Origin of the sequence: Achromobacter sp. ACM05 (genome assembly GCF_019218915.1) — a bacterium.
In the GTDB taxonomy this organism is placed as follows: Bacteria; Pseudomonadota; Gammaproteobacteria; order Burkholderiales; family Burkholderiaceae_B; genus Achromobacter; species Achromobacter animicus.
The window spans coordinates 111,475-169,145 of record NZ_JAHUWQ010000001.1 but is presented as its reverse complement, the minus strand read 5'-3'; the positions used below and the strand labels follow the sequence as shown (position 1 = coordinate 169,145).

49 protein-coding genes are annotated in these 57,671 nt (G+C 66.0%); 26 read left to right on the top strand and 23 right to left on the bottom strand.

The genetic code is table 11. From position 1 onward, the window contains the following. Positions 1–33: 33 nt before the first annotated feature. Complete coding sequence (locus KW836_RS00815) at positions 34–1,020, bottom strand: AraC family transcriptional regulator (protein WP_218342207.1); 987 nt, start codon at positions 1,018–1,020, stop codon at positions 34–36. Positions 1,021–1,309: 289 nt separating this feature from the next. Here KW836_RS00815 and KW836_RS00810 point away from each other — a divergent pair, with 289 nt between their 5' ends. Genes KW836_RS00810 through KW836_RS00785 form a run of 6 tightly spaced genes read left to right on the top strand, consistent with a single transcriptional unit; the run spans position 1,310 to position 7,099 of the window. Continuing rightward, positions 1,310–2,500: an ABC transporter substrate-binding protein gene (locus KW836_RS00810; protein ID WP_175125931.1), complete on the top strand. Its 1,191-nt coding sequence runs from the start codon at positions 1,310–1,312 to the stop codon at positions 2,498–2,500. Between the two features lie 32 nt (positions 2,501–2,532). Then, the gene (locus KW836_RS00805; RefSeq protein ID WP_175139630.1) at positions 2,533–3,777 is read left to right on the top strand and encodes a dienelactone hydrolase family protein; all 1,245 of its coding nucleotides are present in this window, start codon (positions 2,533–2,535) and stop codon (positions 3,775–3,777) included. A 9-nt stretch (positions 3,778–3,786) separates the two neighbouring features. After that, a complete protein-coding gene (locus KW836_RS00800) occupies positions 3,787–5,136 on the top strand; it encodes an aromatic ring-hydroxylating dioxygenase subunit alpha (RefSeq protein ID WP_175139629.1) in 1,350 nt (449 codons plus the stop codon). Beyond that, on the top strand, positions 5,127–5,660 hold the full coding sequence (locus KW836_RS00795; RefSeq protein WP_218342206.1) for an aromatic-ring-hydroxylating dioxygenase subunit beta: 534 nt from the start codon (positions 5,127–5,129) through the stop codon (positions 5,658–5,660). Before KW836_RS00800 ends, KW836_RS00795 begins: the two co-directional genes overlap by 10 nt. Continuing rightward, positions 5,660–6,268 (top strand): cysteine hydrolase family protein, encoded by a 609-nt coding sequence (locus KW836_RS00790; protein WP_175139627.1) that lies wholly within the window; start codon positions 5,660–5,662, stop codon positions 6,266–6,268. Before KW836_RS00795 ends, KW836_RS00790 begins: the two co-directional genes overlap by 1 nt. A 12-nt stretch (positions 6,269–6,280) precedes the next feature. Next, the gene (locus KW836_RS00785; protein ID WP_218342205.1) at positions 6,281–7,099 is read left to right on the top strand and encodes an SDR family oxidoreductase; all 819 of its coding nucleotides are present in this window, start codon (positions 6,281–6,283) and stop codon (positions 7,097–7,099) included. Positions 7,100–7,257: 158 nt separating this feature from the next. On the opposite strand, the gene KW836_RS00780 is transcribed toward KW836_RS00785, so the two are convergent. Further along, positions 7,258–9,048, bottom strand: a complete 1,791-nt coding sequence (locus KW836_RS00780) for a FapA family protein (RefSeq protein ID WP_218342204.1) — start codon at positions 9,046–9,048, stop codon at positions 7,258–7,260. A gap of 271 nt (positions 9,049–9,319) precedes the next feature. Between KW836_RS00780 and KW836_RS00775 the strand changes: the two genes are divergently transcribed. Beyond that, complete coding sequence (locus KW836_RS00775) at positions 9,320–10,063, top strand: lytic transglycosylase domain-containing protein (protein ID WP_175139624.1); 744 nt, start codon at positions 9,320–9,322, stop codon at positions 10,061–10,063. Between the two features lie 34 nt (positions 10,064–10,097). On the opposite strand, the gene hemL is transcribed toward KW836_RS00775, so the two are convergent. The 3 genes from hemL to KW836_RS00760 are packed head-to-tail and all read right to left on the bottom strand — an operon-like array spanning position 10,098 to position 12,867. Continuing rightward, positions 10,098–11,375: a glutamate-1-semialdehyde 2,1-aminomutase gene (hemL, locus tag KW836_RS00770; RefSeq protein ID WP_191578232.1), complete on the bottom strand. Its 1,278-nt coding sequence runs from the start codon at positions 11,373–11,375 to the stop codon at positions 10,098–10,100. Positions 11,376–11,380: 5 nt separating this feature from the next. Further along, positions 11,381–12,046, bottom strand: a complete 666-nt coding sequence (thiE, locus tag KW836_RS00765) for a thiamine phosphate synthase (protein WP_218342203.1) — start codon at positions 12,044–12,046, stop codon at positions 11,381–11,383. Continuing rightward, the gene (locus KW836_RS00760) at positions 12,043–12,867 is read right to left on the bottom strand and encodes a hydroxymethylpyrimidine/phosphomethylpyrimidine kinase (protein ID WP_349677776.1); all 825 of its coding nucleotides are present in this window, start codon (positions 12,865–12,867) and stop codon (positions 12,043–12,045) included. The genes thiE and KW836_RS00760 overlap by 4 nt, the downstream gene beginning before the upstream one ends. Before the next feature lie 139 nt (positions 12,868–13,006). On the opposite strand from KW836_RS00760, the gene KW836_RS00755 reads away from it, so the two are divergent. The 6 genes from KW836_RS00755 (at position 13,007) to KW836_RS00730 (ending at position 17,264) form a co-directional block, all read left to right on the top strand. Next, the gene (locus KW836_RS00755) at positions 13,007–13,171 is read left to right on the top strand and encodes a rubredoxin (RefSeq protein ID WP_003814980.1); all 165 of its coding nucleotides are present in this window, start codon (positions 13,007–13,009) and stop codon (positions 13,169–13,171) included. Between the two features lie 146 nt (positions 13,172–13,317). Then, positions 13,318–13,905 carry a YqgE/AlgH family protein gene (locus tag KW836_RS00750; protein ID WP_175125921.1) on the top strand — a complete coding sequence of 196 codons (588 nt, stop codon included), beginning with the start codon at positions 13,318–13,320 and terminating at the stop codon, positions 13,903–13,905. Next, positions 13,898–14,299 (top strand): Holliday junction resolvase RuvX, encoded by a 402-nt coding sequence (gene ruvX, locus KW836_RS00745; protein WP_175125920.1) that lies wholly within the window; start codon positions 13,898–13,900, stop codon positions 14,297–14,299. The genes KW836_RS00750 and ruvX overlap by 8 nt, the downstream gene beginning before the upstream one ends. Before the next feature lie 21 nt (positions 14,300–14,320). Beyond that, positions 14,321–15,241: an aspartate carbamoyltransferase gene (locus tag KW836_RS00740; protein ID WP_218342202.1), complete on the top strand. Its 921-nt coding sequence runs from the start codon at positions 14,321–14,323 to the stop codon at positions 15,239–15,241. Next, entirely contained in the window at positions 15,238–16,527 is a 1,290-nt protein-coding gene (locus KW836_RS00735) for a dihydroorotase (RefSeq protein WP_218342201.1), read from the top strand. Before KW836_RS00740 ends, KW836_RS00735 begins: the two co-directional genes overlap by 4 nt. Beyond that, complete coding sequence (locus KW836_RS00730) at positions 16,524–17,264, top strand: 1-acyl-sn-glycerol-3-phosphate acyltransferase (protein ID WP_218342200.1); 741 nt, start codon at positions 16,524–16,526, stop codon at positions 17,262–17,264. Before KW836_RS00735 ends, KW836_RS00730 begins: the two co-directional genes overlap by 4 nt. Before the next feature lie 1,266 nt (positions 17,265–18,530). Here the strand turns inward: KW836_RS00730 and KW836_RS00725 are convergent. From KW836_RS00725 to mpl, 13 genes are all read right to left on the bottom strand, one after another. Further along, the gene (locus KW836_RS00725; protein WP_175126250.1) at positions 18,531–19,364 is read right to left on the bottom strand and encodes a symmetrical bis(5'-nucleosyl)-tetraphosphatase; all 834 of its coding nucleotides are present in this window, start codon (positions 19,362–19,364) and stop codon (positions 18,531–18,533) included. Next, entirely contained in the window at positions 19,361–20,539 is a 1,179-nt protein-coding gene (gene lptG, locus KW836_RS00720) for an LPS export ABC transporter permease LptG (protein ID WP_218342199.1), read from the bottom strand. Before lptG ends, KW836_RS00725 begins: the two co-directional genes overlap by 4 nt. Positions 20,540–20,632: 93 nt before the next feature. Further along, positions 20,633–21,367, bottom strand: a complete 735-nt coding sequence (gene mtgA, locus KW836_RS00715) for a monofunctional biosynthetic peptidoglycan transglycosylase (protein ID WP_218342198.1) — start codon at positions 21,365–21,367, stop codon at positions 20,633–20,635. A gap of 5 nt (positions 21,368–21,372) precedes the next feature. Further along, positions 21,373–22,236, bottom strand: coding sequence for a shikimate dehydrogenase (aroE, locus tag KW836_RS00710; RefSeq protein WP_218342197.1), 864 nt, complete (start codon positions 22,234–22,236; stop codon positions 21,373–21,375). Further along, positions 22,233–23,132, bottom strand: coding sequence for a TonB family protein (locus KW836_RS00705; RefSeq protein ID WP_175126253.1), 900 nt, complete (start codon positions 23,130–23,132; stop codon positions 22,233–22,235). Before KW836_RS00705 ends, aroE begins: the two co-directional genes overlap by 4 nt. A gap of 81 nt (positions 23,133–23,213) precedes the next feature. Continuing rightward, positions 23,214–24,302 carry an ABC transporter ATP-binding protein gene (locus tag KW836_RS00700; protein WP_175126246.1) on the bottom strand — a complete coding sequence of 363 codons (1,089 nt, stop codon included), beginning with the start codon at positions 24,300–24,302 and terminating at the stop codon, positions 23,214–23,216. After that, the gene (locus KW836_RS00695; RefSeq protein ID WP_175126245.1) at positions 24,295–26,073 is read right to left on the bottom strand and encodes an iron ABC transporter permease; all 1,779 of its coding nucleotides are present in this window, start codon (positions 26,071–26,073) and stop codon (positions 24,295–24,297) included. Before KW836_RS00695 ends, KW836_RS00700 begins: the two co-directional genes overlap by 8 nt. Before the next feature lie 136 nt (positions 26,074–26,209). Then, positions 26,210–27,307, bottom strand: coding sequence for an ABC transporter substrate-binding protein (locus tag KW836_RS00690; RefSeq protein WP_217467873.1), 1,098 nt, complete (start codon positions 27,305–27,307; stop codon positions 26,210–26,212). Positions 27,308–27,508: 201 nt separating this feature from the next. Beyond that, complete coding sequence (locus tag KW836_RS00685; protein WP_218342195.1) at positions 27,509–30,079, bottom strand: extracellular solute-binding protein; 2,571 nt, start codon at positions 30,077–30,079, stop codon at positions 27,509–27,511. Next, positions 30,066–30,737 carry a response regulator transcription factor gene (locus KW836_RS00680; RefSeq protein WP_218342193.1) on the bottom strand — a complete coding sequence of 224 codons (672 nt, stop codon included), beginning with the start codon at positions 30,735–30,737 and terminating at the stop codon, positions 30,066–30,068. The genes KW836_RS00685 and KW836_RS00680 overlap by 14 nt, the downstream gene beginning before the upstream one ends. Positions 30,738–31,859: 1,122 nt before the next feature. Next, positions 31,860–33,761 (bottom strand): ribonuclease catalytic domain-containing protein, encoded by a 1,902-nt coding sequence (locus KW836_RS00675; protein ID WP_218342191.1) that lies wholly within the window; start codon positions 33,759–33,761, stop codon positions 31,860–31,862. A gap of 75 nt (positions 33,762–33,836) precedes the next feature. Continuing rightward, entirely contained in the window at positions 33,837–34,436 is a 600-nt protein-coding gene (locus tag KW836_RS00670) for a YqiA/YcfP family alpha/beta fold hydrolase (RefSeq protein ID WP_218342189.1), read from the bottom strand. Positions 34,437–34,568: 132 nt separating this feature from the next. Further along, complete coding sequence (gene mpl / locus KW836_RS00665) at positions 34,569–35,939, bottom strand: UDP-N-acetylmuramate:L-alanyl-gamma-D-glutamyl-meso-diaminopimelate ligase (protein WP_218342187.1); 1,371 nt, start codon at positions 35,937–35,939, stop codon at positions 34,569–34,571. 97 nt (positions 35,940–36,036) lie between these two features. Here mpl and KW836_RS00660 point away from each other — a divergent pair, with 97 nt between their 5' ends. From KW836_RS00660 to KW836_RS00600, 13 genes are all read left to right on the top strand, one after another. Further along, positions 36,037–36,570, top strand: a complete 534-nt coding sequence (locus KW836_RS00660; RefSeq protein ID WP_218342186.1) for a TlpA disulfide reductase family protein — start codon at positions 36,037–36,039, stop codon at positions 36,568–36,570. Positions 36,571–36,659: 89 nt separating this feature from the next. Next, positions 36,660–37,094: a type II 3-dehydroquinate dehydratase gene (gene aroQ, locus KW836_RS00655; protein WP_056327805.1), complete on the top strand. Its 435-nt coding sequence runs from the start codon at positions 36,660–36,662 to the stop codon at positions 37,092–37,094. Between the two features lie 88 nt (positions 37,095–37,182). Further along, entirely contained in the window at positions 37,183–37,641 is a 459-nt protein-coding gene (gene accB / locus KW836_RS00650; RefSeq protein WP_175139133.1) for an acetyl-CoA carboxylase biotin carboxyl carrier protein, read from the top strand. Positions 37,642–37,650: 9 nt separating this feature from the next. After that, the gene (gene accC / locus KW836_RS00645) at positions 37,651–38,997 is read left to right on the top strand and encodes an acetyl-CoA carboxylase biotin carboxylase subunit (protein ID WP_175139132.1); all 1,347 of its coding nucleotides are present in this window, start codon (positions 37,651–37,653) and stop codon (positions 38,995–38,997) included. 110 nt (positions 38,998–39,107) lie between these two features. Beyond that, complete coding sequence (gene prmA, locus KW836_RS00640) at positions 39,108–40,037, top strand: 50S ribosomal protein L11 methyltransferase (RefSeq protein ID WP_175186482.1); 930 nt, start codon at positions 39,108–39,110, stop codon at positions 40,035–40,037. A gap of 24 nt (positions 40,038–40,061) precedes the next feature. Then, positions 40,062–41,561 carry a DUF3426 domain-containing protein gene (locus tag KW836_RS28090; protein ID WP_218342184.1) on the top strand — a complete coding sequence of 500 codons (1,500 nt, stop codon included), beginning with the start codon at positions 40,062–40,064 and terminating at the stop codon, positions 41,559–41,561. Between the two features lie 12 nt (positions 41,562–41,573). After that, the gene (locus tag KW836_RS00630; RefSeq protein WP_218342183.1) at positions 41,574–42,515 is read left to right on the top strand and encodes a carbohydrate kinase family protein; all 942 of its coding nucleotides are present in this window, start codon (positions 41,574–41,576) and stop codon (positions 42,513–42,515) included. 205 nt (positions 42,516–42,720) lie between these two features. Further along, the gene (locus KW836_RS00625) at positions 42,721–43,224 is read left to right on the top strand and encodes a glycine zipper 2TM domain-containing protein (protein ID WP_175126237.1); all 504 of its coding nucleotides are present in this window, start codon (positions 42,721–42,723) and stop codon (positions 43,222–43,224) included. Positions 43,225–43,552: 328 nt separating this feature from the next. Next, entirely contained in the window at positions 43,553–43,792 is a 240-nt protein-coding gene (locus tag KW836_RS00620) for an acyl carrier protein (protein ID WP_008159625.1), read from the top strand. Continuing rightward, positions 43,770–44,957, top strand: coding sequence for a D-alanyl-lipoteichoic acid biosynthesis protein DltD (locus KW836_RS00615; protein WP_175126236.1), 1,188 nt, complete (start codon positions 43,770–43,772; stop codon positions 44,955–44,957). Before KW836_RS00620 ends, KW836_RS00615 begins: the two co-directional genes overlap by 23 nt. Then, positions 44,954–45,127 carry a hypothetical protein gene (locus tag KW836_RS00610; RefSeq protein WP_175126235.1) on the top strand — a complete coding sequence of 58 codons (174 nt, stop codon included), beginning with the start codon at positions 44,954–44,956 and terminating at the stop codon, positions 45,125–45,127. Before KW836_RS00615 ends, KW836_RS00610 begins: the two co-directional genes overlap by 4 nt. A 7-nt stretch (positions 45,128–45,134) precedes the next feature. After that, a complete protein-coding gene (locus KW836_RS00605; RefSeq protein WP_175126234.1) occupies positions 45,135–46,262 on the top strand; it encodes an MBOAT family O-acyltransferase in 1,128 nt (375 codons plus the stop codon). Positions 46,263–46,278: 16 nt separating this feature from the next. Continuing rightward, positions 46,279–47,727, top strand: coding sequence for a D-alanine--poly(phosphoribitol) ligase (locus KW836_RS00600; RefSeq protein ID WP_218342181.1), 1,449 nt, complete (start codon positions 46,279–46,281; stop codon positions 47,725–47,727). A gap of 76 nt (positions 47,728–47,803) precedes the next feature. Here KW836_RS00600 and KW836_RS00595 read toward each other — a convergent pair whose 3' ends face one another. The 5 genes from KW836_RS00595 to KW836_RS00575 all read right to left on the bottom strand — a co-directional run bounded on the left by KW836_RS00595 (position 47,804) and on the right by KW836_RS00575 (position 57,583). After that, positions 47,804–48,364 (bottom strand): YggT family protein, encoded by a 561-nt coding sequence (locus KW836_RS00595; protein WP_056566878.1) that lies wholly within the window; start codon positions 48,362–48,364, stop codon positions 47,804–47,806. Positions 48,365–48,554: 190 nt separating this feature from the next. After that, the gene (locus tag KW836_RS00590; protein WP_175139129.1) at positions 48,555–49,271 is read right to left on the bottom strand and encodes a histone H1-like DNA-binding protein; all 717 of its coding nucleotides are present in this window, start codon (positions 49,269–49,271) and stop codon (positions 48,555–48,557) included. A 350-nt stretch (positions 49,272–49,621) separates the two neighbouring features. Further along, complete coding sequence (locus tag KW836_RS00585; RefSeq protein ID WP_056564436.1) at positions 49,622–50,821, bottom strand: ribonucleotide-diphosphate reductase subunit beta; 1,200 nt, start codon at positions 50,819–50,821, stop codon at positions 49,622–49,624. 20 nt (positions 50,822–50,841) lie between these two features. After that, on the bottom strand, positions 50,842–53,772 hold the full coding sequence (locus tag KW836_RS00580; RefSeq protein WP_175139128.1) for a ribonucleoside-diphosphate reductase subunit alpha: 2,931 nt from the start codon (positions 53,770–53,772) through the stop codon (positions 50,842–50,844). A gap of 304 nt (positions 53,773–54,076) precedes the next feature. Beyond that, positions 54,077–57,583, bottom strand: coding sequence for an indolepyruvate ferredoxin oxidoreductase family protein (locus KW836_RS00575; protein ID WP_218342180.1), 3,507 nt, complete (start codon positions 57,581–57,583; stop codon positions 54,077–54,079). Between the last annotated feature and the right edge of the window lie 88 nt (positions 57,584–57,671).

The window sequence follows — 57,671 nt, the reverse complement described above, 5'->3', positions numbered from 1 at the left end:
ACAGATTCCGGTGTCATACACCGCAGTCCGGGATCAGCTGCCCGCGCGTCGCGTCTCTTTCGGCAGTTCCCCGAACCGTTCCCGGTAATACTCCGAGAATCTCCCCAGATGCCCAAACCCCACGCTCAGCGCCACCTCCGTGACGCTCGCATCCGGCTGCGCCTTCAGCCGGCTCCTCGCCGCGTCCAGCCGAAACGCGCGTAGCGCATTCATCGGCGTCGTATTCCGGTGTTCCTGAAAAAGCCGGGTCAGCGCGGTGGCACTGGCACCAGCGTGGCGCGCGATGGTGTTCAGCGTCAGAGGAGCCCCCAGGCGTTCTCGCATGAAGGCCTCGGCGACGCTCAGGCGGCGCGGGACCGTGTTGGGTTGGCCCGCGTGGTTTTGCCAAGTATTGGGCTGGTTGTAGAGCAAATGCAAAACCAGCGTGTCTTCCAGGTGCTCCAGCCACGCCGCGGGCGGGCGGCGGGCGCCGTCATCCAAGGTGGGCAGCAAGTGGATCAGGCTGCCCATCATGCTGCGCCAGGCGGCGCCGATGGGGGTGTCCAGGCGCAGGGCGGGGCTGAAGTCCAGGGGGCGGGTGGCGGCTTCGCCGAAGGCGCGTTGGCCCATGGCTTCCAGTTTGCCTCTTGGGATCTTTAGCAGCAGTTGTTCGCAGCCGGCTTCCCAGTGCAGCCGCAGGCGGCGGTTGGGGGCGATGACGGCGGCGCAGTCGGGGTCGGCGTTGACGCCTTCGTCGCCGCATTCGATGCGGGCGCGGCCGCGTAGGGGGACCTGCACCAGCATGAAGTCCTGGAGGCGGTCGGGTTCGATGTGGACTTCGGCGCCGTAGCGCAACGTACAGACCGTCAGCGAGCCGAATCGGCCGCGGTTCAGTTCGGCGTCGACGCGGCCGCCTTTCCAGGTGAGGCGGTGGTCCTTGAGGGCTTCGGACACGCGGGCGCGGGTCTCATCCTGTTGCGTGGAGCTGAAGACGCGCCGTTTCAGCAAGGGCGCCAGCTCTAGTCGGGACCAGCCGTGCATGGAAGCCTCCGGGACGGGACCGATCCCGTATCTGCGGGCAGCGTAATGGAATCGCGCGTCATTGGGAATTAAGTGAATCCCGGATAAGCCTGGCGGAATTCGGATAGAGCGGGGGTGGGCGCGGGCCTAATCTTGCCGGGAGGCGCGTGCACGGTGGGCGGGCCTGTTGGAATGGAGGCGCCGCGGCGCGTAAGCTGGGCGACTTGGATCGGCGGCATGCGTGTACCGACGGCAGACGGGTTCTGTCAGCTTTCCGCCAGCGTGGCTGGCGGCGAATACGGGGTGGCACATGAATCGAAATGGATGGAGCCGGCGCGCGCTGGCAGCATTGGTTTGCATGGGCGCTGCGGTGGGCGCGCCGGGTGTGGCGTCGGCGGCCGACAAGGTGAAGGTGGGGCTGCTGACGACGCTGTCGGGGCCGGGCGCGGCGCTGGGCAATGAAATCCGGGACGGCTTCAATCTGGCGCTGCAGCATACGGGCGGCAAGCTGGGCGGATTGGCGGCGGAAGTGGTGGTGGCCGATGACCAGCAGAAGGCGGATACCGGGCGTCAGGCGGTGGAACGTCTTCTTAAGCGTGATCGCGTGAACGTGATGACGGGCATCGTGTTTTCGAATGTGCTGCTGCCTGTGATGCCGGCGATTCTGCAGTCGGACACGATTTATCTCAGCACCAATACGGGCCCGGAAAACTATGCGGGCGCGGGCTGTAATCCGAATTTCTTTGCGGTGGCCTGGCAGAACGAGGACATTCCGGCGGCGATGGGCAAGTACGCGGCCGATCAGGGGTACAAGCGCGTGGCGTTGATCGCGCCGGATTACCCGGGCGGGCGCGAGTCGCTGAACGGCTTCAAGCGTCTGTACAAGGGTGGCGTGGCCGAGGAGATCTACACGCAGCTCGGCCAGCTGGACTATGGCGTGGAGATCACGCAGCTGCGCGCCAGCAAGCCGGATGCGGTGTTTTTCTTTTTGCCGGGCGGCATGGGCGTGAATTTCATCAAGCAGTTCAACGGCGCGGGGCTGTCGAAGGACATCGCGCTGCTGGCGCCGGGATTTTCCGGGGATGAAGACACGATCGCGGCAGTGGGCGCGCCGATCAAGGGCCTGCGCAATACGGCGCAATGGGCGGCCGAACTCGACAACCCGGCCAACCGCAAGTTCGTCGAGGATTTCAAGAAGACCTACAACCGCAGCCCGTCGCTGTATGCGTCGCAGGGTTATGACGCGGCGATGCTGCTGGACAGCGCGGTGCGCCAGACGGGCGGCAAGCTGGATGCCGAGGCGCTGCGTCCGGCGTTGCGGCGTGCGGACTTCAAGTCGGTGCGTGGCGATTTCAAGTTCAACCGCAATCAGTACCCGGTGCAGAACTATTACCTGCGCGTGGTCGAGGCGGACGCCAGCGGCAAGCTGTCGAACAAGCTGTCGGGCACGGTGCTGACGCAATACCAGGATCCCTTCGCCGCCGCGTGCCAGATGAAGTAGGCCGCCGCAGCTTTGCAATACAGGAGATACGCATGACTGAACGCATTACGACGCGCGAGGTGACGATCGCCTCGCACGATGGCAAGTCCTTCGGCGCCTATCTGGCGGTCCCGGCCTCGGGCCGCGGCCCGGGTCTGGTGTTGTGCCAGGAGATCTTTGGCGTCAACGATTTCATGCGGCGCAGCGCGCAACTGCTGGCCGAGGAAGGCTATGTGGTGCTGGTGCCGGATCTGTTCTGGCGTCAGCAGCCGGGCATCCAGCTGACGGACGGGCCGGCGGACATGCCGCGCGCGTTCGAGCTGTACAAGGGCTTTGACGTGGATCTGGGCATCAAGGACATTGCGTCGACGCTGGCGGTGCTGCGCGAGCTGCCCGAACAGGAAGGCGGCGCTGGCGTGCTGGGCTATTGCCTGGGCGGCAAGCTGGCTTATCTGGCGGCGTGCCGCACGGACGCGGATGTGGCGGTGGGATATTACGGCGTGGGCATCGAGGACAGCCTTGAGGAAGCCGGCAATCTGCGTGGCCGCCTGGTGCTGCACATTGCCGAGCAGGATGGGTTCTGTCCGCCCGAGGCTCGCAAGCGCATCCTGGAAGCGCTGGGCGGCAAGCCGGGCGTGGAGCTGTACGTGTATCCCGGCGTGGACCATGCGTTTGCACGCACGGGCGGCGATCACTACGACAAGCCGTCGGCGTTGATGGCGCACCAACGCAGCATGGCGGCGCTGCAGCGCACGATCGGGCCGGAGTTCGACTACTCGTATCTGTGGGACAAGCACTGCGAATATGAATTCGGCACGCGCGACGTGGCGGCGACGATGGCGACGATGGTGGCCGAGCCCTACGTCAACCACATCCCGACGATGACGGGCGGCGTGGGCTACAAGGAGCTGTCGCGCTTCTATCAGCATCATTTCGTGAACAGCAACCCGCCGGACACGCGGCTGGTGCCGCTGTCGCGCACGGTGGGCGCGACGCAGATCGTGGACGAACTGCTGTTCTGCTTTACCCACACGACCGAGATCGACTGGATGCTGCCCGGCGTCGCGCCGACGGGCAAATATGTGGAGATCCCGCTGGTGGCCATCGTGAAGTTCCGCGGCGACAAGCTTTATCACGAGCACATCTATTGGGATCAGGCGAGCGTGCTGGTGCAGGTGGGCCTGCTGGATCCGGCCGGCCTGCCCACCGCTGGCCGCGAGACGGCGGCCAAGCTGCTGGACGAAACCCTGCCTTCCAACACGCTGATGGCGCGCTGGAAAGACAGCGCGAACAAGTAGGGAGACGACATGCCATATACCGACGAACAACTGGCGGGGCTGGTGCGCGGCGACAGCGTGCACCGGGCCCTGTACACCGATCCGGCGATCTTCGACCTTGAGATGCAGCGCATCTACGGCCGCGCGTGGATCTACGTGGGCCACGAAAGCCAGGTGCCCAAGACGGGCGACTATCACACGACGCGCCTGGGCGATCAGGACGTGCTGATGGTGCGCGCGGCCGATGGGCGCGTGCACGTGCTGTACAACCGCTGCCCGCACAAGGGCGCGAAGGTGGTGGCCGACGGCGAAGGCTGTGCGGGCAAGTTTTTCCGTTGCCCGTACCACGCGTGGACGTTCAAGCTGGACGGCAGCCATCTGGGGGTGCCGCTCAAGCAAGGGCTGGAAGGCACGTCGTACGATCCCACGGATCCGTCCTTCTCGATGCGGCGGCTGCCGCGCGTCGAAAGCTACCGCGGCTTCGTGTTCGCGAGCCAATCCGCTGAAGGGCAGCCGCTTGTGGATTTTCTAGGCGGCGTGCGCTCGTCCATCGACAACCTGTGCGACCGTTCGCCGGTGGGCGAGGTGGAAGTCGCGGGCGGCATCTTCCGCGTGATGCAGCGGTCGAACTGGAAGGTGTTCTACGAGAACCTGCACGACACGATGCACGCGCGCGTGACGCATGAATCGTCGTATGCCGCGGCGCGCGACGAGGCCAAGGAAATGGGCGAGATGCCGCTCGAGCTGCACATCATGGACGGCAACGGCGAGCCCTACGAGTTCTGGGAGAAGCTGGAGCTGCGCGCCTACGACAACGGCCACGGCTACATGGAAGGCATCTTCAATCCGGGCGCTGCCGAACGCGATCCGGTGTCGCGCGCGCACTTCGAGTCGCTGACCGGCGCTTATGGCGAGCAACGCGCTCGCGAGATCCTGGGGATGAACCGCCACAACACGGTGATCTACGGCAGCGGCTCGCCTCACACGGTGTTCCAGCAGTTCCGCGTGATCCGTCCGGTGGCGGTGGATCGCACCTTGATCGAGATCCAGACGTTTCGCTGCAAGGGCGCGCCGGAGGGCGTGTTCAAGCGCGCGATGCTGTACGCCAACGTCATCAATTCGCCGTCGTCCAACGTGATGCCGGACGACATCGAGCTCTACAACCGCTGCCAGGAAGGCAACGCGACGCGGGGCGGCGACTGGGTCAGCATGCACCGCTATCACGGCACGGACCGCGTCGAGCCCGACGGCATGGTGTCCGTGAACGGCACCAGCGAATTGCCCATGCGCAATCAGTTCCGCGCGTGGAAGGCTTACATGGAGGCGGGCGCCGGGACCAGCGCGGACGCCACGGCCAAGGGAGACGGCGCATGCTGCTAGATCTGGATTTCGACGTCGGCACCGCGAATCTTGCGCCGGCCGACGTGCCCGCCGACGCCTACCATCGCATCGCGCAGTTCCTGTACCGCGAGGCGCGGTTGCTGGACGAACGGCGCTATGACGAGTGGCAGGCGTTGTGGACCGAGGACGGCATGTACTGGATGCCGCGCAAGCATGGCCAGGAAAGTCCGTACGACTTCATCTCGATCTTCTGGGAAGACCGCATGCTGCGCGACGTGCGCATCCGGCGCCTGGAGCATCCGCGCAACTGGTCGCAGCAACCGCCGACGCGCAGTGTGCGGCTGGTGGGCGGCGTGCAGGTCGAGGGTGTGGATGCGGCCGGCAACCTGGTGGTGCACTCGGTCTTTCAGATGACCGAATGGCGCAAGCGGCAGCCGCGCCAGCTTGCAGGCCGTTATACGCACAAGCTGGCCGCCGAGGGCGGTGGCTGGCGCATCCGGATGAAGCGCGTGGACCTCGTGAACTGCGACGATGCGCACGACGCGTTCGAGGTGTTTGTGTGATGAACGCGGACGTGGCGGTGCTGGCGTTGCACTATCAGAACGATGTGCTGCATCCGGATGGCAAGATCCGCGTCGGGCTGGATGCCGACAGCGGAGCGCGCCAGCGCCTGCTGGACAACGCTGCGGCATTGCTCGAGGGCGCGCGGTCGCACGCGCTGCCCATCGTGCACGTGCGCATCGCGTTTCGTCCTGACTACGCAGACCTGCTGCCCAATTGCGAGATCTTCCGCAACGTGGCCACGATCGGCGCGGTGCCGGAAGGGCAGTGGGGCAGCGCGTTCTACGATGGCCTGCATCCGCTGGCGGGCAGCGCGCGCGAGTTCGTCGTCAAGCACACGCGCATCAGCGCGTTCTACGGCACGCCGCTTGAGGAAACCCTACGGCTGCTGGGCGCGCGGCGGCTGGTAGTGGCGGGCGTGGCGACGCATTCGGTGGTTGAGGGCACGGTGCGCCATGCCGCGGATATCGGCTTCTCGGTGATGGTGGCCGAAGATGCCTGCGCATCGGCCGATCCGGCGGTGCACGAGGCGTCGCTGGCCAGCATGCGGCTGATCGCGCAGACGGGCTCGGTGCACGACGCGGTACGCTGGGCCGCCGCGCCAAACTGACAAGGAATACACATGGATTTTTCAGGCTTTCCCGGCCTGGCGGGCAAGACCGCCATCGTGACCGGCAGTACGCAAGGCCTGGGCGCGGATATCGCGCGCGGCCTGGCGGAGGCGGGCGCCAATGTCGTGCTGGTCGGCCGCAACGCCGAGGCAGGCGAGGCGCTGGCCAAGGCGTTGGGCGAACGCGCGCTGTTCTGCGAAACCGATATCGGTGAGGACGCCCAGATCCAGGCCTGCATCGACGCCGCGCTGGCGCGCTTTGGCCGGCTGGATTTCCTGGTCAACAACGCCTGCCAGTACGCGGACCGCGGGCTGGCATCGTCGCGGGAGGAATGGCATCGGACGCTGGACACGAACCTCGTGTCGGCGGCGATCTTCACGCAGCTGGCGGCTGCGCATCTGCCCCGCGGCGGTGTTGTCGTGAATCTGGGCAGCACGGGCGGCAAGTTCGGCGCGGCCGGACGCGCGCTGTATCCGGCGTCCAAGGCGGCGCTGCTGCAGATCACGAAGAATTTCGCGGTGGAATTGGCGCCGGCCGGTGTGCGTGTGCTGGCCGTGTCGCCGGCGTGGACTTGGTCGCCGTCGGTGGAACAGCTGTCGGGCGGATCGCGCCAGGCAGCCGATGCGGTGGGCGCGCATTTTCATCCGCTGGGCCGCGTGGGTTCCGGCGAGGAGATCGCGGCTGCTGTGTGTTTTGCGTGCTCCGACGCGGCATCGTGGATGACGGGCGTCGACATTCCCGTGGACGGCGGCTTCTCGATCCTGGGCCCGGACCGCGGCATCTCGCCGCGCGTGTGGTTCAAGGAATTGATGCCGGACGACGGCGCCTGAGAGGGGCGCCTGAGAGGGCCGCCTGAGAGGGTGTCAGACACCCGACTTAGTCCTAAGCCGGTCGGAGGGGAAGCCGCAGGGGGGGGGCAGCCCCCCGATTGGGTGCTATGTCCGTTCCGCACGAGGGCTGCGCGGCCGCCAACGCCCTCGCGCGCCCATCAGCGAATCACGATCTCGCCTTCTTCCAGGCCAGCCTTGCCGCCCACCTGGTCTTCCAGGAACTCCTGCATCTTGTTGCCCAGCTGAATCTTGGTGCCGCTACAGAACCGCCGCGTGGCGGCGATGGTGGCGTTCTGCTGGGGCAGCAGGTCGCGGGCCAGTTGCGCTTCCTCGGTTTCCAGCCCGGCCAGGTCGCCGATGAGCTTGGTGTGCGTGTTGCGCGCGCGTTCGACCACGTCGCCCGTGGCCCGTTGCGGGTTCGCCTGCAGGAACATCAGCAGTTGTTCCAGCTTGGCCTTTTCCTCGTTCATCTTCAGGCGCTTGCGCGTGAGCGCCGAGCGTTTGATGTCTGCGTGCGGGTCCAGGCCTGCCTGCACCAGCGTCGGAATGCCTGCGGGCGAGCCGATGGTGCCGGCGCGCACCGCCAGCAGCGCGCGGGTCTCGCCGCCCGTGATGGCGCTTTGCTGCGTGTTGGGCGGGCCGACGTTCACGCTGCCGCCGGCGGCGATGCTGCACTGGCGGATTTCACGTTCGACGTCGATGTCCTGGCCCGCGCTGATGACGGCGTTCTCGATAAACTTGGCCCGCAGCGTGCCGCCGCAGACGATGTGCGCGGTGCGCGGCGTTCCCGAGGCGTCGTGCACGGTTTCGGCCATGCCGATGATGCCGCCCTTGACGGTGACGCTGCCGCCGGCCTCGACCAGCGCGGCTTCGATGGTGCCGTTGACGACCACGTCACCGGTCACGCGCACTTCCATGGTGGCGGCGATGTCGCCGCGCACCTGCAGGGAGCCTTCGAAGTTGATGTTGCCGGTGGACAGGTTGACGGCGTCCACCTCCACCATGGGGTTGACCTGCACGCCGTGGGTGATGAGCGTCGGCGTGCCGGAAATGGCCGCGCGAAGCAGCAGCGGATCTTCCGGATCGATCTCGACGCCGGACAGTTCCTTGGAAAACGGGGTGTCCGGCAACTCGTCGGGCAGCACGGCCTCGCCCAGCACGTTGGTGCCGTCCACGCCAGGCAGCGGCGGAAAGCGGCGCATGAGCGGCGTGCCGGGCGACACAAGCAGCAGGCTGCCGAGATCGCGGTAATCCACCTGGGCCAATTCGTCGATGTCCTCGGCGCGAGGCTTCAGGCGGTCCAGCAGGCTTTCAAAGCGGGTGGGCGTGCCGCGCGTGGGCGGCGTGCCCTGCGCGGCCAGGATGGTCTCGGCGCGTCCCAACGCCACGGCCTCGGCCAGCGCGCCGTCCAGCACGCCATGCACGATGCCCTGATCCGCCAGGGCCTGGCGCACCGCGTCCAGCGTGATGGGCTTGCCGCCCTTGGGCGGGTGCAGCGTCAGCGTTGCCGCCATGAGGGTGGCGTTCAGCTCGATGTCGAAGCTGCCGTCCACGACCTTGCCGACGGGGCTCTGGACGGGCTCGGCGGCCGTGCGGCACAGGTCGATGAAGGCGACGATGGCGTGGTTGTCCAGCGCATCGGGGCCCCAGCCTTGCGCGGCCGCGGCAGCGACCAGCACGTCCCACGTCGGAAGGTCGGTGTTGACCGGCGGGGCGTCGGCTTCGTCGGCAACCGCAACGTCGGCATCCTCGTCGGCGGTCTGGGCATCGGTCTGGGAGGCGGACGGTGAACCGGCCGGTGCATCGGCAGGGTCGCCGCCTTCCGCTTTCGCTGTGCCGGGTGCGCCGTCCGCGACGGCGGATTCGGGACGAGGTGGCGGCGTATACACCGCCGTCAGGACGTTGGTGTCGGCATCCAGTATCAACTGGAGCAAGTTTTCTGCGCCCATTTCACCCTCTCTCCGATTCCGGCACGAGCGGCCGGTTCAATCATTTGGTAATTGAACGAAATATTACGTCATATTCTTTGCCGGCACGATCTTTACCGGCGGTAACAGCCAAAATTTATCGGCCGCATGGCCTAGTCGCGTCCCCGATTTTCCCTGGGAAACGTGCGCGCCATCGCGATCTAGATCATCGGCAGGAAAGACAGGACCGGGATGGCGCAAGCAGCATAAGGGCTCGCCAACGCGTCTCAGGACGCCGCCGGAGCCCCGTCCCATGTCCCAACCACCTTCCTCCATTCTTTCGGCCACGCGCGCCATCCTGGCGCGCGCCGGCGGGATGGCGGCGCTGGCGACGGGTGCTCTGGCGCTGGCGGCCGCCGCGCCCGTGCAGGCCGCCGACACCTACCGCTACAAGGATCCGTTCGGCGTCTGGCGCACGATGAAGGTGCCAACCGGCACCGGTAAATACTACAAGCGCGCGCAAGCAAGAACCGCGCTCCGCGGCGGCGCCGAGAAATTGTGCCTGACCTGTGAGCCGGAAGCCGGTGACGGCGCCCGCCGCGTGACACGCGCGCCCGCCGAACCGGCGTTGCGCTGGAGCACCGTCAAACCCACGACCAAGCACGACAACCTGATCGCCCGCGCTGCATTGGATTCGGGAGTCGACCAGGCGTTGCTGACGGCCGTCATCGCCATTGAATCGGGCTTTCGCAGCGATGCCCGCTCGCCCAAGGGCGCGCTGGGCCTGATGCAATTGATGCCGGCCACGGCGGCGCCGTTGCTGTCGGTGGATGACGTGGAACGCGCGCTGGTGGATCCGGCGACCAATGTGCAGGCCGGATCGCGCCACCTGCGCCGGCTGATCGACCGGTATCCGGGCCGCCTGGATCTTGCGCTGGCCGCGTACAACGCGGGCGAGGGCGCGGTGCGCAAGTACGATGCAGTGCCGCCGTACGCGGAAACCCAGGCCTATGTGAAGAATGTGACGGCGCTGTACGAGCAGTACAAGGCGCCGTGAAGCAAGCGGGCGCGAAGCCCGCTCGGTCAACCGCTTAAAGCCCTGCGAAGACCTTGTCCGCGATATCCAGCGTGGCCTGGATGACGGTGTCGTCGTGCGTGGCCGACACGAAGCCCGCTTCGAAGGCGGACGGCGCGAAGTGCACGCCGTTGTCCAGCATGGCATGGAAGAAGCGGTTGAATGCCGCCGTGTCGCAGGCCGAGACCTGCGCGAACGAGGCCGGGATGCTGTCGCTGAAGTAGATGCCGAACATGCCGCCCACCGAGTCCGCCGAGAAGGGCAGGCCGGCCTTGCGCGCGCGTTCCTGCAAGCCTTGCGCCAGCTTGGCGGTCTGCGCCGACAGATTCTCGTAGAAGCCCGGCGCGCCGATCAGTCGCAGCGTGGCCAGACCCGCTGCCACGGCCACCGGATTGCCGGACAGCGTGCCGGCCTGGTAGACGCCGCCCAGCGGGGCGATGTGCTTCATGACTTCGGCGCTGCCGCCGAAGGCGCCCACCGGCATGCCGCCGCCGATCACCTTGGCCAGCGTGGTGATGTCGGGCTTGACGCCCGTCAGGCCCTGCACGCCTTGCGGTCCCACGCGAAAGCCCGTCATGACTTCGTCGAAAATCAGCAGCGCGCCGTGCTGCGTGCAGACCTCGCGCAGACCTTCCAGGAAGCCGGGCGCCGGCTTGATGAGGTTCATGTTGCCGGCGACCGGCTCCACGATGATGCAGGCGATGTCGGCGCCGTGCTGCGCAAAGGCTTCGCGCACGGCATCCAGATTGTTGTATTCCAGGGTCAGCGTGTGCGACACGAACTCAGGCGGCACGCCTGCCGAGCTGGGATTGCCGAAGGTCAGCAGCCCCGATCCGGCCTTGACCAGCAGGCTGTCCGAATGGCCGTGATAGCAGCCCTCGAACTTCACGATCTTGGCGCGGCCGGTGGCGCCGCGCGCCAGGCGGATCGCCGTCATGGTGGCTTCGGTGCCCGAGCTGACCAGTCGCACCTGCTCCAGCGACGGCAGGCGCGAGATCAGCACTTCGGCCAGCTCGATTTCCGCTTCAGTCGGCGCGCCGAACGACAGGCCGTTGACGGCCGCTTCCTGAACCGCGCGCACCACTTCCGGGTGCGAGTGGCCCAGAATGGCCGGGCCCCACGAACCGACGTAGTCGATGTACTGCTTGTCTTCCGCATCCCACACGTACGGGCCTTGCGCGCGCTTGATAAAGCGCGGCGTGCCGCCCACAGAGCGGAAAGCGCGAACGGGCGAGTTGACGCCACCGGGAATGCTGCGGCAGGCGCGGTCGAAGAGCTGAGCGTTACTGGACATGGCGATCAAGGCTTACGGTAGGAGTTGGCGGAATAGGGCGCGGAGCAGGCCACGGCGGCGGCCCGGACGCTGGGCGCCTCGAACAGCGCCGTGATGACGGCGATGGCGTCGGCGCCGGCCTGGGCCACGAGCGGCGCATTGGCGGGCGTGATGCCCCCGATGGCGACCACCGCGGGCCGGGGCGCGTCGCGCTCGTCGGCAAGGCGGCGGGCTTCGGTCAGGACGGACAGCGGCGCGCGCACCGTGTCGGGTTTGACGGTGGACGCGAACATGGCGCCGAACGCGATGTAGTCTGCGCCCGCGTCGAGCAATTCACGTGCCCGCGTCAGGTCGTCGTAGCTGGAGCCGCCCAGGATCAAATCGGGGCCGGCTTCGCGGCGGATGTGCGCCAGGCTTTCGTCGTCGCGCCCCACGTGCGCGCCGTCTGCGCCGACGTCCAGCGCCAGGCGCCAGTCGTCATTGATGAGAAACACCACACCCAGTTCGCGGCACAGCGGCGCCAGGGCGCGGGCCTGCGCGGCGCGCACGGCGTCAGGCACGTTCTTGCGGCGCAACTGCAGCGAACGCATGCCGCCCGCGGCCGCGTCACGCACGGCCTTCAGCAGGCGGTCGGTGTCGTCCCATTCAGGCGTCACGCCATACAGGCCGGTGGGAAAACGCAGCGATTTCATTGGGGCAGGATCCGATTGGGAATGCGCCGGCCCATGCCCGGCAGGAAGCTGGCGGCCACGGCGGCGTCGGCGTGGACCAGACCCTGGCGCACGGCCTCCGGCATTTCCAGGCCCTGCGCCAGCATGGCGGTGATTGCGGTGGCGGCCAGGCCGCCGGCATCGCCGTTGCGGTCCGGGGGCGCCTGCCAGGGCCACGTATGGGTCTGGCCGCCGGGTCCGAGCAGTACGTTGGCGAAGTGGCCGGGGCGTTGGGGGCTGCCCAGCACCAGGACCCACGCCGCGCCGGCCGCCACGAGGGCGTGCATGGGCGTAGGTGCGTCCCCGATATCGATGTCGCCGTCGGCGTGCCACTGGGCGAGGCGCAGGTGTTCAATGACCAGCAGGTCGGTCTGCGGCAGCACCAGTTCGAGGGTCGCGGCCAGCAGGTCGTCGGCTTCGTCCTCGTCGGCGGCATTGGCGGGCACCTGCGCGCGCTGGCCCAGGTGCAGCACCAGCGGGACCTGGCTGTAGTCGGCGGCAACCTGCGCCGCCACGCTTGCCGTTTCCGCGGTGTATAGTCCGCCCACCTTGATGGCCTGAACCGACATGTCTTCGAGCAGGCAACGCGCCTGGTCGTCCAGCAGATCGGGGGAAACGGGGTGGATTTCTTCGATGCCGGCGGTGTCCTGCACGGTCAGCGCGGTTACGGCCGCCAGGCCATGACAGCCCAGACGGGCGCAGGTGACGGCATCCGCGGGCAAACCGTCTGATCCCGAGGGATCGAGCGGGCCGAAGACCAAAACGAGAGGGGGAGTAACGGGGGCCACGTGACAGTGCTTGATTGAGGGCGCCCCGGCTCATTTGGCATGAATCAGGGGAACCCCTATTGGGTTTCGGTAAGATTGTCCCCATTCTAATGGAAGCCCCTCACCTTTGCCCCACCGCGGGGACGCCGGTGGGGTTTTGATGTAAGAGAGAACTATGCGTACTTGGATGTGTCTGATTTGCGGCTGGGTCTATGACGAAGAGGCCGGCCTGCCCGACGAAGGCATTGCACCCGGCACCCGCTGGGAAGACGTGCCGCCAAACTGGGTCTGTCCCGAATGCGGCGCCCGCAAAGAGGACTTCGAACTGATGGAAATCTGAAACCGTCACGCCGACAACTTCCGCCAGGGCTCGTAAGATGGGGCATACCCCATTCTTCGTAACCGCCGGACTGCCGCCAGGCATGACGTTTGCGTCTGCGCAATCACTCCCAACGGTTTTCTCAGACTACCCATGAAGGGGTTGCCATGACGGAAAAACACCACGAAAACGCCAGCACCGAGGCGGCCAACTTCGCCAACCAGTTCCTGATCGCCATGCCGGGCATGGTCGAAGGAAGCCTGGCGGGTTCCGTCATCTACGTGTGCGAGCACACTGACCGCGGCGCGCTGGGACTGGTCATCAACCGTCCCACCGATCTCACGCTGGGCACGCTGTTCGAACGCATCGACCTGACGCTCGAGATCGGACCCGTCAAGGACACGTTCGTCTTCTTTGGCGGACCGGTCCAGACGGATCGCGGCTTTGTGCTGCACGCGCCCGCCGGCGACTACAGTTCCAGCATCAAGCTGGGCGACATGGCGCTGACCACCTCGCGCGATGTGTTGCAGGCGGTGGCCGATGGCAACGGGCCGGCACGCATGCTGGTCACGCTGGGCTACGCCGGCTGGGGCGCAGGCCAGCTCGAAAGCGAAATGGGCCAGAACGCCTGGCTGAGCGTGAGCGCGGACGCGCACATCATCTTCGACGTGCCGCCCGAGGAACGCTACCCCGCCGCGCTCAAGCTGCTGGGCATCGACCCGGTCATGCTGGCGGGCGACGCTGGCCATGCCTGAAGAAACCCTGCTCGCCTTCGATTTCGGCGAAAAGAAGATCGGCATTGCCATCGGCAATACGCTGACGCGGCAGGCGCGTCCGCTCGAAATCATCTTCAGTGAAGTCCGCGACGCGCGCTTCGGCCGCATCGCGGCACTGCTGCAGGAATGGCAGCCGCACCGCGTCGTCGTCGGTCTGGCGCTGGACGCCGAAGGCGGCGAACAACCCGCCACGGCACGCTGCCGCCGCTTTGCCAACCAACTGAATGGCCGTTTCGGCATCGCCGTGGAACTGGTGGACGAACGCGGCTCCAGCATGGAGGCGCAACGCCTGCTCGGCACACATGCCGCGGACGACGCGATGGCGGCGGCGGTTATCCTGCAACGCTATCTGGACGCCTTGCCCGCGGTCTGACGGCCGCGGCCTGTCTTGCCCATGCTCAATCCGCAACTCGACCGCCGCGGCGAACTCACGCATCTGCTGACTACCGAAGGGCTGCCGCGCCGGCACGTCGAGCGCCTGCTCGAGATGGCGCGCGCGCCGTCGGCGTCCGACGATTCGCCGCCGTCCATCGCGCCGGAAATGCCGGTATTTCTGTGTCTGCCCGACACGGACACTGCAGCCTGCGACGCCTACGCCGCTGCCACGGCCAGCCTGTCGATGCTGCCGGTGCCGCTGGAAGCGCAAGCCATTGAGGCGCTTGCGGAAACGGCCGCTGCGTTGGCGCCTGGCGTGCTGATCCTGCGCCACGGCCAGAGCGGCGCGGCCCATTGCGCCGCGGCCCATGCCGCGCCCGGTTTGCACGTGCTCAATGCGGGCGACGGACGGCATGCCGATCCCGTAGCCGCATTGGCGCTGGTACAGGCCATCATCGAGATCAAACCTGACCTCACCAGCCTCGTCGTGACGCTGGTGGGCGACATCCGCCATTCCGGTGTGGCGCGTTCCGTCATCCATCTGCTGACCACACTGGGCGTGCCCGAAGTGCGGGTCGCCGCGCCGCGCACGCTGCTGCCTGACGGCCTGGCCCAACTGGGTGTGCGCGCGTGCGCAACGCTGCAGGAAAGCCTGAGCGATGCGGACGTGGTGATCGCGCTGCCGCTGAATGTCGAAGAAATCAGCGGCGCGCAGCTTCCGTCGGCGCGCGAATACGCCTGCACCCACGGCATCACGCTCGCGGCGCTGGCGTTTGCCAAGCCGGATGTGCTGCTGCTGCCCGCGGGCGGGCTGGTGCCGGGCGTGGAAGTGGATGGCGACATCGCCGCCGCCCTCGAACCCACCGAAGCGCGCGTCGCGGCGCTTGAACAACCCCTGCGCACGGCGGTGCTGCGCGTGCTGGCCGGAGCGGCGCCATGAGACTGCACATAGCCAACGGCCGGCTGATCGATCCCGCAAACGGCGTGGATGGTCAGCACGATCTCTACATTGCCGCGGGCCGCATCGTCGCGGTTGGCGCGGCGCCCGACGCCTTCCAGGCGGATCGGCGTATTGATGCAACGGGCCTGGCCGTGTTGCCGGGCCTGATCGATCTGTCGGCGCGCGTGACGCAGCCGGGCAACGCGGGATTTGCGCCCGGCGAACTGCGCGCTGCCTTGGCCGGTGGCGTGACGCGCCTGGTGCTGCCGCCCGATGCCGATAATCCGCCGGACGAACCGACCAAGCTCGAGGCGCTGCTGCGCCACACGCAGGCGGGGCAGTGCGCAGTTCACCCGCTGGGCGCGATGACCGTGGGCCTGGCCGGCGAAACACTGACCGAGATGGCGCTGCTGGCGCGGGCAGGCAGCATCGCGTTCGCACAGGGCGAGTCGCTCGTGGCGGACACGCGGGTGCTTTGGGGCGCGATGCGTTACGCAAGCGGTCTGGGCCAGACGCTATGGCTGCGTGCGCAAGACCCCTGGCTTGCACGCGGCGCCTCGGCCGCCAGCGGCGCGTACGCGGAACGCCTGGGCCTTGAAGGCATGCCGGCGCAGGCAGAGACGGTGGCGCTGCAGACGATCTTCGAATTGCAGCGCGCGACCGGCGCGCGCGTGCACCTGTCGCGCCTGTCGACAGCGGCCGGCGTGGAACTGTTGCGCGCGGCCCGCCGGGAAGGCCTGCCGGTCACGGCGGATGTGTCCATGAACAACCTGCTGCTGACGGACGTGGACATCGGCTTCTTCGACACGAATCACCGCCTGTCGCCGCCGCTGCGCGGCCAGCGTGACCGCGACGCGCTTCAGTCGGCGCTGGCGGAGGGCGTGATCGACGCGCTGTGCTCGGATCACACGCCGGTGGACGCACGAGGCAAGGCCGCCCCGTTCGCGGCCGCCACACCGGGCGCAACCGGTCTTGAACTGCTGCTGTCGCTGGCTCTGAAGTGGGCGCGCGACAGCCGCCGTTCAGTCGGCGACGCGTTGGCACGCGTGACGTCGGGCCCGGCCACCGTGCTGTCCGCCGTCGCGCCGCACGTGGGTCCATGCGGCAATCTGGGCGTGGACGCGCCGGCAGACCTGTGTCTGGCGGACCTGGACACCGAATGGATGGTGATGCCGGCAGCACTGCAAAGCCGCAGCGCCCAGACACCTTTCGCAGGTATGATGCTGCCCGGTCGAGTACGAGCCACCGTGGTCGGTGGTCAACCGGCCTGGGAGACTCCAGTTTGAAGCTGCTGCGCTTTGTCCTACGGCTGAGCCTTGTCCTGCCCCTGATCATTTTCGGCCTGCTGAGCGTGGGCCTAGCCTACCCCCTGATGCGCCCCGCAGCCCGCGCCCGGCTGAACCGCCGGTGGTCGCGCTGGCTGATGGCAGCCTGTGGCATCAAGGTCATCCTCAAGGGCGAACCACGCCTGGAAGGACCGGTGCTGCTGGTGGCCAACCACGTGTCGTGGGTCGACATCTTCGTCCTGAACTCGGCCCGCGCGACGTCTTTCGTGGCAAAGAGCGAGATCCGCGCTTGGCCGGTGATCGGCTGGCTGGTCGCCGGCGCAGGCACGCTGTTCATTGAACGCGGCCAGCGCCACGCGGTGCACGCGATGGGCGATTCGATGCAGGCGCGCTTCAAACAGGGCGACGCGGTCGGCCTGTTTCCGGAAGGCACGACGACCGAAGGCTTCGAGCTCCTCCCTTTCCACGCCAGCCTCTTCGAACCCGCCCGCGCGGCGGCGGTTGAAATCCAACCCGTGGCGCTGCGGTTCATGCAGCACGGCAAGCGCAGCGGATATGCGGCGTTTGTGGGGGAGGAGTCTTTGGTGGGTAACCTTTGGCGGGTGCTGGGCGTGACGGGTTTATCCGTCGAAGTGGTATTTCTGCCGCCGCTGGCTGCGCGTCATCCGGACGGGAGTCTGCCGACGCGGTTGGAACTGTCGCATCAGGCTCGGGATGCGATTGCTCGGGTGCTCTGATTTACGTGATTTCTGGCTGGGTGTGAATTAGCACCGTAGGTCTTTGTACGCTGCTTGCTGTTGATGCGGGTTTGGTTCTTGACGTGTCCTGCGCGGAAACGTGCTTCGGGTTTAAGGCGTTCGGTGCGGTGACGGATTCGGTTCTTTAGGCGTTCAGTGCTGCGGCGACTTCGGTTCTTAAGACGTCCGGCACGGTGGCGTCCCGGGGCGCGCGGGGCCACGATTGCGGTCCGGAGCCTTCGCTCCGGACTTCCCCTTCGTCATCTTCGTCCGCCTTCGGCTCCCTTCAGATTCCCTCGGGCTTATCGACGCCCCGCGCACCCCGGGACGCCACCGCACCGGACTCTGGCAATTCAAGTCTTCTAGTCGCTGGGGCGGTCAGTTTTCTTGGCATTTTTGTGCAGAGCATTTCGGGCCAGAAGCATCTTGCGATGCCCGTCTCCGTTCGGCCGCGCGGGCGGCCTCCGGAGACTTACGCGGCGTCTTGCGTAGTGGTGATGACGCTTCGCGAGTAGGTAACGCTTGGGTTTTTGACACCCGCGAAGACTGGCTACAGGCTCGAAGTGTGCTCCCAGGTTTCAGACTCTCATCCCTTGACGAAGGCGCTAGCTTGTCCAGGTGCCCGACACCCGCGGACTTGTAAGACTGGTTCGGGCGGCAGACACCAGCAGAGGGTGTCAGACACCCGTCTTGGCAAAGGCGCTAGTTTTTGCCGGGTGTCTCATTCCTTCGTGCGAGCACGGGTCGCCGCTTATCGTCACTTGAACTCAAGTGCCCGATGGGCGGCGCGAACAGGTCGGCAGGTTGTGGCGAATCGTCGCGGCGCCGCCCATCACCGCCCCACCCACCGTGACGGCGGACCATTAGCAAACCAATCCCCGCCAGCGCGAAGCGCACCCCGCTACGACGTCCCACAGACCCGATGCCGGGTTGCCGCCGCCCGGGCGGCAGCAATCCGGCGGCCCCGCAGATCTCCTGCCCTGACCACAGGTCTTGTAGCGCGACATACCAAAGACCCTGGCAGCACGGCGTCGCGGTCCCCGTGGGCGCGAGCGCCGTCGATGCGCCCGAGGGAATCTGAAGGGAGCCGAAGGCGGACGAAGATGACGACGGGGCAGTCCGGAGCGAAGGCTGCGGACCGCAATCGTGGGCGATCGTGCCCACGGGGACCGCGGCGTCGGGCGACCTACGAAGAACGAAAGAAAGCGACCTACGAAGACCTAAAGAAAACGCCCGACGAAGCTGCCAAAGCAGAACCCCGACGCTTCACTCCGCCAAAGGATCCTGAAACTGCGAACACTTAACCTGCACGAGCTTCCGATCCTGCAACCGCAACGCAGTCAACGACCCGCCCCAAACACATCCCGTATCCAGGCAGATCACGTCCGGCCGCTGCAACAACCCCAGCGTCGACCAATGTCCAAACACCGTCGTGACATTACGCGTCGCCCGATTAGGCACATCGAACCAAGGCACCAGCCCCGGCGGCCAAGCCCCCGGCGTCACCTTCGTTGCAAACTCCATGTGCCCGTTCGGCGTGCACAAGCGGATCCGCGTCAGCGCGTTGATGATCACCCGCATCCGCTTGCCGCCCTTGTGGTCTTCCTTCCAGGTGGCCGGCTCGTTGCCGTACATTTTTTGAAGCGCCTTCTGCCAGTTCGGGCCGCGCAGGGCGTCCTGGACTTCGCCGGCCAGGGCCAGCGTCTTGGCCACGTCCCACTTGGCCAGCGTGCCAGCATGGACCAGCAGATGGTTCTGCTCGAAATGCGCCAGCGGCCGGAAACGCAGCCAGTTGAGCAGGTCAGTGGCGTCCGGCGCACGCAGGATGGATTCCAGCGTGTCCGATTTGGACGGTTTGCGCACGCCCGCGGCCGCGGCCAGCAGGTGCAGGTCGTGGTTGCCGAGGACGACCGTCGCGCGATCACCGAGGTCGATGATGCGGCGCAGGGTTTCGAGCGACTGCGGGCCGCGGTTGACGAGGTCGCCAGCGAACCAGAAGCGCGACTTGGGGTCGCCAACCAGGTCGGGGTGGGACAGCAAGCGATCCAGCGGCGAGCAGCAGCCCTGCACGTCGCCGATCATCCAGATACTGCCGTTCATGCGGGACTCTTGCTCCAGGGCCAACGTTGTTGGACGAGACGGGTGATGGTGTGGCGGTATTCCATGTAGCTCATGGCGCCCAGCGCCAGCGCCATGGCGCCGAGGTTCGGGCCCAGGGCGGTCAGCCAGGGCGGCCACTTGCCCAGCATGCCGACGTTCAGCGCAAGCTGGTTCAGCATGAAGAAGCCCACGCCCAGCAGGATGCCCACGAAGACCTTGGCGCCGACGCCGCCGCGGCGGGTTTGCATGAGGCCGATGGGGGCGGCGATGGTGATCATTACCAGCAGGGTGAAGGGGTAGGCCAGTTTGCGCCACAGGGCCACGACCTGGCGGTCGTATTGAAGCTGGTTGTCCCGCAGGTATTCCACGTAGTCGAGCAGCGTGACGATCGACATGCGTTCTGGCGTCAGCACGCGCGCCAGCAGACGTTCGGCGCTGAGGGTGGTGTCGATGGAGCGTTCGGGCAGCTTGATGACGGTGGCCGGCGGGTTCTTGGGCGGGCGGGCGTTGGCGAGCGCCTCGGCGGCTTCGGCGTCCAGGCGGGTTTCGGAGACGTCCTTGAGCACCAGGTCGCCGCGCGTGAACGAGCCCGTGGGGGCGGTGGACAGCGCGGACAGCGTCAGGTCTTTCTTGAATTCGTAGAGGGTCACGCCGGCCACTTGGCCGTCGCCCTTCAGTTCGGCGATGTTGATGATGCGGGTGCCGCCATTGACGGTGGGTTCCTTGAACCAGTAGCCGCTCTTGAGGCGGTCGCCGCCGGCCTTGCCGCGGAACATCAGGTTGGCTTCGCCGGTCTTGACCTCGGCCCAGGGCGTCACGTACTCGGACAGCAGGCCCGCGCCGATCATCAGGGGGATCGTGACGATCCAGAGCATCCGCAGCAGTTTCATGCCGCTGACCCCGGAGACCCGCAGGATGACGAGTTCGTTGCGCTGGGCCAGGCCCGCCAGCGCCAGGATGGCCCCGATCAGGAGCCCGATGGGCAGCAGGTCATAGAGACGGGTGGGGATCGCCAGCGCCTGCATGTACAGCAGGGCCATCATGGAGAACTTGTCGCCCACGTTGTCCAGGTCGTCCACCAGTGCGAAGAACGTGAAAAGGCCGAGCAGGGCCAGAAGGACCACTGCGCAAGAGCGATAGACCTCTCGGGCCAGGTAGCGACGTGCAGTACGCATGAAGGAAAAAGGAGTGGAGCGCGTAAACGTGAAAGCTTAACAAATCCCGCAGCGGGAAGACGGCCGGCAGGACTGATTTGTCCAGTTCCCCTTTCAGGGGATGTCGACCATCTGCATCCGGCGCGTCAGCACGCCGACCCGGGAATTCAGATAGTTGGACTTGCGATGACTGTCATAGAAGCGCGGGTTGGGCAGCATGGCCGCCAGCCGGGCCGACTGGCTGTTGCCCAGGTTGGCGGCGGTGGTATTGAAATAATGCTTGGCGGCGGCCTGGGCGCCGAACACGCCCACGCCCCACTCGGCGACGTTCAGGTAGAGCTCCAGAATCCGTTCCTTGCTCATGACGTGTTCGATCATGTAAGCCAGGACCAGTTCCTGGCCCTTGCGCAGGTAGCTGCGAGAACCTGACAGGAACAGGTTCTTGGCCAGTTGCTGGGTGATGGTGGAGCCGCCGCGCATCTTGGAGCGTCCGGCCTCTTCCTGTTTCTGGTTGTATTCCCAGGCCTTGCGGATGGCGTCCCATTCGACCCCATCGTGACCCGTGAAATTGGAGTCCTCGGACGCGATCACCGCGCGCTTGAGCGACCGGTTGATCTTGTCATACGGCACCCATTCGTATTTCAGTTCGATGCCGGGGTCTTCCTTGCGCAGGCGCGATAGCTCTTCGCGCATCATCGCGCTGCTGCCCGGGTCGCGGTAGTTGTACCAGACCACCTGGGCGAACAGCCAGAATTGGTACAGCAGGATCGCGCACACCAGCGCCATCACCAAGCCGGTGGTGATCCGGAACCAATTGCGGCCGCCGCTGCGGCCCGTGCGCGTCGCCATGCCGTTCAGCTTCCGGCGGCCAGCGCCTCGCGCAGCGCTGCCAGGACGGGCGCGGCATCGGGGCGTACGCCGTGCCAGATGAAGAAGCTTTCGGCGGCCTGGCCGACCAGCATGCCCAGCCCGTCGGCCGTCAGGGCGGCGCCGTCAGTCTGGGCCTGCCGCATGAACGCGGTGGGCTGCGCGCCGTACATCATGTCGTAGGCGGCGGAGCCGTCGGCGTACAGGCCGGGCGGGAGGTCGGGCGCGGCGTTTTGCAGGCCGCTGGCGGTGGCGTTGATGACCAGGTTCCAGCCGCCGGGCACGGCGGCGGTGGCCAGTGCGCCCGCGGTCACCTGGGTTTGCGGCGACACGCCGCTCGCGGCCCACGCGGCGGCCAGTTCCTCGGCGCGGGCGGCGGTGCGGTTCACGATGTGGATGCGCGGGCAGCCGGCCTCGGCCAGGGGTTGCAGCACGCCGCGCGCCGCGCCGCCGGCGCCGACCAGCAGCACGGCGGCGCCCGGCAGGCGTACGCCCAGGCGCAGCAGGTCGTTGACCAGGCCCACGCCGTCGGTGTTGCAGCCGTGCCAGACGCCATCGCGCCACGACAGGGTGTTGACCGCGCCCGCCAGCCGCGCGCGATTCGACAGATGGTCCGCCGCCAGCGCATAGGCGTCCAGCTTGAACGGCACCGTGACATTCAGGCCCAGGCCGCCGTCCGCCACGAAGGCGGCGACGGCGTCGGCAAAGCCGTCCACCGGGGCAAGCAGGCGCTCGTAGCGCAACGGCTTGCCGGTCTGCTGCGAAAACATGGCGTGGATCTGAGGCGAGCGGCTATGCGCGATGGGATTGCCGATGACGGCGTAGCGGGCTTGAGGAATCGCCTCGGTCATGGGGCCTGTGTTTCCAGAGTGTCGTTGACGAAATGCCAGGTGCGGGTGATGACCAGCACGTCCGTATCGCGGGCGATATCGGGAGGAAAGGGGGGAAAGGGCGCGGCCAGCTGGACGATGCGGCGCGCCGCCTGGTTCAGGACCGCGTGCGGCGAGGGCTGGTCGATCTCGACCTCGGCGATGCTCCCATCGGCGCGCACCGACACGGTGATGCGCAGCGATCCGTAAATGCGGCCGCGCGCCTCGTCTGGGTAATGCTGGGTGCCGACCGTTTCGATCCGGGTGCGCCAGGCGTCCAGGTAGCCGGCGTAGCGGGACGCCTCGGCAGAGGGGGCGATGAACTGTTTGCGCGGCTCGGCGCTGTACTGCTGGACCCGCGCCGCCAGCGCCGCCACCTGGGCGTTCTGGATGACGCTGGCCTGGTCCTGGGCGTCCTGGCCGACGTCGGCGCCGTCGGGCCATGGGTTGACGGCCTGGCGCTCGGGGCCGGCGTTGTGCGGCGAGCGCAGCTGGGTCATGAGGCGGGCCTGTTCGGCCTCCAGTTGCACCTGGCGCTGGCGCATGGCTTCCAGGACGATGGTCTCGGCCGAGCTGCCGGTCTGGGGAAGGGGCGTGGTGGACACGCCGCGGTCGGCGTTGCCGCCGCCCGTCATCTGGTTCTGCGCGACGGTGCGCGGGGTTTCCGGCGGGGTCTCGCTGCGGGCATTGAGCAGCACGACTTCCAGGCTGGTCACGGGCGGGCGCGTCTGCGTGGGCGCGCTGAAACGCCACGCCAGCGCGCCGGCGTGCACCAACAGCGATATCGCGATGCCGATACGCAGGTAGTGCTGGGCGGGGGCGCCCAGCCACCAGAGGTAACGGCTCAGCATGGAGGGGGAATCAGCGCGTTGCACCAGCGCATTGTAAGGCGAGTCCGCACCCGCCGCGCGGTCCGTCCGAAGGCGGTATTCACCCTCGGACGGACGGCCTAGACCCCGTCAGGCGGACGCCCGGGGGAAGATCCAGACCTTGTCGGCGGGCAGCGCGAGGCGGCAGGGGCCCGGCTCGCGGCCTTCGGGACCGTAGGCGCGCAAGGCGAGGCTGCGGGCCGGATCGGCGTCCGGCGTGCGGAACAGGTACTCCCAGCGGTCGCCCAGATACATGCTGGTCAGAAGCGGCATGTCGACGTGGTTGCCGTGCGGGTCATCGGCCAGACGGACCTGCTCCACGCGGATGACGGCGGTGGCGTCCTGGCCCGCGGCGACACCCGCGCCGGCCTTGCCCCATAGCGACCAGCCGGCGCCCTCGATCCGGGCCTGGCCGTCGCGCAGCTCGGTGACCTTGCCGTCCAGCCGGTTGTTGCTGCCCATGAATTCGGCTGTGAACAGGGTGGATGGCGATCCGTACATCTCCTGCGGCGTGCCCTGTTGCTCGATCTTGCCGTTGTTCAGCAGCAGGATGCGGTCGGAGATCGCCATGGCTTCGCTTTGGTCGTGCGTCACCATCAGCGCGGACAGGCCCAGGCGGATGATGAGTTCGCGCAGGAACGCGCGCGCCTCTTCGCGCAGCTTGGCGTCCAGGTTGGACAGCGGCTCGTCCAGCAGGATGACGGGCGGGCTGTAGACCAGCGCCCGGCCGATGGCCACGCGCTGCTGCTGGCCCCCGGACAGCGCGTGCGGGTGGCGCTGGCCAAGCTTGCCCAGTCCAAGCTGGTCCAGCACGGCCTGCACGCGTTCGCGCACCTCGGCGCCCGGCGTCTTGCGCAGCTTGAGCGGATAGGCGACGTTCTCGAATACCGTTTTATGCGGCCACAGCGCGTACGACTGGAACACCAGTCCCAGGTTGCGCTCTTCGGCCGGGATCTCGGCGCGGGCCGCGCCGTCGTAGACGACGTTCTCGCCGATGGTGATGCGCCCGCGCTTGGGGCCTTCCAGGCCGGCCACGGCGCGTAGCAGGGTGGTCTTGCCGCTGCCCGACGGGCCCAGCAGCGACACCACTTCGCCCTGGCGCAGCTGCATCGACACGCCCTTGAGCACCGGGTTGTCACCGTAGTCCAGGTGCAGGTCTTCTACAGAAAGCTCAATCATGAAGTTTGACTCCGAATCGCAGGGCGATGCCCAGGCCGATCACGACCAGAACGATATTGATGAAGGAAAGCGCGGCCACGATGTCGATGGCGCCGGACGCCCACAGCGACACCAGCATGGACCCGATGGTCTCGGTGCCGGGCGACAGCAGATAGACGCCGGTGGAGTATTCGCGCTCGAAGATCAGGAACATCAGCAGCCACGAGCCGATCAGGCCGTACTTGGCCAGCGGCACCGTGACGTGACGGGTGACCTGACCGCGGCGCGCGCCTGCGGTGCGGGCGGCTTCTTCCAGTTCGGGCCCCACTTGCAGCAGGGTCGAGGAAATCAGGCGCAGGCCGTAGGCCATCCACACGACGGTGTAGGCGAGCCACACGCTGAAGATGGTGCTGCGCAGGGCACGCAGCCATTCGACGAAGTTCTCGCGCAGCCATTCCGCGAAGGGCAGGGCCGACAGCCAGCCGTTCTCGTCCACGTCCAGCGCGTTGTCCAGCCACATCGGCACGAACAGGAACACCCACAAAAACGCCAGACCGGCCAGGAGGCCCGGCACGGCGCGCGGCACCAGCACGCTGTAGTCCATGAAGCGCGTGACGTTGTCCGGCTTGCGGTGCATGGCCAGGCCCACGAACATGTAGCACATCACCGCCAGCGCGCCGCCGAAGACGCCAATGGCGACCGAGTTGACGATGGCGCGCATCAGGTTGGGCTGCGAAAACACGGTGCGGAAGGCGTCGAGCGACAGCACGTCAAAGAGCGAGACGCCCAGGCCCCAGTTGGACACGAACGCGCGCAGCAGCACGCCGGTCAGCGGCACGATGATCGTGACGAAGAGCCAGAACGCCACCACCGCGCCCGCGACCCAGCGCCACTTGCCCAGCGGCAGCGGACGCGCGCGCGAGGCCTTGCCCTTGACGGTGACGAAGCGGTTGGCGGTGCGCATCAGGCGGCGCTGCAGCATCACCAGCGGAATGGTCATGCAGATCAGCACCACGGCCACGGCGGCCATCAGGTGATAGGACGGGATGCCCAGCTTGTTGGTGAGCTTGTACAGGTACGTAGCCAGCACGAGATTGCCTTCCGGGTCCCCCAGCACCAGCACCAGACCGAACACTTCCAGGCCCAGGAAGAAGAGCAGCACGGTGGCGTACAGCATGGCTGGCCGCACCATGGGCAGGCTGACCGACACCATCACGCGCAGCGGCGACGCGCCGGCCACGCGGGCGGCTTCCTCCACGTCGGACCCCATGCTGCGCAGCGCCGACGAGATGTACAGGTAGGCGTGCGGCACGTGCGTGAGGCCGGCGATGATGACGATGCTGGTCAGCGAATAGACGTTCCAGGGCACGAAGCCAAGAATGTTCTGCACCCAGGTCGAGAAGAAGCCGACCGGACCGGCCGCGACGACGTAGCCGAAGCCCAGCACCATGGGAGACACGAACACCGGCACCAGGATCAGCGGCTCGATCCAGCGGCGGCCGGGCAGGTCGGTGCGGATCATCAGGAACGCCAGCATGCCACCCAGCGGAATGGCGATGGCGGCCAGACCGAATGCCAGGATGAAGCCGCTACGTAGCGCCTTGTAGAAATCGGGATCCGCGAAGATGAAGCGGAAGGCGTCCAGGCTCCAGCTCTTGGACGGGGCAAAGAAGGGCGCCGAGAGAAAACTCTGGATGATGATGAACGACAGCGGCACGTAGATGGCGAGCGCCGTGATCAGCACCACCACGCCGCGTGGCAGGGACTGCCATTTTCTGCGCAATGACTGCATGGGAAATCCTGTGGTCGGAAATGACGCGGTGGCCGCGCCGCCGGGGCGATGGCCCCGGGGCAGGGTCAGGCGGACGGCGCGCCGTCCGCTGCGTTGGCGGCGGCTCCGGGCCGCGTGACCGCCCGGAGCCCGGGCATCATTTGCCCGCTGCCGCCCGCCATTGCTTGATGAATTCCAGGCGCTTGTTCTGCTCCAGGTAGTCCAGCAGCGTTTCGTTGACCGGAATCGGCTTGAGCGAGGCGCCCAGCTTCTTGGTCATGCCGTCCACGTCGTTGTCGCCTTCGATGTCATCGCGCACGGACGCCAGGTCAGCCTGATTGGCCATGATCTCCTGGCCCTTCTGCGACAGCAGGTAGTCCATCCACAGCTTGGCGGCGTTGCGGTTCTTGGCCTTCTTGCTGATGAACGCGACGCGCGACAGCACCAGCGCGTAGTCCGTGGGATAGGCCACGCCCAGCGACGGATCGTTCTTGGCGCGCGTTTCGGCGTAGGAGCCCAGGATGTTGTAGCCGATCAGGTTTTCGCCCGAGGACACGCGTTCCATCATCGTGCCGGTGGACGATTGCACGATCAGGCCGCCCTTGGCGATGTCCTTGAGGGTGTCGAAATACTTGGGATCGTTGGCCTTGTCCTGCACGGCCAGCATGAAGCCGACGGCGGACTTCTCGATGTCGTAGGTGGTGACCTTGTTCTTGAACTTGTCGGGCTGGCTGGCGATCAGCTTGGCCAGCGCGCCGTGCGTCGTGGGCACTTCATTGGCGGGAATGAGGCGCTTGTTATAGATGAAGACGGCAGGCTCGTAGGTGGTGCCGTAGGCCGAATCCTTCCAGTTGGCCCACGCCGGCAGCTTGCCTGCCTCGGGTGACTGGTACTTCAGCGCGTAATCGGTGGCCAGCTTCAGGGCCGAGTCCATCGACGAGCTCCAGACGATGTCGCCGCTGCCGCCGCCCGCCGCCTGTTCGCTGATGTAGCGGTTGTAGAGCTCGGTGCTGTTCATGTCGTTGTATTCGACCTTGACGCCCGGATACATGGCTTCGAAGCCCTTGATGATGGGGCCGGCGGCCTTGGTGTCGGTGGTCGAATAGATGACGACCTTGCCTTCCTTCTTGGCGCCGTCCAGGATCTTCTGGTAGTCGGCCGGGTAGCCTGCGGGCACTGCCTGCGCAAAGGCGCTGCCGGAGGCGATGGCGAATGCGGCGGCGCAGGCGGCCGCCAGTTTGGACTTGGCAAGCATGGGGGATGTCTCCGATTGATTTGGCTTGTTGCGGACTCTGGGGCCCGCGTGCAGCCATCTTAGGAGTGCGCGTCTGTCGTCGTCCTGTCATGGCGGCAGGCAGCGTCTAGGGGAAATCCCTGGGCATGGCGGCGGGGGCGGTCTTGGGCGTGCCCGTGGTCCGCCCACGTTTTTTATGTTCGTGGCGGGCCCACGTCTCTATTACGGCCGCTGCGGCGTATCGGTGACGAGCCGTATCCAGTTCTGCACGAAGCGCGAATGCCGCCGCTGATCCAGTCCCACCAGCAACGCCGGACTCAACACCACCGGCTGCACGATGCCCTGCGACCGCGCGAGCACCGCTTCGGAGGTCCAGCGCCCCGGCGTGTCTTCCATGATGGAGCCGAGCGCGGCATGGCTGGATGCGACCTGCTGGCCGGCGGGCGACAGCAGCCAGTCGACCAGGGCACGTCCCAGATCGGGATTGGGGGCGGTGCGCGCGATCAGCACCGAGCGCGCCAGCACGAGCACGTAGTCCTGCGGAAACACCACGCCGATGGGCCGGCCCGCGGCCTGCCGCGACAGAGCGTACGAGCCGAGGATGTTGTAGCCGATGTCCAGTTCGTCGCGCTCGATGGCGTCCAGGATCTCGGCGCTGGTGGCGGCCAGCCGCACGCCGGCCTGGCCCATGGCGTTGGCCAGCCCCCAGAAGTTGGACGAGACCAGTTCGTCCTGTTCGGCCAGCAGATAGCCCAGGCTGCTGGCGGCAATGTCGTAGGTGCCGATGCGTCCGCGCAGGCGCAGGGGGTCCTGTTCCAGCAGGCGCAGCAAGTCCTGGCGCGATCGCGGCACGGCCGCCTCGGCAAACCGCTTGGGGTTGTAGACGATGACGGCGGGCTCGAACGTGAACCCGTAGACCTCGTGCCGCCAGATGGCCCAGGACGGCAGCCGCGCGGCGTAGGGCGAGGCATAGCTTTGCGCGTACCCGTCGTTGGCCAGCCGGATCTGCAGGTCGGATGCCGAACTCATCAGCACGTCCACGTCCTGCAAACGCCCTTCGATGGCGGCCTCGTAGAGCTCGCGGCTGCCCATTTCGCGGTAGACGACGCTGACGTCGGGGCGGTGGGACTGAAAGCCTTGGATGAGCGGTGCGACGACGGGCGTGTCGGTTGGACCGGCGATGGTGAGGACGCGGGAGGAGGGCTGGGGGGCGGGGTAGCGGGTGATGATTTCTGGGATTTGCGAGGGGCGGAGGGTGTCGGCAGTTTTGGCAGCGGCGGGAGCGGCAACCGGATCTGACGTGACCCGCGCCGGCTCAGCCGCGCCTGCCGCGCGGACCTCAGCGGACGGCGCAGCGAGCAGCAGGCATGCGGTGCAGAACGCCGCTGCGGCTGTGGTCAGCGCGCGCCCGGCGCCGCCGCGCGCCAAGGGCAGCACGACGCGAGCCGTCAGGCCGCCGCCGGGCCGGTCGAGCAGCCACAACGAGCCGCCATGCGCGACGGCCACGGACCGCACGATGGCCAGTCCCAATCCGGACCCGGGCAGCGATTCCCCCGCACGGCCGCGCGAAAACCGCTGCTGTACGGTTTCCTTCTCATCGTCGGCCACCCCAGGCCCGCGATCCGAGACGGTCAGCGCGACACGATAGCCGGCAACCGGCATGGCCTGGATCTCAACGGGCCCATCCGGCGCGTAACGCAAGGCGTTGTCCACCAGGTTGCGCAGCATTTCGCGCAACGCGACACGATCCCCTGCGATGCGCGCGCGGCGCACTTCAGGCGCAATGGCGATGCGCAGCCGCTGCGCATCCAGAGGTCCAATGCGCCGGCGCGTTTCGTTGACAGTCTCCGCCACGCCGACAAGCGCGCGGGCGCCCTTGCCCATCCGGTGAGTGATGGTGGCGTCCATGAGCAACTGGTTGATGAGCTGGCTGGCGTGGGTGGCGTTCAGATGAATGCGTTCAAGCCGCGCGTGCAATCGCTGCGGATCGGTCTCGTCCAGGGCGACCTCGGCCTGCGCGCGCAGCGACGCCAGCGGTGTGCGAACCTGATGCGCGGCGTCGGCCACCAGGGTGTTGAGGCTGTCCATGGCGCCGGACAGGCGCTGCATGAAGCCATTGAGCGCTTCGATGAGCCGCCGCACCTCGCGCGGCACGGGCTTGGACAGCGGCTCCAGATCATCGGGCGCCCGACGCCGCAATTCGCGTTCGACGACGGCAAGCGGCGCAAAGGCGCGCTGGACGCCAAACCACAAGAGGCCGAGCGCGACCAGCGATACGGCAAGCAGCGGCAACACGCTGCGCTGCAGAATTTCACCGGCCAGCGCCTCGCGCGACCCCAACGTCTCGGCGACGCGCAAGGTGACCCAGCCGGCGTGCTGGCTGGCGGACACGAGGCGGCCGACGGTCGCAACGCGGATGGGTTCGTCGTGATACCGCAAGTATGTGAAGACGGGCGTGGCGGACTGCGCGAGCGGCAGGCCGGGCGCAAGGTCGCCGTACCCGGTGATGAGCCTGCCGTTGGAGGTGCGCGCCTCATAGAACACGCGCTCGCCGCCGGACAGCATGGCAAGCGACGAGACTGGCGGCTCGACGGTGACTTCGTTGTCTTCGATCTGAACCGATCCGGCGATGGTCAACGCGGAGGCGGCGAGCAAGCGATCAAACGCCTGTTCCGCAGCACGCTGGGCGTAGCCGCGCAGGAAGAACACCAGCCCGATGAGCGCGCACGCAAGCAACACGGCGCCCAGCGTGAAGACGCGTTGCCGGATGGAGAAGCTTTCAGGGATTTTCATGGCTGCGGGCCTGATACCCGACGCCCCGCACGGTGACGATGTCCACGGACGCGCCGGCCAGTTTCTTTCTCAGCCGCGAGATCAGCAACTCAAGCGCATTGAGCGAGCCGTCGTCCAGGTCGAAGATCTGATTCATGAGGCGTTCTTTGGCGACGGTCTGACCCAGCTTTCCGACCAGAATCTCAAGCAACCGGAATTCACGCCGGCCGAGTTCGAGCGGGGCGCCGGCCAGTTCGACATGCCTGTTTGCCAGGTCCAGACTGAGATTCCCGAAATGCGCAACACTGGTGGTCTGCCCCGCAGGCCGCCGCAACAGGGCACGCAGCCGTGCTTCGAGTTCGCGCAGGTCAAAGGGTTTGACGAGGTAATCATCGGCGCCAAGATCCAGCATGTCGATCTTGTCCTCGATCTCGGCGCGCGCGGTCATGACGAGCACGGGCGCGTCGAGCCCGGCGGCACGCAATTCACGGATGAGCGTGAAGCCATCCTTGCCGGGCAAGTTGATGTCCAGCACGAGCGCGTCCCAGGTCTCGTCCAGTGCCCATCGAGACGCCTGCACGCCGTCATGCACCCACTGCACGCTATGACCTGCCGAACGCAGTTTGCTCTCAACGGCATCGCCAAGATCGAGATTGTCCTCGACCAGCAGAATGCGCATGATGTCTTCTCCTCCGTTTGCTTTTTTGTTGGGAGTTTAACGGGGAGATCGTTAGCGTTGCGTTGGGATTCGGGTTTGGGGTTTTGCGAGTTGGGCGCGTGCTGGTTCTTGAATTTTGGCGGCTTTGGTTCTTTAGGCGTTCAGTGCTGCGGCGACTTCGGTTCTTAAGACGTCCGGCACGGTGGCGTCCCGGGGCGCGCGGGGCCACGATTGCGGTCCGGAGCCTTCGCTCCGGACTTCCCCGTCGTCATCTTCGTCCAGGCCTACGGCCTTCCCTTCAGATTCCCTCGGGCTTATCGACGCCCCGCGCACCCCGGGACGCCACCGCACCGGACTCTGGCAATTCAAGTCTTCTAGTCGCTGGGGCGGTCAGTTTTCTTGGCATTTTTGTGCAGAGCATTTCGGGCCAGAAGCATCTTGCGATGCCCGTCTCCGTTCGGCCGCGCGGGCGGCCTCCGGAGACTTACGCGGCGTCTTGCGTAGTGGTGATGACGCTTCGCGAGTAGGCGGCGCTTGGGTGTCAGACACCCGCATAGACGGGCTACAGGCCTGAAGGGTGCTTCCAGGGTGTCAGACACCCATCTTGGCGAAAGCGCTCGTTTTTTGCGGGTGTCTGACACCGTCGTGCGAGCGCGGCTCGCTGCTAATCGTCACTTGAACTCAGGTGCCCGATGGGCGGCGCGTACGGGTCGGCAAGTTGTGGCGGATCGTCGCCGCGCCGCCCATCACCGCCCCACCCCCCGTGAGGCGAACCATTAGCAAACCAATCCCCGCCAGCGCGCAGCGCACACGCCACGACGCCCCACGACCCGATGCCGGGTTGCCGCCGTCCGGGCGGCAGCAACCCGGCGGCCCCGCAGATTTCCTGCCCTGACCACAGGTCTTGTAGCGCGCAAACCAAAGACCCTCGTAGCACGGCGTCGCGGTCCCCGTGGGCGCGAGCGCCGTCGATGCGCCCGAGGGAATCTGAAGGGAGCCGAAGGCGGACGAAGATGACGACGGGGCAGTCCGGAGCGAAGGCTCCGGACCGCAATCGTGGGCGATCGTGCCCACGGGGACCGCGGCGTCGGGCGACCTACGAAGATCGATGAACGCGACCGACGAAGATCGGAAGAATGCGACCTACGAAGCCGCAGCCTCCCCCTTAACTTCGCCCACAAACCGACAATCCAACTCCAGAGACAACTCATCCATCCCCAGAATATCCACCTCAACCGCAGTCCCGCGCTCAAACTCCGGCATCCCCCCCACCCGAGTCACCAACGGCGCATTCGCAAACCGCACCAGATCGTCCCGGAGCACATGCGCCACCGTCCGCGTCACGCCGTTCTGCTTCAGCCAGCGCAGGCACCAGTAGCGTTCCATTGCGCTCTGGAATTCCGCCCAGGCCGCGTATTGCGCGTCAAAGGCGCCGATGATGGCGAACAGGTCTGCGTCGCGCGGCTTGAAGGGGGCGATCAGGCGGGCCGAGACGCCGTGTTCCACCGCGGCGATCAGTTGCCATTGGTTGACCAGGTCGACGTAGCGGCGCAGCGGCGACGTGCTCCACGCGTATTGGGGAACGCCGATGGCCTCGTGCGGCAGCGCCTGCGTGCTCATGCGCACGCGGCCAGCTTGCTGCGAGCGGTAGATGCCCGGCACGCCGTGCTGGTTCAAGAGGCCGCCCCACAGGTTGTTGGCCAGGATCATGTATTCGGCCACCATGCGATCCAGCGGCGCGTTGCGCTGGCGCGGGACCAGGCGCACGGGCGTGTCGGGATCGTCGGGGTTGCCGTCCAGGTAGAAGCTGTACTCCACCCGGGAATTGTTTTCCGGCTTGCCGCGCACGTTTTCGCGTTGCGCGGACAGGGCCTGCGCCAGCTTCCAGAGCGGGCGCAGCCAGTGGCCGTAGGGGAGGTCGGCGTCCGGATCGGACAGGCTTGCCTCGGTGACCTGGCTGTCCAGCATGTTGTGGCGCAGGTTTTCGCGCACGACGATGCGTTCCAGGCGGGTTTCCGATTCGATGACTTCGCCGGTTTCGGGATTGGCGGTGACGTACAGCGATAGCGCGGGCACTTCGCGGCCGGCGTCCAGGGAGAACGCCTGGATGACGCTGTCCGGCTGCATCGGGATCTTGTCGCCGGGCATGTAGACGGTGGACAGGCGGGCGCGGGCCAGCTTGTCCAGTTCGCTGTCGCGGGTGACGGACAGGCCGGGCGCGGCGACGTGGACGCCGACGCGCACGCGGCCGTCGGGCAGCGTGGAGACGGAGAGCGCGTCGTCGATTTCCGTGGTGGTGACATCGTCCACGGAATAGATTTCGGCGTCGGCCAGCGGCAGTTCGCGGTCGATGGGCGGCAGTTCCACGTCGGGAAAGGCCAGGCCGCGCGGGAAGTTGACGGCCAGGAAGCGGCGCTTGTGCAGCGCGAGCGCGTGCGGCCAGGCGCCCAGTTCTAGCAGCAGGCGGTCAGGCGTCTTGCCCAGCTTGGCGCACGCGGCGTCCAGGGCCTTCCATTGCTGCGAATTCTTGTCTGGACGGATCAGGAGCGATTCGGCGGCCTGGGCGATGGGTTCGGGCAGGCGGCCCGCGGCCATTTCGTCGACCCATTCCTGCTGCTGTTCGGCCTGGCGCTGCTTCTTTTCCAGCGCGGCGAGCGCGGCGGCCAGGATGTCCGGCGGGGCGGGGCGGTAGCGGCCCTTGCCGCGGCGGTGGAAGTACGCCGGCGCGCCGTGCAGGCGCATCAGCAGCGCGGCCTGCTCGACGGGCGTGGGGGCGTGGCCGAAGTAGTCGGCGGCCAGGGCGGGCGAGTCGAATTCCTCTTGCGGCGCGCATTCCCACAGGAATTGCAGATCCAGCGTCTCGGCCGTGGCGGCCGCCTGGGTCATCAGGGCTGCCGGATCCGGCGAGGCGAAGTTGAACAGGGTATTGGCGCGCTTGATTTTGCTGCGCTTGCCCGACTCCGACTCCACCTGCAGGCTGGCGTCGGTCTCGGACAGGATATTGCCGGCCTTGAAGCTGCCGTCATCTTCGTAAAACACATACATGGTGGGGATCGTCCTGGGCGGCGGCCTCGCGCCGCCTTGCGCAGCTTTGTGGGTGTTGAAAGTCGATATTGATTATCAGGTGCGTACCGGCTTGCCGCCTAGGGAGAATTCAAGCACTTCCGGCATCCAATCCGCGAAATCGGACAGGCCGTGGTCGCTGCCTTGCACGATGCGCTGGCGGCAGCCGGCGTATCGGTCGCGCATCTCGCGCCAATCCAGCACTTCGTCGCCGGTCGCGGCCACCAGGAAATACCGGTCGGGCTGCGTGATGCGCGGCGCATGGATGGCGGCCAGTTCGTCCACATATTCGGGCAAAAAAACGAACGGCGCGCCGGAATGATACATGTGGTGCTCGCCGACCTGGGTGGCAAGGTCGCGCGCGGCGTGGACGGCGGGATTCAGCAACACGGCCTTGCAGCCCAGCTGCTCGGCGATCCAGGTGGCGTAGAAACCGCCCAGCGACGAGCCGATGACAGTCAGTTCGCGCGGCGAATCGGCGTCCGCCAGCCGGTCGCGCGCCATGCCCAGCGCCAGGTCGATGGCTTGGCGCGGGCTGGCGGGCAGTTGCGGGCAGGCCCACGCATCGGTCAGGCCGCGCGCGGCCATGGCGTCCGCCATCAGGCGGGCCTTGAAAGAATCGGGCGACGATCGGAAACCGTGTAGATAGAGGATCATTGCTTGCTGTTTCCGTGTGCGTTGCGGGAGGCGGCCGGCTGAGGGCTTGAATTCCGGACATGCGGGTCTGGCAGGGCCAGCCCGGCATGTCCGGCAGGGCGCGCTTTGCCGGGTTCGGCCAAGCGGGCGGAATCAGCCCCGCGCCTGCAGCGCATCCAGCAGCTTGCCATGGATGCCGCCGAAACCGCCATTGCTCATCACCAGCACCTGGTCGCCCGGCCGGGCGGCGCCAGCAACGGCGTCGACGAGCGCGCCGATGTCATCGTAGCTGGAAGCCCGCCCGCCCAGGGGCGCCAGCACTTCAGCCGGGTTCCAGCCCAGCGCATGCTTGCCCTCGCTGGCGCCAAAGCAGAACACCAGGTCAGCGTCGGCCAGCGCCTCGGGCAGCCTGGCGGCCATGGTGCCCAGCTTCATGGTGTTGGAGCGCGGCTCCAGCACGGCCAGGATTCGCGCCGATCCAACCTGACGGCGCAGACCTTCCAGCGTGGTGGCGATGGCGGTGGGATGGTGAGCGAAGTCGTCGTAGACCTTGATGCCATTGACCGTGCCGCGCAATTCCATCCGGCGCTTGACGCCGCCGAAGCGGGTGAGGGCATCGATGCCCTGTTCGGCGGGCACGCCGACGTGCTCGGCGGCAGCCAGGGCAGCCAGCGCGTTCATGCGGTTGTGCTCGCCGGTCAGCGACCAGCGGACGGTGCCGGCGTGGACGCCGGCGCGCGTGACCTCGAACGCGCCGTCAGCGTCCGGTGGCGACGCCTGCCACTGCCCATCCGGGCCGAACGTGACGGTATCCGACCAGCATCCCCGTGCAATCACGCGGTCCAGCGCATCCGATTGCGTCGGTCGGACGATACGGCCCGAGCCGGGGATCGTGCGAACCAGATGGTGGAACTGCGTTTCGATCGCCGCCAGATCCGGGAAGATGTCGGCGTGATCGTATTCCAGGTTGTTCAGGATGGCGGTGCGCGGGCGGTAGTGAACGAATTTGGAGCGCTTGTCGAAGAACGCCGTGTCGTATTCGTCCGCTTCGATGACGAAGGGGCGGCGCGCCGGGTCGTAGCGGGCAGATACGTGCAGGTCCTGCGCCACGCCGCCGATCAGGAAGTTCGGGGCCATGCCTGCGGCTTCCAGCACCCACGCCAGCATCGAGCTTGTGGTGGTCTTGCCGTGCGTGCCGGCCACCGCCAACACGTGCGCGCCCGGCAGGATGTTGTCGCCCAGCCATTGCGGCCCGGACACATAGCGCGCCCCGGATTCCAGAATGGCTTCCATCAGCGGGTTGCCGCGGCTGACCACGTTGCCGATCACGTACAGGTCAGGCTTGAGCGCCAGTTGCTCCGCGCCAAAGCCTTCGATCAGTTCGATACCCTGTTCGGAAAGCTGGGTGCTCATCGGCGGGTACACGCCGGCGTCGCAACCCGTGACTTTATGGCCGGCGGCGCGCGCGATCAGCGCCAGTCCGCCCATGAAGGTGCCGCAGATGCCAAGAATGTGCAGGTGCATTGATAAATCTCCTGCCCCGCATTGTATATATAGCGGCCCGACAAGCCGGCGCCTCGCGCCTGCGGCGTAAAACGGCCGCAACGGTTATCATCGCGCCATGAATCGACGCCTACTTCTTTCCGCCGCCGTGGCGGTGGCCGCGACTGTCGCAGGCGGCTATACGCTGATGGGCCGCAAGCCCAAGAACGATGCCGCGCCGGCTGACGCGGGCGATCCGGTCGCGGGGCTCATGCAGATGCAGCTTCCGGATCTGAACGGCGCCTCGCATTCGCTGGCCGGCTGGAAGGGCCAGCCCATCGTGGTCAATTTCTGGGCAACCTGGTGCGCGCCGTGCGTCAAAGAGATGCCCGCGCTCGACGCTTTGCAGAAAAAATACCCGCAAGTACGCTTTGTTGGCATCGGCGTTGATTCTGCCGCCAACATGCAGAAGTTTGTCGAGAAAGTACAGGTTTCATACCCGCTGTGGGTGATCGGCGCCGGCGCCATCGATACGCTGCGAAAGCTGGGTAATCCTAGCGGTGGCCTGCCTTTTACTATCGTTTTCAACGCAGATGGCAGCATTAACCGGAAGATATTGGGTGAAGTCCAGCCCGACGATCTGGATCGCACCCTTTCGGGTTTGAAGGCGTAAGTCTGTTGGACAAATAGTAGGAATTGGCGTAAAAAGCTGGTTTATCGGCTGTTTTGCCAACAATTGGCAATCCACAATTTGGCACGCGCATGGCGCAAAACATACTGGTATTGCATGGCCCGAACCTGAACCTGCTCGGCACCCGGGAACCTCATATCTACGGCAGTCTTACTCTGGCCCAGATCAATGAGCGTCTCGAGCTGCTTGCGGGCGAATTGGGCGCCACGCTGACTGCGTGGCAAAGCAATCACGAAGGTGCGCTGGTTGACCGCATTCAGGCGGCACGGCAGGACGGCACGGACTTCATCATCATCAACGCAGCGGCATACACGCACACCAGTGTCGCGATTCGCGACGCGCTGGCCGGGGTCGCGATCCCATTTATTGAAGTACATTTGTCCAATCTGTATAAGCGAGAGCCGTTCAGGCATCACTCTTATCTGTCCGACTTGGCGCAGGGCCTGATCAGCGGCCTGGGCGCGGACGGCTACGAGGCCGCGCTGCGTTACGCAGTGCGGCACTGATCTCGCATCAATTCAACGCTTTTACATCTTATACGGCGCGAACCCCGACGCTGGGACGACGCCGACACTATCTCGGGAAGCAGCTTCTATGGATCTTCGAAAACTCAAAACCCTGATCGACCTGGTGGCTGAATCGGGCATCGCCGAGCTGGAAATCACCGAAGGCGAAGGCAAGGTCAGAATCGTCAAGTTCTCGCAGACGCTGCAGCCGGTGGCCTACCACCAGCCCGAAGCCGGCGTGCCCGCCGCGCCCGTCGCCGCCGCCGCCGCGCCCGCCGCTGCGCCGGCCGCGCCCGCTGCCCCGGTCATTCAAGGCCACGTCGTGAAGGCCCCGATGGTCGGCACGTTCTACCGTTCGCCGAACCCGGGCGCCGCCCCGTTCATCGACGTGGGCGCCACCGTCAAGGAAGGCGACCCGCTGTGCATCATTGAAGCCATGAAGCTGCTCAATGAAATCGAAGCCGACAAGGCCGGCGTCATCAAAGAAATCCTGGTCGAAAACGGTGAGCCCGTCGAGTACGGTCAACCCCTGTTCGTCATTGGCTGATAGCTGAACATGTTCGAAAAAATCCTGATCGCCAATCGGGGCGAAATCGCCCTGCGCATTCAGCGCGCCTGCCGCGAGCTGGGCATCAAGACCGTCGTCGTGCACTCCGAGGCCGACCGCGAAGCCAAGTACGTGCGCCTTGCCGATGAATCCGTGTGCATCGGGCCCGCGCCGTCGCGTGAAAGCTACCTGAACATGCCGGCCATCATCTCGGCCGCCGAAGTTACGGATTCCGAGGCAATCCACCCGGGTTACGGGTTCTTGTCCGAAAATGCCGACTTCGCCGATCGCGTCGAGAAGAGCGGTTTCGTGTTCATCGGCCCCCGCCCGGACACGATCCGCCTGATGGGCGACAAGGTCAGCGCCAAGCGCGCCATGATCGAAGCCGGCGTGCCGGTGGTGCCGGGCTCGGAAGGCGCGTTGCCCGACGATCCGCAGGAAATCCTGCGCACGGCGCGCGAAGTCGGCTATCCGGTCATCATCAAGGCAGCAGGCGGCGGTGGTGGCCGCGGCATGCGCGTGGTGTACACCGAGGCCGCGCTGCTCAATGCCGTCACGATGACGCGTTCCGAAGCAGGCGCCGCGTTCAACAACCCGGAAGTCTATATGGAGAAGTTCCTCGAGAACCCGCGCCATATCGAAATCCAGGTGCTGGCCGACGGCGGCCGCAACGCGGTCTGGCTGGGCGAGCGCGATTGCTCCATGCAGCGCCGCCACCAGAAGGTCATCGAGGAAGCGCCGGCGCCCGGCATCGCCCGCCGCCTGATCGAGCGCATTGGCGACCGCTGTGCCGACGCCTGCCGCAAGATGGGCTATCGCGGCGCCGGCACGTTCGAGTTCCTGTACGAAAACGGCGAGTTCTATTTCATCGAAATGAACACCCGCATCCAGGTCGAACACCCGGTCACCGAGCTGATCACCGGCGTCGATCTGGTGCAGCAGCAGATCCTGATCGCCGCCGGCGAGAAGTTCACGCTGCGTCAGCGTGACATCACGTTCAGCGGCCATGCGATCGAATGCCGCATCAACGCCGAAGATCCGTTCCGTTTCGTGCCCAGCCCGGGCCGCATCACGAACTGGCATACGCCTGGCGGTCCTGGCGTGCGTATCGACTCGCACGCGTTCAATGGCTACTTCGTGCCGCCCAACTACGATTCGATGATCGCCAAGGTCATCACGTACGGCGACACGCGTGACCAGGCGCTGGCGCGCATGCGCATCGCGCTGTCGGAAATGGTGGTGGAAGGCATTTCCACCAACATCCCGCTGCACCGCGAAATGCTGCAGGACGCCCGCTTCATCGAAGGCGGCACCAGCATCCACTATCTGGAACACAAGTTGGCGCAGCGTCCCTGACCGACTCTGGGGCCTCACGGCCCCTTTTGCGTTTTACCTTGTTGATGTTTTAAGGTTGATCGGGCCGCGGCGGATGCCGCGGCCCGTTGACCAGATGGAAGAGAAAAATCATGCGTGAACTCGTGCTCCATTGCTCGGAGACGCAGGCCGAAGCCCTGTCGGACGCCTTGCTCGAAGCCGGCGTGCTGTCGGTCTCCGTCGAAGATGCCGACTTCGGCACCGAAGTCGAGCGGCCGTTGTTCGGCGAGCCGGGCACCGAGCCCGACGTCCAGGCATGGGACCGCAATCTCGTCGTCGCCTTGCTGCCCGACGGCGCCGATCCCGCGCAGATCATGGAAGAAGCCGCCCAAACCGGGGAGCTCGATGCATCGGTGTTCGACGGCTGGAGCCTGCGCGACGTGCCGGACGCCGACTGGGTGCGCCTGACGCAATCGCAGTTCGGCCCGATCCACATCGCCGAACGTCTCTGGATCGTGCCCAGCTGGCACCGCGACAATCCCGATGTGCCCGGCCTGGACACGGCCTTGCCCGACCAGGACGGCGCCATTCATATCGAACTGGACCCGGGCCTGGCGTTCGGCACCGGCAGCCACCCGACGACACACCTGTGCCTGGCGTGGCTCGAAGCCGAGCTTCCCGCCGGCGCGACCCTGCTGGACTACGGCTGCGGATCCGGCATCCTGGCCATCGCGGCGCGCAAGCTGGGCGCCGGCCCCACGCAGGCGGTCGATATCGACGCGCAGGCGGTGCAGAGCACGGTGTTCAACGCAGAGGTCAACAAGGTCGAGCTGCAGGCCATGCTGCCCGACGGACTGGCGGACGGCACGTTCGAAGTCGTGGTCGCCAACATTCTGTCCAACCCCCTGAAGGTGCTGGCCCCCATGCTGGCTGGCCGCGTTGCCGCGGGTGGCCACCTGGTGCTGTCGGGCGTCCTGGAACGCCAGGCCGAGGAGGTCGCGGCCGCCTATGCGCCCTGGCTGGCCATGTCGGTCTGGCGTGCGCGCGACGGCTGGGTCTGCCTGCACGGCAAGAAGCCCTGAGTCCCGGCAGCAGGAGCACGCCTCATGGCTCTGACCACCCGCTGCCCGCAGTGCGGCACCTCGTTCAAGGTGGTGCCTGATCAGCTTCGGGTCCGCAATGGCCTGGTGCGTTGCGGCGCCTGCTCGACCGTTTTCGATGGCCGTGCGTGCCTGGTGTCCGCGCCGGGTGCGCCTGTCGCGATCACCCCGCCGGCCGCAGCGCCGCTGCCATCGTCCGCCGCGGCCGTGGCCGCGCCCGTGCTAGCCGCGCCCGAGCCGCATCCGCCCGCCGCACCGTTTCCGGAACCGGCCTTTACGCCGGTGTCGACACCGGCCCCGGCGCCTGCACCTGCCTTCACCCCGGTGCGTCCGGCGGCGGTTCCGCCGCATGTGCCGCCGCATGTGCCGCCGCCCGCCATCGTGCCGCCCCGCGCAACGCCCGCCGTGCCAGCTGAGCCGCGCGTGATTCTGCCCTGGGAAGACGAGCCCGAGGCGCCGCCCGCGCCTTCGATTCCGCCCGCGCCTTCGATTCCGCCCGCGCCTTCGATTCCGCCCGCCGTGCTGCGCGGCCGCGACGACATCCGCAAGCGCCCCGAGCCGGAAGCGGCCATGCCGGATGACCCCGCCGACGACGAGTATCTCGACGATGACGGCGAACCATTCCTGCGCGAGCCGGAGCCGCCCCGCACCGCGCCCGCGCCGCGGCCCCCCGTGTTTCGCAACGAACCCATCGTCGCCAGCCGGTCCGGCGAGCCAACGCTGGACTGGCGCGCCGGGCAGCCGCGCAGTGATCCGCGCCTTGATGTTCGCCACGACCCGCGTCAAGGCCCCCGCCAAGATCCTCGTCACGACATCGCCGACGACTTTCGCGACCAGCATCGCGACGATGTCCGCGACATCGAGCGCGACGACGAATACGAGGACGAAGACGACCTCGATCACGCCGCCCACGAACCGGTGCTGGGCGACACGCGCACGCGTTATTCCAGCGCCACCGACGTGGGCCGTGCGCCGCCCGAGTTCCTGGACCAGGACCGGATCGAGCGTAGCGGCCTGGTGCGCAAGCTGTGGGCCTACGCCTGCCTCATCGGCCTGATCGTGCTTGCCCTGCAACTGCTCTACGCATACCGCACCGATATCGCCAATTCCGTGCCGGCGCTGCGACCGGTCCTGGAGGCCGCCTGCAAGCCGCTGGACTGCACGGTCGGCTACGCGCGCCGCCGCGATCTCATCAGCATTTCATCGTCGTCGTTGCAGCCGCCCAAGGGCGCCGCCGCCATCGATGACGGCCGCACCCGCCTGGTGCTGACCGTGATGCTGCACAACCGCTACGACAAGCCGCAGCATTGGCCGGCACTGGTGCTTGAACTGAACGACCTGTCCGACACGGTGGTCGTGCGCAAGGTGCTGATGCCCGAGAATTACCTCACGCCCGAACAGTTGAAGGGACCGTTCGGTCCCCAGGGTGCATTGAAGATTTCAGTCCCCATTGAAGTGACCGGCGTTCAGGTCAATGGCTACCAACTCGACAAGTTTTTCCCGTAAAGGATGACAAGCATGGCAACCCCTGTTCTGGTCTGCGGTTCGATGGCGTTCGACACCATTGCGGTGTTCGAAGGCCGCTTCAAGGAACACATTCTTGCCGACCGCATCCAGTCGCTGAGCGTGTCGTTCCTGGTGCCCAGCATGCGCAAGGAATTTGGCGGCTGCTCGGGCAACATCGCCTACAACATAAACCTGCTGGGCGGCGCGCCGGTGCCGGTGGCCACCATCGGTGAAGACGCCGGCGAATACATGCAGCGGCTGTCGGGCCTGGGCATCGACGTCAGCCGCGTCAAGGTCATTCCCGACACGTTCACCGCACAGTGCTTCATCACGACCGACCTGGACGACAACCAGATCACCGCCTTCCACCCGGGCGCCATGTCGTTTGCCGCGCAAAACGACCTGAGCGACGCCGACGCCGCCTGGGCGATCGTTGCGCCGGACGCGAAAGAAGGCATGTTTGCCCACGCCGAACGCCTGCACAAGCGCGGCATCCCCTTCATCTTCGACCTGGGCCAGGCAATGCCGCTGTTTGACGGCGCCGACCTCGAGCGCATGCTCAAGCTGGCGCAGGCCCTCACGGTCAACGACTACGAAGCCGGCGTGGTCGAGCAGCGCACCGGCCGCAGCGTCGCGGACATTGCGCGCACGCTGCAAGCGGTGGTCGTGACGCGTGGCGCCGAAGGCGCCACCCTGCACACCGAAGGCAAGACCATCCAGATCGAACCCGTGCGCGCCTCGCAGGTGGTGGATCCCACCGGCTGCGGCGACGCGCAGCGCGGTGGTCTGCTGTACGGCCTGACCAGCGGCTGGAGCTGGGAAGACAGCTGCCGCCTGGGCAATGTCATGGGCGCCATCAAGATCGCTTCGCGCGGCCCGCAGAACCATGTGCCGACGCGTGCCGAGATCGACGCCGTGCTGCACGCCACCTACGGCATCCATCTGCCTGCCTGATCGGCCAGGACTCCCCGGGAACCGACACCTCGCACACAGGTCGAACGTCAGCGCATATTCAATGGCAACGGGCTGTAGCCCGTTGTTTCGCGCCTGAGTTTGCAGCTTCTGGCGGAGCGTTTCAGTCTGTTGCGGGTGCGCTTGCCGGGCGTTGCGGGCGGAGTATCATCAGTCACCGTCGGTCGTGCCCGAATGAGGAGTCCAAATGAATCATATAAAGTCTTTTTCCCTGGTGACGCCGCGTACCGGCCGTTGGCTGGCTGTCGCGGCTGTGGTGACGTCGATGGCAGTGCTTGGCGGTTGCGCAAACCCCAGCGCCTCCAGCGGCGTGTACAGCTACGATCAAGCGCAGCGCGAACAGATTGTCCGTAACGGAACGGTCACCGGCGTGCGTCCGATCGTCATCCAGAACGACAAGTCCAGCGGCGTCGGCATGGTGGCCGGCGGTGCGTTGGGCGGCGTGGCTGGCAATGCGATCGGTGGCGGCACGGGCCGCACCATCGCCACGGTCGGCGGCGTCATCCTTGGCGCGCTGGCGGGCAACGCCGTCGAAAACCGCGCACAGAAGAACTCCGGCCTGGAGATCACGGTGCGACTGGATAACGGCGAGACCCGCGTGGTCGCCCAGGAAGCCGACGTGCCCATCAGCGTGGGCCAGCGCGTCCAGGTGATCAGCGGCGCCGGTCCGACCCGCGTCACGCCGATGTAATCGGCCCAGCCCGCAATCAAAAAGCCCGCGCAAGCGGGCTTTTTTGTCGCTCGCCCGCAACGCAGTCCCCCGGGATTTACCCGCGAACGTTACCTTTCCAAGCGTTTTCTCGCCATTTCCTCCATAAGTTTCATGGCGATTCGACGGCCGAAGTGCAATGATTGCGACGGCGCGGCAGTCCGGATTTAATGTAACCACGTGCTTCCGGAAGCCCCGCTTGCTGGCTGGAATTTTTCAGTTTGGTTTCAGCTGTTTTCTGTATCCTCGTCGCCTGAATCCCGGGGCGGGGGATGGTTTGCCGAACAGGCAACGTTACGCTGCAATACCTATGCATACCGAGCAAGAACTCCACACCAAGATCGGCGAGATCGTCGAGTCGATCGTCATGAAGAAAGTCACCCCCGACACGCAACTGATTGCCACCGGCCTGGTCGATTCGCTCGCCGCCGTGGACATCACGCTGGCGGTCGAGTCCGAGTACGGCTGCAGTATCCCGGCTCCCGAAATCGCAGAGCACCTTCAGTCGGTCCGCGTGCTTGCCGGCTATGTCGCTGCCCATACTTCGTAATACCCGGTTCCTGTCGCACGTCGCGGCGGCAGCGACGGCGGTGGCGTTGGCGGTAGGGGCGTATTGCGGGGCGGACGATCTGCTCAGCCGCGTCGTCAATCCGTCGTCATCGCCCTCGGCCATCGCGGCCGACAAGAGCAACTACCTGCCCAACCTCGGGCCGGACTGGGGCACCCAGCACGTCAACCTGAACCGTCTGGGCAACGCGCTCAGCGACGGCACCCTGGTGGTGCTGGGCTCTTCCGAGCTGTCCAGCCACGACCTGCGCTTCGTTCCCTACCGCTTCTTTCCCGAAGAGCTGAAGGTGCCGACGCTCGCGTACGGCCACGCGATGTTCCAGTCGTATGGCATCGTCAGCGTGCTGGAATCGGTATCTGACTCGCTCACGCCCAACACGCGCCTGGTCATCATGCTGTCGCCGGCCTGGTTCGCGTCGGGCGGGCAGCTGCCGCGCAGCGCGTTTGCCGAGCACGTCACGGGACCGGTCTGGGACCGGTTGTGGGACCAGCCCAGTACGCGCGAGCAGATGCAGAACTGGATCAGCGACAACGCGAACTGGGGGTTGCTGTGGCTCATCGCCAATGGTCAGGTGTCCGAGCTGAAAGACAAGCTGGCGCTGTGGTGGCATGCCCGCCAGGAGCCGGCCCCTGACAAGCCGCGCACCAAGCTGTCCGTGCCCGCGCACCGCTACGTGTCCTGGCCGATGTCCGCCCGCCTGAATGCCGGGCAGTGGTCGCGGATCACGCACGAAGCGCGCGTCGTCGAACACAACCTGGGCGGCAACAACCCCTACGATGTGCGCGACGACTACTACCAGCAGTACCTCGCGCCGCTGTACTCGCCCGCGCGCAATGAATTCGCAGACGTCGATCCCATCACCCGTACCGAGCTGGGCGACCTCTCACGTGTGATGGCGCTGCTGCAAAAGCGCAAGGTCAAGGCGTACTTCGTCATCCAGCCGTTCAACCCCAAGCTCATCCTGGACGTCGAACGGTTCGACCCCGTGGTGGCCGCCATCACCGGCATGTGCACGCGGTACCAAATGGGGTGCCTGGATCTTTACAGCATTCCTTTCGAGCCGGGCATGCTGCGCGATGACATGCACCTGGCCGAACTTGGCTGGGCCATGGCCGATCAAGGCATTGCGGAGTATTTTTCCCGATGAAACTCTTTCGTAAAGACGAAGCCCGTAATGCGGGCGTGGCCTGGGCGCGCCGCTTCTTCTGGCACCTGTGCCTGTACGTGGGCGTGATCCTCGTGTTCGTGCTGCAGGCGCAGCCCACGACGGGCAGCGGCGGACCGATCAAGGTCGAATTCCAATACCAGCAGTTCTGAGCGCACCATGGAACTCTTCGCAAGCTTGAGCTTCTTCGGCGGCGCCCTGTTCGGCGGCCTCGGCCTGGTCGCCTACCGATCGTCCGGCATGCCGCTGCGCATCGGCTATCGCCACATCATCGGCGTCATCTGCCTGGGCGTCTGGATGGCGGTGTTCTGGGCGCGGCCGTACCAGCCCATCGCGCTCTTCGCCATCTCCGGCGCCGCGCTGTGGGCCATGCGCCGCAACTACATCCCGACCTGGCTGGCGGTGATCATCACGATGACGCCGTTGCTGTTGGTCAAGACCGGCGTATCGCACCTGGGCGCCATGCTCGGGTTGTCCTTCGCCACCTTCCGCGCCATCGACGTGCTGCTGTTCGCGCCGCGCAACGAGCGTGTCTCGCCGCTGGATTACTTCATCTACCTGTTCTTCCCGCTGACGCTGCTGGCCGGTCCCATGTACCGCTGGCGCGCCTTCCAGGCCGATCTGAAGCGCGGCTATGAAGGTGTCAACCTGAACACCTGGCTGACCGGGCTGGAACTCATCATGGTGGGCGTGATCCAGAAGTTTGGCCTTGCCGAGCTCATCTGGCGTTACGGGCTGGCCACGCTGGACGCGCACGACTATTCGTTCACCGGCGTGGCGCTGAATGCCTCGCTCTACAGCGCCTACCTGTTCTTCGATTTTGCCGGCTACTCGACCATGGCGATCGGCATCGGCATGCTGTTCGGCTTCACGCTGCCGATCAACTTCCGCAACCCGCTGGCCACGCTGAATCCGCAGGATTTCTGGCGTCGCTGGCACATCAGCCTGTCCGAATGGCTGCGCGATGTCGTGTTCATGCCGATCTACAAGGCATTGAGCAAGACCAGCTTCTTCGGCCGCCACCGGCTTGCGGCGCAGAACATCGGCATCTTCGCGACGCTGCTGGCGATGGGCGTGTGGAACGGCCTGTCGCTGCACTACATCGTCAGCGGCCTGATGTTCGGCGCGTATTCAGTGGGCCACAACCTGCTGATCAACGCCGCGCGCACGCGGCCCGGTCTGCAGGCGCTGCTGGCCAAGCCCGTCATGCGCTTTCTGGGGCGCGTGCTCACCCTGATTCTGGCCGCGCTGGCGCTGTACGTGTTCAGCGGCCGCAGTCCCATCTGACGCCGGGAGCTTCGGCATGCGTTTCGACTTGAAGTCCTTCCAGTTCGCCGACGACGGCCGCGCGCCCGACGCGCTGGCCGTTGCCGCCGCCGACCGCAGCCTGACCTGGGCGCAGTTGCGCACTGAGGCCGAGGCCTGGGCCGACGCCGCCCGCCAGCACGGCGTGGCGCCCGACGTGCCGGTGGCCATCTACGGTCACAAGGAAGCCGCGTTCTTCGTCGCGATGGTCGGCGCGCTGCTCATCGGCGCGCCGTTCGTTCCGGTGGACACCATCTACCCTGCTGAGCGTCTGCGCCGCATCGTCGAGATCGTGCGCGCCGCCGCCGTCTTCGATGCCGCGGCCGGCACCTTCACGGCGGGCGAGGGCGAAGTGCTGCAAGAGCGTGGCCTGGCCTACCTGATGTTCACGTCGGGCAGCACGGGCGATCCGAAGGGCGTGCAAATCGGCCGCGAAAGCGTCGGCCTGCTCGGCGACTGGATGCTCGGCAGCTTTGGCCTGGGCGAGGCGCCCGTCTTCATGAACCAGGCGCCGTTCAGTTTCGACCTGTCCATGTACGAGGTCTTCGCCACGCTGGCGTCCGGCGGCAGCTGCGTGCTCAACGCGCGCGAACAGATCGCCGCGCCCGGCCCGTGGATGGAACGGCTGGCCGGCCACGGCATCACGGTGTGGGTGTCCACGCCGTCGTTCGCCCACCAGCAATTGGCCAACCGCGACTTCTCGCCCGTCACGCTGCCGACGCTGCGCACGTTCCTCTTCTGCGGCGAGCCGCTGCCGGCGGCGCTGGCCAAGAAGTTGCGCCAGCGTTTTCCCGACGCATCCATCCTGAACACCTACGGCCCGACCGAAGCCACGGTGGCCACCACCTGGATCGAAGTTACCGATGCGGTGCTGGCGGCACACGATCCGTTGCCGGTCGGACACGCCAAGCCCGACAGCGTGCTGCTCGTGGACGAGGGCGAGATCTGCATCGTGGGAGACCACGTCATGCGCGGCTACCTGAACCGCGCCGACCTGAACGCGGCCAAGCTCTACACCTATGACGATGGCCGCCGCGCGTTCCGCACGGGCGACCTGGGTCTGATGGAAGAGGGCGGGCTGCTGTTTTGCCGCGGCCGGATGGACGATCAGATCAAGCTGAACGGCTATCGCATCGAGCTGGCCGAGATCGACGAGGCTTTGCACGGCCTGCCGGGGGTGGAAGGGAGCGCCTGCGCGGTGCTGCGCCGTCCCGACGGCACCGCGGTGCGGTTGATCGGCTTCGTGACTGGGCTGGACGGTGCGGGACAGGAGGCGTCGCTGCTTGCGCCGGAGACCTTGTCCGGCTGGAAGGAGCGGCTGGCCGAGCGCCTGCCGCCGTACATGGTGCCGTCAGAGCTGGTTGCCTGCCCGGCGCTGCCGATGTCGAACAACCACAAGATCGATCGCAAGAAGCTGATCGAGATCTACAGCGCCATTCCGGTCTAGCGCAAGACGCCGCCGGCCGGATGGACCAGCGCCCCGCTGATGGGGGCGCTGTGCAAAGCAATGGTGCGGCGGGCGATTACACGCCCATCATGCCGTAGCTCAGGCGAGCCAGGACCATCAAGAGGATCTGCGCGGCCACCAGCAGGATCAGCGGCGAGAAGTCGATCGAGGTGCGCGGCAGGATGCGGCGGATGGGATCGAGCAACGGCGCGGTCAGCGACTGCAGCAGCGGCATCATGGGCGCCATCGGGTTGACCCACGACAGCACGGCTTGGATCAGCGTCAACCAGACCACCAGATTCAGCGCCCATTTCGCGGTCATGATGAGCGCCGAACCCATGGCGGCGGGCAGCAGTGCGGCGGGAATCAGCGCGCCGATGGCCACCAGCCACAGCAGCACCAGATAGACCAGCGCCGACAGCCATGCGCACACGAGGCTGGTCCAGTCGATCTTGTTGCCCGCGGGAATGATCTTGCGCAGCGGCATCACGAGCCAGTTGGTGGCGCCGTAGATCGCGCGCGCCAGCGGGTTGAAGGGATGCAGCCGTATCGCGTGCATCCAGGCGCGTGCAATCAGTGCCGCGCCAAACAGCGTGAACACGATTTCGAGAAGGAAGCGGAAGATTTCACCGAGCATGGACGCGATCACCCCAAAAAAGAGGAGTCAATTGTCGCACGGCCAGACGTAAAAATTGCGTACGGTCCTAGTGCTTCAGGCCTAGTGCAAAGGGGCAGCCATTTGCATGGCATTGACGCGGGGACGACAAAAAAGCCGCCCGGTAAATACCAGGCGGCTCTGATGAAGCTAACGCTTCGGCGCGTCCGGATTAGGGACGGCCACCCGTCGGGAACGGCCACGACGCGGCGGGGTTCAGCGCGGTCTTCGCGCCCGGGGCAGCAGCCGTGGTGGGCGGCGTTGCGGGCTTCTTCGGAGCGGCTTTCTTCGCAGCGGGCTTCTTGGCGGCGGCGGGCTTCTTTGCGGCGACAGCCGGCTTGGAAGCGGGAGCCTTCTTGGCAGCGGGAGCCTTCTTGGCAGCCGGGGCCTTCTTGGCTACGGCCTTCTTGGCAACCGCTTTCTTGGCGGCCGGGGCCTTCTTGGCAGCAGCCTTCTTGGCTACGGCTTTCTTGGCGGCCGGGGCCTTCTTGGCGACAGCCTTCTTGGCAACCGCTTTCTTGGCGGCCGGGGCCTTCTTGGCTACAGCTTTCTTGGCAACCGCCTTCTTGGCGACAGCCTTCTTGGCTACGGCCTTCTTTGCGACGGCTTTCTTGGCAACTGCCTTCTTGGCAACGGCCTTCTTGGCGGCCGGAGCCTTCTTTGCTACGGCCTTCTTGGCGACTGCCTTCTTGGCAACGGCCTTCTTGGCGGCCGGCGCCTTCTTGGCGGCAACCTTCTTCACGGCCGGCTTCTTGGCGGCTGCGACTTTCTTCACTGCGACTTTCTTGACGGCAGCTTTCTTGGCCGGAGCGGCCTTCTTTGCTGCTGCCTTCTTGGCGGCGGGTTTTTTCACCGCTGCTTTCTTGACGGCTTTCTTGGCTGTTGCCATGGTCATGCTCCTTAGGTTCAGGGGTCCCAGAACTTAAACCCGTGCCCCGACCCGCCAATTGGCGGACCGTGCCCGGGCTATTCATCGGCGCATGCCGCTGTTCTGTGCGAGCAACAGCTACTACGGTTTGCGCTAATGAATTCGGCACAGCCATTTGATATGGCCCCCGCTCCTTTGGCGCGAGCCATTTCAAATGGCGCCGGCAGGCAGCCTGTCCACAGGCCGCCGACCGCTTGTTCTACGTGTTCGAAGACACCCTGACCAAGGAGATTGCCATCAAGCCTGTCGCGAACGCGACGCCCATCAACGAGAAGAGGGCGTGCCCGCGCCGGGCTCGATGGCGTACTGCGTTACTCCCAGCTCAGCGTGCCACCGGTTTGGTATTCGATCACGCGAGTTTCAAAAAAGTTGCGTTCCTTTTTAAGGTCGATCATTTCCGCCATCCACGGGAAGGGATTTTCTTCCTGGGGGTACAGAGGTTCGATACCGATCTGCTGGCAACGACGGTTGGCGATGAAGCGCAGGTAGGATTTGAACATGGGTGCGTTCAAGCCCAACACGCCGCGCGGCATCGTGTCTTCGGCGTAAGCGTATTCGAGTTCGACCGCTTTGCGGAAGAGTTCTCGAATTTCTTCGCGGAATTCCGGCGTCCAGAGATGCGGATTTTCCAGTTTGACGGTGTTGATCAGATCGATGCCGAAGTTGCAGTGCATGGATTCATCGCGAAGGATGTACATGTACTGCTCGGCAGCGCCGGTCATCTTGTTCTGGCGGCCAAGCGCCAGGATCTGCGTGAAGCCAACGTAGAAGAACAGGCCTTCCATGAGGCAAGCGAAAACGATCAGAGACTTCAGCAGCGTCTGGTCGGCTTCGGGCGTGCCCGTCTTGAAGTTGGGATCAGCGATCGCGTCGATGAACGGGATCAGGAACTCGTCTTTTGCCCGGATGGACGGCACTTCGTTATAAGCGTTGAAGATCTCGGCTTCGTCCAGATCCAGGCTTTCGACGATGTATTGATAGGCGTGCGTGTGGATGGCTTCTTCGAAGGCCTGGCGCAGCAGGAACTGGCGGCATTCGGGAGCCGTGATGTGGCGGTAGGTGCCCAGCACGATGTTGTTGGCGGCCAGCGAGTCGGCGGTCACGAAGAAGCCGAGGTTGCGCTTGACGATGCGGCGCTCGTCCTCGGTGAGCCCGTTCGGGTTCTTCCAGAGGGCGATGTCGCGCGACATGTTGATCTCTTGCGGCATCCAATGGTTGGCGCAAGTGGCCAGGTACTTTTCCCACGCCCACTTGTACTTGAAAGGCACAAGCTGGTTGACGTCGGTCTGGCCATTGATGATGCGCTTGTCGGCAACCTTCACGCGCTGCGAGGTGGCCGAGCCGCTGGCGGCCAGGCCGGCAGCGTGTTCAGGCGCGGCCGGCGTGGGCATGGCGGTGTCGCCGAAAACACCCGTCGCCGCCCGGACTTCCGGGGCAGCCTGACCGCCCGCCGCGGGCGCGGCAGGTTGTGCAGGTTGCGTGGCGGTGGTGTCGTCGTCCCAATTAATCATGATTCATTCTCCGGAGGCGGTTATTGGCAGGCTTCGCACTCTTCGAAGCCGGGGTCGCCCGGCCGCATGGTGCAAACCGCCCCGAGAACTTCGGGTTCCGGCAAAACAGGTGCTGCGGCAACGGCGGAAGCAGTGGACGGATTGCCTGCGCTGACGGCGTTCAGTTCGCCGCCGCGTCCGGTGGACTTCTCGGCGCTGGTGGCGCCAAGGGTGCGCAGGTAGTACGTGGTCTTCAGGCCACGCGTCCATGCCAGCTTGTAGGTGTCGTCCAGTTTCTTGCCCGATGCGCCAGCCATGTAGATGTTCAGCGACTGGGCTTGATCGATCCACTTCTGACGGCGCGACGCGCATTCAACCAGCCAGCTCGGTTCGACTTCGAACGCGGTGGCGTAGAGTTCGCGGAGTTCGGACGGAACGCGATCGATGCGGGACAGGCTGCCGTCGAAGTACTTGAGGTCGGCGACCATGACTTCGTCCCAGAGACCGAGTTTCTTCAGGTCACGCACGAGGTAATCGTTAACGACCGTGAACTCGCCGGAGAGATTCGATTTGACGTACAAGTTCTGGAAAGTGGGTTCGATGCACGCAGATACGCCAATGATATTGGAAATAGTGGCGGTTGGGGCGATTGCGATGCAATTGGAGTTGCGCATGCCGTGTTCTTTGATGCGCGTGCGCAACGTATCCCAATCGAGCGTGCTCGATTCATCAACCTCAACGTGACCACCACGTTCATCACGCAGCATCTTCAACGTGTCTTGCGGCAAGATGCCACGCGACCACAGCGAGCCTTCATACGATTGATAGCGACCGCGTTCTTCAGCGAGCAGGCTCGACGCGAAGTACGCGTGATAGCACACCGCTTCCATCGAACGGTCCGCGAATTCAACAGCGGCTTGCGATGCGTACGGCACGCGCATCATCTGCAGGCAATCCTGGAAGCCCATGATGCCCATGCCCACCGGACGATGGCGCGCGTTGGAATTGCGGGCCTTGTCGACGGCGTAGTAGTTGATGTCGATCACGTTGTCGAGCATGCGCATCGCGATGCTGACCGTGCGCTTGATCTTGTCGTGGTCCAGTTCGAAACCGCCGCCGGCAGCCGGCTTCATGTGTGCGACCAGGTTCACGGAACCCAGATTGCAAACCGCGATTTCGGATTCGTTGGTGTTCAGCGTGATCTCGGTGCACAGGTTCGAGCTGTGGACGACGCCCACGTGCTGCTGCGGCGAACGGATGTTGCACGGATCCTTGAACGTGATCCACGGGTGGCCGGTTTCGAACAGCATCGACAGCATCTTGCGCCACAGCGTCAGCGCCGGCATCTTCTTGAACAGCTTCAGTTCGCCGCTGGCGACGCGGGCTTCGTAGCCCACGTAGGCTTCTTCGAACGCGCGGCCATACTTGTCGTGCAGGTCGGGGCAGTCGGACGGCGAGAACAGCGTCCACTCACCGCCTTCCATGACGCGCTTCATGAACAGGTCGGGAATCCAGTTCGCCGTGTTCATGTCGTGCGTGCGGCGGCGTTCGTCGCCGGTGTTCTTGCGCAGTTCCAGGAATTCTTCGATGTCCAGGTGCCACGACTCGAGGTACGTGCAGACCGCACCCTTGCGCTTGCCACCCTGGTTCACGGCGACGGCCGTGTCGTTGACGACCTTCAGGAACGGCACGACGCCCTGGCTTTCGCCGTTGGTGCCCTTGATGTGGCTGCGCAGCGCGCGGACCGGGGTCCAGTCGTTGCCCAGGCCGCCGGCGTACTTGGCCAGCAGCGCGTTTTCCTTGATGGCGTCGTAGATGCCTTCCAGGTCGTCCGAGACGGTGGTCAGGTAGCACGACGACAGCTGCGAGTGCAGCGTGCCCGAGTTGAACAGCGTGGGCGTGGAGCTCATGAAGTCGAACGAGGACAGGATCTCGTAGAACTCGATGGCGCGCGTTTCGCGGTCGGTCTCGCGCAGCGCCAGGCCCATGGCCACGCGCATGAAGAAGACCTGCGGCAGTTCGATGCGGGTGCCGCGGATGTGCAGGAAGTAGCGGTCGTACAGGGTCTGCAGGCCGAGGTAGCCGAACTGCAGGTCGCGCTTGGCGTTCAGCGCCTTGCCCAGCTTGGTCAGGTCATAGTTGGCCAGTTCGGGCGACAACAGGCCGCCTTCGATGCCGCGGGCAATGAACGTGGGGAAGTATTCGGCGTAACGCGCGCCCATGCCGTCTTGCGAGACTTCCTCGCCCAGCACTTCCTTGCGGATCGTGTGCAGCAGCAGACGGGCGGTGACCTGGCTGTAGGCCGGATCCTTTTCGACCAGCGCGCGCGCGGACAGGATGGCGGACTTGAAGACTTCGTCGACGGGGATGCCGTCGTACAGGTTCTTGACCGTTTCCTTCAGGATGGCTTCGGCGTCGATGAATTCAGACAGGCCTTCGCCGGCGGCGACGATGGTCGCGCGCAGTTCGGCGACGTCCAGCGGACGGCGCACGCCGCCGTCGGTGACGTTCAGCACGTGTTCCTGCGGCGCGGCGGCGGCCTTCTGCTGGCCTTCGGCGGCAGCAGCAGCGGCGCGTTCCTGCGTGCGCTTTTCGCGGTACAGGACATAGGCGCGCGCGACGTCATGCTCGCCAGAGCGCATCAGCGCCAGTTCGACCTGGTCCTGGATGTCTTCAATATGGAAGGTGCCGCCGTTGGGGCGGTTGCGAACCAGCGCGTTGACGGCTTGGCCGGTCAGCGTTTCGACGAGTTCGCGCACACGGGCGGATGCGGCGCCTTGGCCGCCATTGACGGCCAGGAAGGCCTTGGTCATGGCGATGGCAATCTTGCTGGGCTCAAAGCCAACCACCGAGCCATTGCGGCGGATGATGTTGTAGCTGGCCCATTTGCCGCTATTGGCGTCGGCGGGGGAGTCGGTTTGGGAGGGCGGCACGGCCGAAGGCCGGGTCACAGAGGCGATCGTAGTCTGCATGGAAGCTCCTGTGCGTAAAAGCGCGTAGATAACGGCATGACGGCGTCATGTCGGGTCAAAATTGGATCTTGTAATGGGGGTCGCAACGTCCGGACGGGCTAGTCCGTAAGGCGTGGCCGGCGGGAATCCGCGCTTGGGCGACCACAAGATGTAGTGTAGCACCCCTCGTTGGCCACTAATTCTAGTGATCGAGGTTTACAGGGACAAGAAGAAGATAAGACGAATCCCACAAAAGATTGTAACCAAATGCACTAGGCGCGCCCCGTAAGGCGCGCCCAGGTCAGTGACCACTCAGACCGGCTGTTTATGCGGTTTTCCGCAAGGGGACGGCGTGTGAGGCCGGTGCTGTATAGCTCTGCATGAGTCGGGCCAGATCGGTCCGATACTTGTCGACATTCGCGGCCTTCACGTGGCCGAAACCGCGAATGTTTTCTGCCAGGGCGGCGATTGTAGCCGCTTGCGCGAGGTTGTCCGAGGTCAACCCTGCAACGAGCTGGTCTATGGTCTGGCGGTACTCCTTCACCAGCGCCCGTTCCATCTTGCGCTCGGCCGTGTGGCCGAACGGATCGAACCACGTGCCGCGCAGGCCCTTCAGACGCGTCAGCAATTTCAGTGCCGACATCGTGCGCGGACCCAGCGTCATCTTGCGCGGCACGCCGGTGCGCGGATCCTTGCGCGCGAAGATCGGCGGGGCCATGTGAAAGCGCAGGCTGTACTCGCCTTCGAACTGACCCTCCAGCTGCGCCTTGAACGCGTCGCCGGTATAGAGGCGCGCCACTTCGTATTCGTCCTTGTAGGCCATGAGCTTGTACAGGCCGCGCGCCACCGCCATCGCCAGGCGCGTCGACTTGGCGTCCGGCGCCAGCTCCCGCTCGCGTGCCGCGACGGCGTCGACGACCTGCTGATAGGTGCGGGCATACGCGGCGTCCTGATAAGCCGTCAGGTCTTCGACCCGGCGCGCCACGGCACGTTCGAACGTTTCGGGCACGTGAAGCTGCACGACCTGGGCCCGGGGACGCAAGGCGCCTTGCAGCGCGTCAGGTTGATGCGCTGCGAGCCGGCCGTTGTCGAAGGCGGCGCGATTGGCCGCGACCGCCACGCCGTTCAGTTCGATCGCGCGGTAGATGGCGGCCTGCGACAGCGGCACGCCGCCGCGTTGCCAGGCATAGCCCAGCATGAACATGTTCGACAGGATGCTGTCGCCGAAGAGCGCGAGGGCCGCTTCGTGCGCGTCGATCGCCGCGGTGTGCGTGTCGCCGGCCGCGTGACGGATCTTGGCGAGCAGCGCTTCGGGGCGCATCGCGGCGTCGGGATTGCGCGTGAAGTCGGAGACCGGCGCCACGTAGGTGTTCACCGTGACCTTGGTGTGGCCGCGGCGCAGGGCGCCCAGCGAATCGGGCGCGACGGCGGCGACCGGATCGCACAGGATGGCCGCGTCGGCCTGCTGCCAGTCCAGGCGCACGGGGCCGGCGGTTGCGCCGGCGGGTGCAAGACGGATGTGGCTGACGACGGTGCCGCCTTTCTGCGCCAGCCCGGTCAGGTCCAGCACCGCCGCGGACAGTCCTTCCAGGTGCGCGGCCATCGACACGATGGCGCCGATGGTGATGACGCCCGTGCCGCCCATGCCGGCGACCAGCAGGCGATAGGGATGCTCCAGCGCGTGGATGTCGGGCAGCGGCAGGCCGGCGATCAGGCCTTGCAGGCGTTCCTGGTCGGCCTTCGGCGCCGCGCTCTTTCTGGGCTTGCCGCCCATCACGGACACGAAGCTGGGGCAGAAGCCCTCCGCGCAGGAATAGTCCTTGTTGCAGCTGGATTGATCGATCGCACGCTTGCGGCCATAAGGCGTTTCCAGCGGAACGACCGACAGGCAGTTCGACTTCACGCCGCAGTCGCCGCAGCCTTCGCACACCGCGCTGTTGATCAGCATGCGGCGCGCCGGATCCGGGAACTGGTTCTTCTTGCGGCGGCGGCGCTTTTCGGCGGCGCAGGTCTGGTCATGGATCAGCACGGTCACGCCGGGGATTTCGCGCAGCTCGCGCTGCAGCGCGTCCAGCTCGCGGCGGTGGTGGACCTTGATGCCCGGGCCCAGGTCCACGCCCTGGTACTTTTCGGGCTCGTCCGTGGTGACCACGATGCGCGCCACGTTCTCGCCGCGCAACTGCTGGCAGATCTGCGGGACAGAGATGGGGCCATCGACCGGCTGCCCGCCCGTCATCGCCACGGCATCGTTGAACAGGATCTTGTAGGTGATGTTGGCGCGCGCCGCGACGGCCTGGCGGATGGCCAGGTAACCCGAGTGGTAGTACGTGCCTTCGCCCATGTTCTGGAAGATGTGCGGCATCTTCGTGTAGCGCGACAGGCCGATCCAGTCGACGCCTTCGCCGCCCATCTGCGTCAGGCCACCCGTGTCGCGGTCCATCCATGCAGCCATGTAGTGGCAGCCCACGCCGGACAGCGCCTGGCTGCCCTCGGGCACCTTGGTCGACGTGCTGTGCGGACAGCCCGAGCAGAAGTAAGGGCGGCGGCGCATCCCGTCCGCGTCGTTGGACAGCGGAGCCTGGCATTCGAATGCCGACAGGTCGCGGTTCACCGGAAGTCCTGCGGCGCGCGACAGCCAGCCGGCCAGCGGCGCGGCCAGCAGCGACGGGCGCAATTGGCCGGCCGACGTCACCATCGGCTCGCCGTCCAGACCCTTCTTGCCCACGACCGTGGGGCGCTCGGGCAGGTTGAACAGCATGTCCTTGATCTGGCTTTCGACCACCGCGCCTTTTTCTTCGACGACCAGGATGTGCGACAGGCCGCGCGCGAATTCGAGCAGACGGCCCTCGTCCATCGGCCAGGTGAGACCCGGCTTGTAGATGCGTACGGGCGCGTTCGCCGTCACCGTATCCACGCCCAGTCGCGCCAGCGCTTCCATGGTGTCCAGGTGCGCCTTGCCCACGGTGACGATGCCCACCGTTGCCTTGGGCGCCGGACAGGTCAGCTTGTCCAGGCTGTGGCGGCGCGCGAAGGCAGCCACCGCCTTCATGCGCTGGTTCATGCGCGTCTCGACCGCCAGGGACAGAAAGTCGCGCGCCGAATACTCAAGCGATCCGGACGGCATGTCCGGATCCGCGGGCATGTCGTAAGTCTGGATCGGGGCAGGGGTGAAGGAGTGGCCGCTTTCGATGGTCTCGGACACCGCCTTGAAGGCAACCCAGGTGCCGGCATAACGCGACAGCGCCCAGCCCCACAGCGCGAAGGTCTCGTATTCGTCGATGGACGTCGGATGCACGATGGGCATCTGCCAGCCGATGAGCGAGGCCTCGCTGGCGTGCGGGATCGAGGACGATACGGCGGTGTGGTCGTCGCCCACCACCACGAGCACGCCGCCGTTGCGCGAGGCGCCCGCGGCATTGCCGTGATGCAGCGCGTCGCCAGCGCGATCCACGCCCGGGCCTTTGCCGTACCACATGGCAAACACGCCATCGACATTGCGGTCGTCGCGCACGCCGGCCTGCTGCGTCCCCATCACCGCGGTGGCGGCCATGTCTTCGTTGATGCCCGGCAGGAAGGTGATCTGGTTGGCGTCCAGCGCCTTCTGCGCCTTCCACATGGCCATGTCCACGCCGCCCAGCGGCGATCCGCGGTACCCCGACACGAAACCGGCCGTGTTCAGGCCGCGCTCGCGGTCCACCCGGCGCTGCGTCAGCATCATGCGCACCAGGGCCTGCGTGCCGGTCAGGAAGATGCGGCCGGACTCGCGCGTCAGGTTGTCGGCGAGCTGATACTCAAGGTCCAGCTCGGGTGCGGCGGCGGGGGTACCGTCCATAGTCAATGCTCCTCGTATTTGGCACCATGATAGGTTCGCGAGGGATCAGGTTTATTGCGTTTTTGGATCGTGCTATCCCTATAATTCG

Coding starts and splice junctions, on each gene's coding strand:
- KW836_RS00815 (WP_218342207.1), bottom strand. CDS start 1,020: ATGCACGGCTGGTCCCGACTAGAGCTGGCGCCCTTGCTGAAACGGCGC.
- KW836_RS00810 (WP_175125931.1), top strand. CDS start 1,310: ATGAATCGAAATGGATGGAGCCGGCGCGCGCTGGCAGCATTGGTTTGC.
- KW836_RS00805 (WP_175139630.1), top strand. CDS start 2,533: ATGACTGAACGCATTACGACGCGCGAGGTGACGATCGCCTCGCACGAT.
- KW836_RS00800 (WP_175139629.1), top strand. CDS start 3,787: ATGCCATATACCGACGAACAACTGGCGGGGCTGGTGCGCGGCGACAGC.
- KW836_RS00795 (WP_218342206.1), top strand. CDS start 5,127: ATGCTGCTAGATCTGGATTTCGACGTCGGCACCGCGAATCTTGCGCCG.
- KW836_RS00790 (WP_175139627.1), top strand. CDS start 5,660: ATGAACGCGGACGTGGCGGTGCTGGCGTTGCACTATCAGAACGATGTG.
- KW836_RS00785 (WP_218342205.1), top strand. CDS start 6,281: ATGGATTTTTCAGGCTTTCCCGGCCTGGCGGGCAAGACCGCCATCGTG.
- KW836_RS00780 (WP_218342204.1), bottom strand. CDS start 9,048: ATGGGCGCAGAAAACTTGCTCCAGTTGATACTGGATGCCGACACCAAC.
- KW836_RS00775 (WP_175139624.1), top strand. CDS start 9,320: ATGTCCCAACCACCTTCCTCCATTCTTTCGGCCACGCGCGCCATCCTG.
- hemL (WP_191578232.1), bottom strand. CDS start 11,375: ATGTCCAGTAACGCTCAGCTCTTCGACCGCGCCTGCCGCAGCATTCCC.
- thiE (WP_218342203.1), bottom strand. CDS start 12,046: ATGAAATCGCTGCGTTTTCCCACCGGCCTGTATGGCGTGACGCCTGAA.
- KW836_RS00755 (WP_003814980.1), top strand. CDS start 13,007: ATGCGTACTTGGATGTGTCTGATTTGCGGCTGGGTCTATGACGAAGAG.
- KW836_RS00750 (WP_175125921.1), top strand. CDS start 13,318: ATGACGGAAAAACACCACGAAAACGCCAGCACCGAGGCGGCCAACTTC.
- ruvX (WP_175125920.1), top strand. CDS start 13,898: ATGCCTGAAGAAACCCTGCTCGCCTTCGATTTCGGCGAAAAGAAGATC.
- KW836_RS00740 (WP_218342202.1), top strand. CDS start 14,321: ATGCTCAATCCGCAACTCGACCGCCGCGGCGAACTCACGCATCTGCTG.
- KW836_RS00735 (WP_218342201.1), top strand. CDS start 15,238: ATGAGACTGCACATAGCCAACGGCCGGCTGATCGATCCCGCAAACGGC.
- KW836_RS00725 (WP_175126250.1), bottom strand. CDS start 19,364: ATGAACGGCAGTATCTGGATGATCGGCGACGTGCAGGGCTGCTGCTCG.
- lptG (WP_218342199.1), bottom strand. CDS start 20,539: ATGCGTACTGCACGTCGCTACCTGGCCCGAGAGGTCTATCGCTCTTGC.
- mtgA (WP_218342198.1), bottom strand. CDS start 21,367: ATGGCGACGCGCACGGGCCGCAGCGGCGGCCGCAATTGGTTCCGGATC.
- aroE (WP_218342197.1), bottom strand. CDS start 22,236: ATGACCGAGGCGATTCCTCAAGCCCGCTACGCCGTCATCGGCAATCCC.
- KW836_RS00700 (WP_175126246.1), bottom strand. CDS start 24,302: ATGATTGAGCTTTCTGTAGAAGACCTGCACCTGGACTACGGTGACAAC.
- KW836_RS00695 (WP_175126245.1), bottom strand. CDS start 26,073: ATGCAGTCATTGCGCAGAAAATGGCAGTCCCTGCCACGCGGCGTGGTG.
- KW836_RS00690 (WP_217467873.1), bottom strand. CDS start 27,307: ATGCTTGCCAAGTCCAAACTGGCGGCCGCCTGCGCCGCCGCATTCGCC.
- KW836_RS00685 (WP_218342195.1), bottom strand. CDS start 30,079: ATGAAAATCCCTGAAAGCTTCTCCATCCGGCAACGCGTCTTCACGCTG.
- KW836_RS00680 (WP_218342193.1), bottom strand. CDS start 30,737: ATGCGCATTCTGCTGGTCGAGGACAATCTCGATCTTGGCGATGCCGTT.
- KW836_RS00675 (WP_218342191.1), bottom strand. CDS start 33,761: ATGTATGTGTTTTACGAAGATGACGGCAGCTTCAAGGCCGGCAATATC.
- KW836_RS00670 (WP_218342189.1), bottom strand. CDS start 34,436: ATGATCCTCTATCTACACGGTTTCCGATCGTCGCCCGATTCTTTCAAG.
- mpl (WP_218342187.1), bottom strand. CDS start 35,939: ATGCACCTGCACATTCTTGGCATCTGCGGCACCTTCATGGGCGGACTG.
- KW836_RS00660 (WP_218342186.1), top strand. CDS start 36,037: ATGAATCGACGCCTACTTCTTTCCGCCGCCGTGGCGGTGGCCGCGACT.
- aroQ (WP_056327805.1), top strand. CDS start 36,660: ATGGCGCAAAACATACTGGTATTGCATGGCCCGAACCTGAACCTGCTC.
- accB (WP_175139133.1), top strand. CDS start 37,183: ATGGATCTTCGAAAACTCAAAACCCTGATCGACCTGGTGGCTGAATCG.
- accC (WP_175139132.1), top strand. CDS start 37,651: ATGTTCGAAAAAATCCTGATCGCCAATCGGGGCGAAATCGCCCTGCGC.
- prmA (WP_175186482.1), top strand. CDS start 39,108: ATGCGTGAACTCGTGCTCCATTGCTCGGAGACGCAGGCCGAAGCCCTG.
- KW836_RS28090 (WP_218342184.1), top strand. CDS start 40,062: ATGGCTCTGACCACCCGCTGCCCGCAGTGCGGCACCTCGTTCAAGGTG.
- KW836_RS00630 (WP_218342183.1), top strand. CDS start 41,574: ATGGCAACCCCTGTTCTGGTCTGCGGTTCGATGGCGTTCGACACCATT.
- KW836_RS00625 (WP_175126237.1), top strand. CDS start 42,721: ATGAATCATATAAAGTCTTTTTCCCTGGTGACGCCGCGTACCGGCCGT.
- KW836_RS00620 (WP_008159625.1), top strand. CDS start 43,553: ATGCATACCGAGCAAGAACTCCACACCAAGATCGGCGAGATCGTCGAG.
- KW836_RS00615 (WP_175126236.1), top strand. CDS start 43,770: ATGTCGCTGCCCATACTTCGTAATACCCGGTTCCTGTCGCACGTCGCG.
- KW836_RS00610 (WP_175126235.1), top strand. CDS start 44,954: ATGAAACTCTTTCGTAAAGACGAAGCCCGTAATGCGGGCGTGGCCTGG.
- KW836_RS00605 (WP_175126234.1), top strand. CDS start 45,135: ATGGAACTCTTCGCAAGCTTGAGCTTCTTCGGCGGCGCCCTGTTCGGC.
- KW836_RS00600 (WP_218342181.1), top strand. CDS start 46,279: ATGCGTTTCGACTTGAAGTCCTTCCAGTTCGCCGACGACGGCCGCGCG.
- KW836_RS00595 (WP_056566878.1), bottom strand. CDS start 48,364: ATGCTCGGTGAAATCTTCCGCTTCCTTCTCGAAATCGTGTTCACGCTG.
- KW836_RS00590 (WP_175139129.1), bottom strand. CDS start 49,271: ATGGCAACAGCCAAGAAAGCCGTCAAGAAAGCAGCGGTGAAAAAACCC.
- KW836_RS00585 (WP_056564436.1), bottom strand. CDS start 50,821: ATGATTAATTGGGACGACGACACCACCGCCACGCAACCTGCACAACCT.
- KW836_RS00580 (WP_175139128.1), bottom strand. CDS start 53,772: ATGCAGACTACGATCGCCTCTGTGACCCGGCCTTCGGCCGTGCCGCCC.
- KW836_RS00575 (WP_218342180.1), bottom strand. CDS start 57,583: ATGGACGGTACCCCCGCCGCCGCACCCGAGCTGGACCTTGAGTATCAG.